General features: G+C 60.8%; 58 protein-coding genes and 2 tRNA genes (2 of these 60 only partly in view). 32 read left to right on the top strand and 28 right to left on the bottom strand.

The window, feature by feature from the left end:
• From Q9295_RS03110 to Q9295_RS03100, 3 genes are all read left to right on the top strand, one after another.
• On the top strand, positions 1-1,194 hold the 3' portion of the coding sequence (locus Q9295_RS03110) for a BamA/TamA family outer membrane protein (protein WP_306679041.1). Its footprint begins 108 nt before the window's first position; only the last 1,194 of its 1,302 coding nucleotides appear in the window; its start codon lies beyond the left edge, outside the window; the stop codon is at positions 1,192-1,194.
• Between the two features lie 162 nt (positions 1,195-1,356).
• Complete coding sequence (locus Q9295_RS03105; RefSeq protein ID WP_306679040.1) at positions 1,357-1,899, top strand: hypothetical protein; 543 nt, start codon at positions 1,357-1,359, stop codon at positions 1,897-1,899.
• A gap of 225 nt (positions 1,900-2,124) precedes the next feature.
• Positions 2,125-2,763: a response regulator transcription factor gene (locus tag Q9295_RS03100; protein WP_306679039.1), complete on the top strand. Its 639-nt coding sequence runs from the start codon at positions 2,125-2,127 to the stop codon at positions 2,761-2,763.
• 168 nt (positions 2,764-2,931) lie between these two features.
• Here Q9295_RS03100 and Q9295_RS03095 read toward each other — a convergent pair whose 3' ends face one another.
• Positions 2,932-4,035 carry a site-specific DNA-methyltransferase gene (locus Q9295_RS03095; protein WP_306679038.1) on the bottom strand — a complete coding sequence of 368 codons (1,104 nt, stop codon included), beginning with the start codon at positions 4,033-4,035 and terminating at the stop codon, positions 2,932-2,934.
• A 102-nt stretch (positions 4,036-4,137) separates the two neighbouring features.
• A complete protein-coding gene (gene rnhB / locus Q9295_RS03090) occupies positions 4,138-4,788 on the bottom strand; it encodes a ribonuclease HII (RefSeq protein WP_306679037.1) in 651 nt (216 codons plus the stop codon).
• 146 nt (positions 4,789-4,934) lie between these two features.
• Here rnhB and rpe point away from each other — a divergent pair, with 146 nt between their 5' ends.
• Complete coding sequence (rpe, locus tag Q9295_RS03085) at positions 4,935-5,621, top strand: ribulose-phosphate 3-epimerase (RefSeq protein ID WP_306679036.1); 687 nt, start codon at positions 4,935-4,937, stop codon at positions 5,619-5,621.
• A complete protein-coding gene (gene gph, locus Q9295_RS03080) occupies positions 5,618-6,265 on the top strand; it encodes a phosphoglycolate phosphatase (protein WP_306679035.1) in 648 nt (215 codons plus the stop codon). The genes rpe and gph overlap by 4 nt, the downstream gene beginning before the upstream one ends.
• A gap of 4 nt (positions 6,266-6,269) precedes the next feature.
• Here the strand turns inward: gph and Q9295_RS03075 are convergent, their stop codons facing one another.
• Positions 6,270-7,160 carry an MBL fold metallo-hydrolase gene (locus Q9295_RS03075; protein WP_306679034.1) on the bottom strand — a complete coding sequence of 297 codons (891 nt, stop codon included), beginning with the start codon at positions 7,158-7,160 and terminating at the stop codon, positions 6,270-6,272.
• A gap of 88 nt (positions 7,161-7,248) precedes the next feature.
• Complete coding sequence (locus tag Q9295_RS03070) at positions 7,249-7,710, bottom strand: hypothetical protein (protein WP_306679033.1); 462 nt, start codon at positions 7,708-7,710, stop codon at positions 7,249-7,251.
• A 260-nt stretch (positions 7,711-7,970) separates the two neighbouring features.
• Between Q9295_RS03070 and Q9295_RS03065 the strand changes: the two genes are divergently transcribed.
• Positions 7,971-8,255, top strand: coding sequence for a hypothetical protein (locus Q9295_RS03065; RefSeq protein ID WP_306679032.1), 285 nt, complete (start codon positions 7,971-7,973; stop codon positions 8,253-8,255).
• Complete coding sequence (locus tag Q9295_RS03060) at positions 8,227-8,931, top strand: winged helix-turn-helix domain-containing protein (RefSeq protein ID WP_306679031.1); 705 nt, start codon at positions 8,227-8,229, stop codon at positions 8,929-8,931. The genes Q9295_RS03065 and Q9295_RS03060 overlap by 29 nt, the downstream gene beginning before the upstream one ends.
• An 11-nt stretch (positions 8,932-8,942) precedes the next feature.
• On the opposite strand, the gene Q9295_RS03055 is transcribed toward Q9295_RS03060, so the two are convergent.
• From Q9295_RS03055 to Q9295_RS03045, 3 genes are read right to left on the bottom strand one after another with little or no spacing between them, the layout of a single operon-like run.
• On the bottom strand, positions 8,943-9,563 hold the full coding sequence (locus tag Q9295_RS03055; protein ID WP_306679030.1) for a YdeI/OmpD-associated family protein: 621 nt from the start codon (positions 9,561-9,563) through the stop codon (positions 8,943-8,945).
• A gap of 21 nt (positions 9,564-9,584) precedes the next feature.
• Positions 9,585-11,795: a xanthine dehydrogenase family protein molybdopterin-binding subunit gene (locus Q9295_RS03050; protein ID WP_306679029.1), complete on the bottom strand. Its 2,211-nt coding sequence runs from the start codon at positions 11,793-11,795 to the stop codon at positions 9,585-9,587.
• Positions 11,796-12,254 carry a (2Fe-2S)-binding protein gene (locus Q9295_RS03045; RefSeq protein WP_306679028.1) on the bottom strand — a complete coding sequence of 153 codons (459 nt, stop codon included), beginning with the start codon at positions 12,252-12,254 and terminating at the stop codon, positions 11,796-11,798.
• Between the two features lie 177 nt (positions 12,255-12,431).
• On the opposite strand from Q9295_RS03045, the gene Q9295_RS03040 reads away from it, so the two are divergent.
• Entirely contained in the window at positions 12,432-13,256 is an 825-nt protein-coding gene (locus Q9295_RS03040) for a flagellar motor protein MotB (protein WP_306679027.1), read from the top strand.
• 55 nt (positions 13,257-13,311) lie between these two features.
• Here Q9295_RS03040 and Q9295_RS03035 read toward each other — a convergent pair whose 3' ends face one another.
• The 5 genes from Q9295_RS03035 to Q9295_RS03015 form a co-directional block, all read right to left on the bottom strand.
• A complete protein-coding gene (locus tag Q9295_RS03035) occupies positions 13,312-14,406 on the bottom strand; it encodes a flagellar basal body P-ring protein FlgI (RefSeq protein ID WP_306679026.1) in 1,095 nt (364 codons plus the stop codon).
• The gene (locus Q9295_RS03030; RefSeq protein WP_306679025.1) at positions 14,403-15,407 is read right to left on the bottom strand and encodes a flagellin family protein; all 1,005 of its coding nucleotides are present in this window, start codon (positions 15,405-15,407) and stop codon (positions 14,403-14,405) included. Before Q9295_RS03030 ends, Q9295_RS03035 begins: the two co-directional genes overlap by 4 nt.
• Before the next feature lies 1 nt (position 15,408).
• Positions 15,409-16,866 (bottom strand): flagellar hook-associated protein FlgK, encoded by a 1,458-nt coding sequence (gene flgK, locus Q9295_RS03025; protein WP_306679024.1) that lies wholly within the window; start codon positions 16,864-16,866, stop codon positions 15,409-15,411.
• Between the two features lie 5 nt (positions 16,867-16,871).
• Positions 16,872-18,179 carry a flagellar hook protein FlgE gene (locus Q9295_RS03020; RefSeq protein ID WP_306679023.1) on the bottom strand — a complete coding sequence of 436 codons (1,308 nt, stop codon included), beginning with the start codon at positions 18,177-18,179 and terminating at the stop codon, positions 16,872-16,874.
• A gap of 254 nt (positions 18,180-18,433) precedes the next feature.
• Positions 18,434-18,509, bottom strand: a tRNA-Lys gene (locus Q9295_RS03015).
• A gap of 93 nt (positions 18,510-18,602) precedes the next feature.
• Between Q9295_RS03015 and dapF the strand changes: the two genes are divergently transcribed.
• Together dapF and mtaB are read left to right on the top strand one after the other, a co-directional pair.
• The gene (dapF, locus tag Q9295_RS03010) at positions 18,603-19,433 is read left to right on the top strand and encodes a diaminopimelate epimerase (protein WP_373457412.1); all 831 of its coding nucleotides are present in this window, start codon (positions 18,603-18,605) and stop codon (positions 19,431-19,433) included.
• Positions 19,426-20,700, top strand: a complete 1,275-nt coding sequence (gene mtaB / locus Q9295_RS03005) for a tRNA (N(6)-L-threonylcarbamoyladenosine(37)-C(2))-methylthiotransferase MtaB (protein ID WP_306679022.1) — start codon at positions 19,426-19,428, stop codon at positions 20,698-20,700. Before dapF ends, mtaB begins: the two co-directional genes overlap by 8 nt.
• A 169-nt stretch (positions 20,701-20,869) precedes the next feature.
• Here the strand turns inward: mtaB and Q9295_RS03000 are convergent, their stop codons facing one another.
• A complete protein-coding gene (locus tag Q9295_RS03000) occupies positions 20,870-21,868 on the bottom strand; it encodes a LacI family DNA-binding transcriptional regulator (RefSeq protein ID WP_306679021.1) in 999 nt (332 codons plus the stop codon).
• A 292-nt stretch (positions 21,869-22,160) separates the two neighbouring features.
• On the opposite strand from Q9295_RS03000, the gene Q9295_RS02995 reads away from it, so the two are divergent.
• Positions 22,161-22,236 (top strand) — tRNA-Arg (locus Q9295_RS02995).
• Between the two features lie 17 nt (positions 22,237-22,253).
• The gene (locus Q9295_RS02990) at positions 22,254-22,838 is read left to right on the top strand and encodes a dimethylsulfonioproprionate lyase family protein (RefSeq protein WP_306679020.1); all 585 of its coding nucleotides are present in this window, start codon (positions 22,254-22,256) and stop codon (positions 22,836-22,838) included.
• 86 nt (positions 22,839-22,924) lie between these two features.
• Here the strand turns inward: Q9295_RS02990 and Q9295_RS02985 are convergent, their stop codons facing one another.
• Genes Q9295_RS02985 through Q9295_RS02970 form a run of 4 tightly spaced genes read right to left on the bottom strand, consistent with a single transcriptional unit; the run spans position 22,925 to position 27,074 of the window.
• Entirely contained in the window at positions 22,925-24,538 is a 1,614-nt protein-coding gene (locus Q9295_RS02985; protein WP_306679019.1) for a vWA domain-containing protein, read from the bottom strand.
• Positions 24,539-24,549: 11 nt separating this feature from the next.
• A complete protein-coding gene (locus Q9295_RS02980; protein ID WP_306679018.1) occupies positions 24,550-25,113 on the bottom strand; it encodes a hypothetical protein in 564 nt (187 codons plus the stop codon).
• An 18-nt stretch (positions 25,114-25,131) separates the two neighbouring features.
• Positions 25,132-25,926: a hypothetical protein gene (locus Q9295_RS02975; RefSeq protein WP_306679017.1), complete on the bottom strand. Its 795-nt coding sequence runs from the start codon at positions 25,924-25,926 to the stop codon at positions 25,132-25,134.
• The gene (locus Q9295_RS02970; RefSeq protein ID WP_306679016.1) at positions 25,923-27,074 is read right to left on the bottom strand and encodes a vWA domain-containing protein; all 1,152 of its coding nucleotides are present in this window, start codon (positions 27,072-27,074) and stop codon (positions 25,923-25,925) included. The genes Q9295_RS02975 and Q9295_RS02970 overlap by 4 nt, the downstream gene beginning before the upstream one ends.
• A 274-nt stretch (positions 27,075-27,348) precedes the next feature.
• On the opposite strand from Q9295_RS02970, the gene Q9295_RS02965 reads away from it, so the two are divergent.
• The 3 genes from Q9295_RS02965 to Q9295_RS02955 are packed head-to-tail and all read left to right on the top strand — an operon-like array spanning position 27,349 to position 30,132.
• Positions 27,349-27,879 (top strand): putative pterin-binding protein, encoded by a 531-nt coding sequence (locus tag Q9295_RS02965; protein ID WP_306679015.1) that lies wholly within the window; start codon positions 27,349-27,351, stop codon positions 27,877-27,879.
• The gene (locus Q9295_RS02960) at positions 27,876-29,207 is read left to right on the top strand and encodes a sensor histidine kinase (protein WP_306679014.1); all 1,332 of its coding nucleotides are present in this window, start codon (positions 27,876-27,878) and stop codon (positions 29,205-29,207) included. Before Q9295_RS02965 ends, Q9295_RS02960 begins: the two co-directional genes overlap by 4 nt.
• Positions 29,200-30,132, top strand: a complete 933-nt coding sequence (locus Q9295_RS02955) for a response regulator (RefSeq protein ID WP_306679013.1) — start codon at positions 29,200-29,202, stop codon at positions 30,130-30,132. The genes Q9295_RS02960 and Q9295_RS02955 overlap by 8 nt, the downstream gene beginning before the upstream one ends.
• Before the next feature lie 136 nt (positions 30,133-30,268).
• On the opposite strand, the gene gyrB is transcribed toward Q9295_RS02955, so the two are convergent.
• From gyrB to mutM, 8 genes are all read right to left on the bottom strand, one after another.
• The gene (gene gyrB, locus Q9295_RS02950) at positions 30,269-32,713 is read right to left on the bottom strand and encodes a DNA topoisomerase (ATP-hydrolyzing) subunit B (protein ID WP_306679012.1); all 2,445 of its coding nucleotides are present in this window, start codon (positions 32,711-32,713) and stop codon (positions 30,269-30,271) included.
• A gap of 79 nt (positions 32,714-32,792) precedes the next feature.
• On the bottom strand, positions 32,793-33,413 hold the full coding sequence (locus tag Q9295_RS02945; protein ID WP_306679011.1) for a LysE family translocator: 621 nt from the start codon (positions 33,411-33,413) through the stop codon (positions 32,793-32,795).
• 56 nt (positions 33,414-33,469) lie between these two features.
• A complete protein-coding gene (recF, locus tag Q9295_RS02940; protein ID WP_306679010.1) occupies positions 33,470-34,558 on the bottom strand; it encodes a DNA replication/repair protein RecF in 1,089 nt (362 codons plus the stop codon).
• A gap of 65 nt (positions 34,559-34,623) precedes the next feature.
• Positions 34,624-35,742 carry a DNA polymerase III subunit beta gene (gene dnaN, locus Q9295_RS02935; RefSeq protein ID WP_306679009.1) on the bottom strand — a complete coding sequence of 373 codons (1,119 nt, stop codon included), beginning with the start codon at positions 35,740-35,742 and terminating at the stop codon, positions 34,624-34,626.
• A gap of 122 nt (positions 35,743-35,864) precedes the next feature.
• Positions 35,865-37,247: a chromosomal replication initiator protein DnaA gene (gene dnaA, locus Q9295_RS02930; RefSeq protein ID WP_306679008.1), complete on the bottom strand. Its 1,383-nt coding sequence runs from the start codon at positions 37,245-37,247 to the stop codon at positions 35,865-35,867.
• 519 nt (positions 37,248-37,766) lie between these two features.
• Positions 37,767-38,039, bottom strand: a complete 273-nt coding sequence (rpsT, locus tag Q9295_RS02925; protein ID WP_306679007.1) for a 30S ribosomal protein S20 — start codon at positions 38,037-38,039, stop codon at positions 37,767-37,769.
• 201 nt (positions 38,040-38,240) lie between these two features.
• The gene (locus tag Q9295_RS02920; RefSeq protein WP_306679006.1) at positions 38,241-39,017 is read right to left on the bottom strand and encodes an enoyl-CoA hydratase; all 777 of its coding nucleotides are present in this window, start codon (positions 39,015-39,017) and stop codon (positions 38,241-38,243) included.
• Positions 39,018-39,075: 58 nt separating this feature from the next.
• The gene (gene mutM, locus Q9295_RS02915; RefSeq protein ID WP_306679005.1) at positions 39,076-39,927 is read right to left on the bottom strand and encodes a bifunctional DNA-formamidopyrimidine glycosylase/DNA-(apurinic or apyrimidinic site) lyase; all 852 of its coding nucleotides are present in this window, start codon (positions 39,925-39,927) and stop codon (positions 39,076-39,078) included.
• Positions 39,928-40,055: 128 nt separating this feature from the next.
• Here mutM and ubiE point away from each other — a divergent pair, with 128 nt between their 5' ends.
• Both ubiE and ubiB read left to right on the top strand, forming a co-directional pair.
• A complete protein-coding gene (gene ubiE, locus Q9295_RS02910; protein ID WP_306679004.1) occupies positions 40,056-40,805 on the top strand; it encodes a bifunctional demethylmenaquinone methyltransferase/2-methoxy-6-polyprenyl-1,4-benzoquinol methylase UbiE in 750 nt (249 codons plus the stop codon).
• A gap of 3 nt (positions 40,806-40,808) precedes the next feature.
• Positions 40,809-42,341: a 2-polyprenylphenol 6-hydroxylase gene (gene ubiB, locus Q9295_RS02905; protein ID WP_306679003.1), complete on the top strand. Its 1,533-nt coding sequence runs from the start codon at positions 40,809-40,811 to the stop codon at positions 42,339-42,341.
• A gap of 18 nt (positions 42,342-42,359) precedes the next feature.
• On the opposite strand, the gene Q9295_RS02900 is transcribed toward ubiB, so the two are convergent.
• Both Q9295_RS02900 and Q9295_RS02895 read right to left on the bottom strand, forming a co-directional pair.
• Complete coding sequence (locus Q9295_RS02900; protein WP_306679002.1) at positions 42,360-43,022, bottom strand: flagellar hook capping FlgD N-terminal domain-containing protein; 663 nt, start codon at positions 43,020-43,022, stop codon at positions 42,360-42,362.
• An 8-nt stretch (positions 43,023-43,030) separates the two neighbouring features.
• Positions 43,031-44,827, bottom strand: a complete 1,797-nt coding sequence (locus tag Q9295_RS02895; RefSeq protein ID WP_306679001.1) for a flagellar hook-length control protein FliK — start codon at positions 44,825-44,827, stop codon at positions 43,031-43,033.
• A 169-nt stretch (positions 44,828-44,996) separates the two neighbouring features.
• On the opposite strand from Q9295_RS02895, the gene Q9295_RS02890 reads away from it, so the two are divergent.
• The 6 genes from Q9295_RS02890 to Q9295_RS02865 all read left to right on the top strand — a co-directional run bounded on the left by Q9295_RS02890 (position 44,997) and on the right by Q9295_RS02865 (position 48,621).
• Positions 44,997-45,218 (top strand): rod-binding protein, encoded by a 222-nt coding sequence (locus tag Q9295_RS02890; protein WP_306679063.1) that lies wholly within the window; start codon positions 44,997-44,999, stop codon positions 45,216-45,218.
• Entirely contained in the window at positions 45,211-45,537 is a 327-nt protein-coding gene (locus tag Q9295_RS02885; RefSeq protein ID WP_306679000.1) for a hypothetical protein, read from the top strand. The genes Q9295_RS02890 and Q9295_RS02885 overlap by 8 nt, the downstream gene beginning before the upstream one ends.
• Before the next feature lie 213 nt (positions 45,538-45,750).
• Positions 45,751-46,980 (top strand): flagellin N-terminal helical domain-containing protein, encoded by a 1,230-nt coding sequence (locus tag Q9295_RS02880; protein ID WP_306678999.1) that lies wholly within the window; start codon positions 45,751-45,753, stop codon positions 46,978-46,980.
• 71 nt (positions 46,981-47,051) lie between these two features.
• A complete protein-coding gene (gene flaF / locus Q9295_RS02875; protein WP_306678998.1) occupies positions 47,052-47,423 on the top strand; it encodes a flagellar biosynthesis regulator FlaF in 372 nt (123 codons plus the stop codon).
• Complete coding sequence (flbT, locus tag Q9295_RS02870) at positions 47,420-47,824, top strand: flagellar biosynthesis repressor FlbT (RefSeq protein WP_306678997.1); 405 nt, start codon at positions 47,420-47,422, stop codon at positions 47,822-47,824. Before flaF ends, flbT begins: the two co-directional genes overlap by 4 nt.
• Positions 47,821-48,621: a DUF1217 domain-containing protein gene (locus tag Q9295_RS02865; protein ID WP_306678996.1), complete on the top strand. Its 801-nt coding sequence runs from the start codon at positions 47,821-47,823 to the stop codon at positions 48,619-48,621. The genes flbT and Q9295_RS02865 overlap by 4 nt, the downstream gene beginning before the upstream one ends.
• 19 nt (positions 48,622-48,640) lie before the next feature.
• Here the strand turns inward: Q9295_RS02865 and Q9295_RS02860 are convergent, their stop codons facing one another.
• Positions 48,641-49,951 (bottom strand): FliI/YscN family ATPase, encoded by a 1,311-nt coding sequence (locus Q9295_RS02860; RefSeq protein WP_306678995.1) that lies wholly within the window; start codon positions 49,949-49,951, stop codon positions 48,641-48,643.
• An 83-nt stretch (positions 49,952-50,034) separates the two neighbouring features.
• Here Q9295_RS02860 and Q9295_RS02855 point away from each other — a divergent pair, with 83 nt between their 5' ends.
• The 9 genes in view from Q9295_RS02855 to Q9295_RS02815 are tightly spaced (at most 12 nt apart) and all read left to right on the top strand, a layout consistent with a single transcriptional unit that may run on beyond the window.
• On the top strand, positions 50,035-50,418 hold the full coding sequence (locus Q9295_RS02855; RefSeq protein WP_306678994.1) for a FlgB family protein: 384 nt from the start codon (positions 50,035-50,037) through the stop codon (positions 50,416-50,418).
• 11 nt (positions 50,419-50,429) lie between these two features.
• Positions 50,430-50,810 (top strand): flagellar basal body rod protein FlgC, encoded by a 381-nt coding sequence (gene flgC, locus Q9295_RS02850; RefSeq protein ID WP_306678993.1) that lies wholly within the window; start codon positions 50,430-50,432, stop codon positions 50,808-50,810.
• A gap of 12 nt (positions 50,811-50,822) precedes the next feature.
• Positions 50,823-51,113, top strand: coding sequence for a flagellar hook-basal body complex protein FliE (gene fliE, locus Q9295_RS02845; protein ID WP_306678992.1), 291 nt, complete (start codon positions 50,823-50,825; stop codon positions 51,111-51,113).
• The gene (locus Q9295_RS02840) at positions 51,110-51,376 is read left to right on the top strand and encodes a flagellar biosynthetic protein FliQ (RefSeq protein ID WP_306678991.1); all 267 of its coding nucleotides are present in this window, start codon (positions 51,110-51,112) and stop codon (positions 51,374-51,376) included. The genes fliE and Q9295_RS02840 overlap by 4 nt, the downstream gene beginning before the upstream one ends.
• A 3-nt stretch (positions 51,377-51,379) precedes the next feature.
• Entirely contained in the window at positions 51,380-52,090 is a 711-nt protein-coding gene (locus tag Q9295_RS02835; protein WP_306678990.1) for a flagellar hook-basal body complex protein, read from the top strand.
• 8 nt (positions 52,091-52,098) lie between these two features.
• The gene (gene flgG, locus Q9295_RS02830; protein ID WP_306678989.1) at positions 52,099-52,884 is read left to right on the top strand and encodes a flagellar basal-body rod protein FlgG; all 786 of its coding nucleotides are present in this window, start codon (positions 52,099-52,101) and stop codon (positions 52,882-52,884) included.
• Complete coding sequence (gene flgA / locus Q9295_RS02825; RefSeq protein WP_306678988.1) at positions 52,884-53,306, top strand: flagellar basal body P-ring formation chaperone FlgA; 423 nt, start codon at positions 52,884-52,886, stop codon at positions 53,304-53,306. Before flgG ends, flgA begins: the two co-directional genes overlap by 1 nt.
• Entirely contained in the window at positions 53,303-54,025 is a 723-nt protein-coding gene (flgH, locus tag Q9295_RS02820) for a flagellar basal body L-ring protein FlgH (RefSeq protein WP_306678987.1), read from the top strand. The genes flgA and flgH overlap by 4 nt, the downstream gene beginning before the upstream one ends.
• A protein-coding gene (locus Q9295_RS02815; RefSeq protein WP_306678986.1) for a flagellar basal body-associated FliL family protein crosses the window boundary here: on the top strand, positions 54,025-54,225 show its beginning. 270 nt of this gene lie beyond the right edge of the window; the window shows 201 of its 471 coding nt (coding positions 1-201); the start codon lies at positions 54,025-54,027; its stop codon lies off the right edge, out of view. Before flgH ends, Q9295_RS02815 begins: the two co-directional genes overlap by 1 nt.

The raw sequence follows: 54,225 nt of genomic DNA, 5'->3' as shown, positions 1-54,225 counted from the left end.
CAGATCAAAGGTGCGGAGTTCATCTCAGAATCGGACATTGCGCTGGCCTGCGATATTACCCCAGGGGTTGAGTATTCGGCCGATGATATGCGCGATGTTGAGGGCTGCTTGATGCAAAGCGGTCAGTTCCGCTCTGTCGAGGTGCGCGGTGAAGGTGAAACCTTGGTGGTTGCGGTCGAAGAGCTGGAGACACGGCCCGGCCGGCTTGAGCTGGGCCTGGCCTATGACAGCCGCGACAGCGCCACCGCCAATCTCTATTTTGAGCGCTACAACCTTTTCCCCGGCGTCTTTGGCGCGGTTGATCTGAAATATTCCAAGCAAGTCGCAGCTTTACAGACCAGCCTCTATGCCGCCGATGCCTTTGGCGATGTTGATTTCGGCATCGATACGGCGTTGCGCCGGACCGATTATGATGACCAAGGCTTCTCCAGCCGCCGCGCCTTGATCGAGCCCTATCTTGCTTATCAACTGCCCAGCGGCCTGCGCGGCGAGTTGGGTCTGGGCTACCGGATGGATGAGATGAAGGATCCGCAAGCCGGGGCAAGCGCGCTTTTCGCGGCCGAGGCCGGACGGGTGGACGCGCCCTATCTGCGCTTTGGTCTGCGCTATTCCGACGGAGTGGACAGCGGCGAGGTCGGCGCTCTGACCGGAGTGTCGGTGACCTTTGATCACTACTTCTGGGGACTTGGCAGCGATCACCGCAGCTCTGAAACCCGCGTCGCCCTGAACGCCCGCATGGCGGTGTCTGAAAAAACCTCGCTTCTTTTGGGCGCTCAAGCGGGCATGGTCAGCGCCGAAGGCGGCCAGAGCACCCGCGCCGTGGACCGCTTCTTCATCGGCGGCTCGGACTTCCGCGGCTTTGCGCCGCGCGGGATTGGCCCGAAAGACGGCGACCATTGGGTCGGCGCCAATCGCTACTTCGTCACCAGCATCGAGTTGCAGCATGAGGTGGACCAGATCTTTGGCAGCAGCGCCAAGGTTGGCCTTTTTGCCGATATCGGTTCGGCCTGGGGGCTTGATGACACGCTTGGCGGCGCAATCGACGATGCCCGCTACATGCGCAGCACCATCGGCCTGTCGCTGACCTTGGATTTGGGCAATGTGCCGGTGTCGATCTTCGTTGCCAAACCGCTCGAGTCGCGCCCGGGCGATGACGCGCAAAGCTTTGGCCTTAGCTTTAGCACGACATTCTAAAGGGCGATTGAAGCGATCCTGTAGAGTTTACCTCAAAGGCAAAGCAAAACTCGACTTCCGAAACAGATACACATCCTTTTTCTGTTGATATCCATACCTAAGTATGTATATCTGATCTGGCAGCTGGCCGTAATGCGGCCAGCCCTAGAAACGGAGCGCGATGTGTTCAGGATCACTCACAAAGACCGCGAGCAAAACGCCACCGATCCGCTGATGGGCGTCGAACAGCCCAAGCCCATGGTTCAGACCACTGCGGTGGGGATGAGCCTTAAGATCGGCTCTTTGGTCGATGCGCCGCTTTGCCCCAAAGGTCTGATCCTGATGTGCGGTGAAATCGGCGAAAACTCGACCGAGCTGTCGCGCTGGGCTGAACGGATGCGCGCCCAAGTCATGGTGGTGCCACATCATTCCATCCCTTTGGAATGGCTGAAAAAATATGCCCCCAGCTTAGATTTCGTCATCGTCGACGCGGATCATGTGGGCGACAGCGGCGCCACGATCGACACCTGCCTTTATCTGCGCCGTGCTGTGCCGCATCTGCCGTTGGTCCTGCTCTCTCGCAAGGTCCGCGCCCATGATTTCACCTGCGAGCGGATGCCGGCATGTGACGTCACTCTTAAACCTCCACTGCTTCACACGGCGTTGACGATGGGCATTCAGGCCGCCTACCGCAACAATGGCACCTACCAAATGGTCGCGAACTGACCGGTAGGTGTTGCAAGCAATGGGGCCAACTCTGCAGCGGGAATTATCCTCCCCCTGGCCTAGTCCCGCTGCAGAGAAAGGCCATGAAACGGCCCCCACCTTTAGAGCAGCCGCCCCCTACGACCTTGACAAGCCCCCCCACTCATGGACAAGTCTAGACACCAAAAGGTCCTACAGAGTGACCAATTGCCCTGCAGAGGTAGCGAGAAAACCAACGCGATGACGATGGACCATCAAACGCCCCCCTCAGGCCTGCACATCCTGATTGCCGATGATCACACGCTGATCCTTGAGATCATCGGGATGGTGCTTGAAAACGTGCCCGACATACAGCTCAGCACCGCCGTTTCAATCGATGGCGTCCTTGAAAAATTCAAGGTGCACGGCAAGTTTGACCTCATCCTTCTCGATCTCGACATGCCGGGCATGAATGGCGTTGAAACCTTCCGCCAGATTGCCGAGATGAACGACGGCGCGCCCGTTGGCATCATCACCGGCAGCCCGACCAGCCGCGTCGTTGAAGAGATGACCAAGCATGGCGCTGCTGGCGTGGTGCCCAAAACCACTTCGATGCGCAGCCTGACCAATGCGATCCGCTTCATGGCCGCGGGCGAGCGCTACTTCCCGATCGAGTTGATGCAAGAGCAAAAGGCCAACCAAGCCGCCTTCGTCTCACCGCTCAGCGACCGCGAGCTTTCCGTCTTGCGCGAGCTTGCCGATGGCAAACCCAACCGCGAGATTGGTGAGGCTTTGTCCTTGGCCGAGGCGACGATTAAAATGCATGTCAAATCGATCTGCCGCAAATTGGGTGTCAGCAACCGCACCCAAGCGGTGATCCAAGCGCGCAACCTCAAGCTGGTCTGACGCTTCCCAAATCCCCGACAAAGCCCTGCTTCTGCGGGGCTTTTTTATGCGCCATAGGCCCATGCAAAAGGCCCCGTCATGCGAACATGACGGGGCAGTGGCACCCCGGGCGGACCGGGGTGCAGGCGTAACCAATTCAAATATCTGACGAAATCTTAGACCCAAGGGTCAGTTCGGGCGATACCCGTCCATCTCCGAGCGGATCTGCTGGCGCAAGGTGTCGATCGGCACCATTTTGCCGTCGCGCTTAAAGTGCCAATAGGTCCAACCATTGCAGCTGGGCGCGCCTTCCAGCGCCGCACCAACCTGATGGATCGAGCCCTTGACGCTATTGCCCACCAGCGTGCCGTCGGCGCGCACCTTGGCCATATAGCGGTTGTTGCTCGAGAAGAGCTCCTCGCCCGGACGCAGCATGCCGCGCTCGACCACTTGGCCGAAGGGCACCCGCGGTTCCGCCCGCTTCGAGCCGGTCACTTCCAGCGCCGCGCCATCGAACTTGCGCACCCGCGCCAGACGCGCCGCAGCGGCCTTGCGATAGGCCTCTTCGCGCTCGATCCCAATGAAATTGCGGCCGAGCATTTTTGCCACAGCACCTGTGGTGCCAGTGCCAAAGAACGGGTCCAGCACCACATCATCCGGGTTCGTGGTCGCCAACAGCACCCGGTGCAACAGGCTTTCCGGCTTTTGTGTCGGATGCGCCTTGTCGCCGAACTCATCCTTCAGCCGCTCATGCCCGGTGCAGATCGGCAGCACCCAGTCCGAACGCATCTGAACGCCTTCATTCAAGGCCTTCAGGGCCTCGTAATTGAAGGTGTATTTTGAGCTCTCATCCCGGCTCGCCCAGATCAGCGTCTCATGGGCATTGGTCAAACGACGGCCTTTGAAATTCGGCATCGGGTTGGATTTGCGCCAAACCACGTCATTCAACATCCAGTAGCCTTGGTTCTGCAACTCGGCGCCCAGACGGAAGATGTTGTGGTAAGACCCGATCACCCAGATCGCGCCATTGGGCTTCAACAGCCGCTTCGCCGCCTTCAGCCAGTCGCGGGTAAACGCGTCATAGGCCGCAAAGGACGAGAACTGATCCCAATGGTCATCAACCGCATCGACCTTGGAATTGTCCGGCCGCAGCAGTTCGCCTTTCAGCTGCAAGTTGTAGGGGGGGTCTGCGAAGATCAGGTCAACCGAGCCAGCCGGAAGGCTGTTCATCACCTCAATACAATCGCCCGCAAGTATTTCGTTCAGCGGGAGGTCTCCCCCCGCTTCGCTCATTTTTTTCGCCATTTCACTGCCTCAATGCCCGGCCTCTTTAGTGGGCCGTGGTCAGTGCTAATTGTGAGTCAGGAGTGAATCCGCGTCAAATTCTTTATTGAATCAATCACTTGCTAAAACCTCTTGGCACAATATCTTGTGGACCGGACCGAAAGAACGTCTATGAGCCGGGGTCACCCCAAAATCTAGCAGTGCCTGAAGGTGCAACTTGGTCGGATATCCGGCGTTGCTTTCCCATCCATAGCCCGGATGTTGTTGCGCCAAATCCACCATAATTCTGTCGCGTGTCACTTTGGCCACAACCGACGCGGCAGCGATCGACAGACAGACCGCATCCCCTTTCACGATCGCTTTGGCCGTGCAGCTCAACCCGCGCGGTATCATATTGCCATCGATCAGCGCGTAATCTGCCCCCAAAGCCGCCACCGCCCGCTCCATCGCCAAATGGCTGGCGCGCAGGATATTAAGCTGATCGATCTCCTCAACCGAGGCATGGGCCACCGCAACTTGGGCATGCTCCATCAGCCAATCATAAACCCGCTCACGCGCCGTGGCCGTCATCACCTTGGAATCGCGCAGGCCTTCCGGTTCTTGCCCCGGCAAAAGCCGCACCGCCGCCGCCGTCACCGGCCCCGCCAAAGGCCCGCGACCAACCTCATCCACCCCGACAACGAAACGTGCGCCCGCCGCCGTGGCCTCCGTCTCATAGGAGAAATCCGGGGTCGGTTTTGCGGGTTTCACAATTGCGGTCATGGCCTATCCTTTGGTGCTTCGCAGCGTCGCAGCCCCTAAATCCTGCGGTTCCGCTGGACCTAAAGCGCCATAAACGGTATCGACCAGCCACAGCATTGACGCAAGGCGCCCGCGCTGCGGGCAAGCCCTCGATAGGAAGCACTGCCATGACCTTCTCGCGCAAGATCAAGATCGCCCCGTCGATCCTTTCCGCCGATTTCGCCGATTTCGGCCGCGAGATTCAGGCGATCGAGGCTGAGGGCGCCGATTGGGTGCATATCGACGTGATGGACGGCCATTTCGTGCCGAACCTGACCTTCGGCCCGCCCGCCGTCGCCGCCTTCCGCAAACATGTGAAAACCGTGATGGATGTGCATCTGATGATCGCGCCGGTCGATCCCTATATCGACGCCTATGCCAAGGCCGGCGCCGATATCCTGACCGCGCATATCGAAGCCGGGCCGCATATCCACCGCACCCTGCAAGCCATCCGAGGTGCTGGCATGAAGGCGGGCATCGCTTTGAACCCCGGCACCCCGGCCGAGGCGGTGAGCGATCTGCTCGACATGGCCGACCTCATCTGCGTGATGACGGTAAACCCCGGCTTTGGCGGGCAAAAGTTCATCGATATGACCGCCAAAGTGCGCAAGCTGCGCGCGATGATCGGCGACCGTCCTGTGCATATCGAGATCGATGGCGGCATGGATCCGGTGACGGCCCCCTTGATGGCCGCCGCTGGGGCCGACGTTCTTGTGGCAGGCTCGGCGGTCTTCAAAGGCGGCTCGGTCGAGAACCACGCTGTCTATGGCCAAAACATCCGCGCCATCCGCGCGGCGGCTGAGAGCGCCCTTTGATCCTGATCTTCGATCTCGACGGCACGCTGATCGACTCGGCCCCCGATATCGCGGCGGCGGTCAATCAGGTGCTCCATGAAGAGGGGCTTGCGCCCCTCGACCTGCCCACCGTCACAGGGTTCGTCGGCAATGGCCTGCCGAAACTGGTCGAGCGGGTGATGGCGGCCTGTGCGCTTCCCAGCGCCCGCCACCAAGAGCTGACCGCCCGCGTGCTGCGGCAGTATGAGGCCGAGCCCAGCGCCCGGACGCGGGTCTATCCGGGCGTGGTTCAGGCGCTCAAAGACCTGCAAGTCGCAGGCCACGAGCTTGCCCTTTGCACCAACAAGCCCGAGGCCCCCGCGCGGGCAATCCTGCAACAGCTTGGATTGGATAGCTTCTTCCCAGTGGTGATCGGCGGCGACACGCTTTCCGTCAACAAACCCAACCCGGCCCCCGCCCTTGCGGCACAGGCTCAGATGGGCGGTGGGCCCGCCGCCTTCATTGGCGACAGTGAGGTCGATGCCGCCACCGCCAAAGCGGCCGCGATGCCGTTTTACCTCTTCACCGAAGGCTACCGAAAATCCCCGGTGGATCAGCTGCCCCACCACGCCGCCTTTGCGGATTTCGCAAACCTGCCCAGCCTGATCGGCCAGACCGAGGCCTAACCCCTTAAAGCCCGTTCACCGGCACCTTCAGCATCGGTCGGCCGCTCGCATCTTGCGGCACTTCGCCTGCGCGCATGTTCACCTGCAAAGACGGGATGATCAGCTTCGGCACCGCCAGCGTCGCATCCCGCGCTTGCCGCATCGCCACGAACTCCTCGCGGCTCCGGCCCCCGCCGATATGGATGTTATGCGCCCGCTCTTCCGCCACCGTGGTCTCCCAACGGATCTCACGCCCGTTGGGGCCATAGTCATGGCACATGAAAAGCCGCATCTCGCCGGGCAAGGCCAGCACCCGTTGGATGCTGTCATACAAAACCCCCGCATCCCCGCCCGGAAAATCCGCCCGAGCCGAGCCGCCATCGGGCATGAAAAGCGTATCACCAACAAAGGCCGCATCACCAATGACATGCGTCATGCAAGCGGGCGTATGCCCCGGCGTGTGCAGCGCCAAACAATCCATCCCGCCAACGCTGTAACGGTCCCCATCGGCAAACAAGGCGTCAAACTGGCTACCATCCCGCTGGAACTCGGTGCCTTCGTTGAAGATCTTGCCGAAGGTGTCCTGCACCTCGGTAATCAGCGCGCCAATGCCGATCTTGCCGCCCAAAGCCTCTTGGATATAGGGCGCGGCTGAGAGGTGATCGGCATGGACATGGGTCTCGATGATCCATTCCAGTTGCAAGCCCTGCGCCCGGATATAGTCAATGATCCGATCCGCACTTTCATGCGTGATCCGCCCGGCGGCGTAATCAATATCCATCACCGAATCGATCACCGCACAGGCGGTCGAGGCCGGATCCTTCACCACATAGCTGATCGTATTGGTCGCCGGATCGAAAAACGCCTCGATCTCGGGGCGGATCTCTAGGTTCAACGACGGATCAAGATCGGGCATCAGGGGGCTCCTTAAGCGGCGGGCGGATCTGGGCAAAGCTTACGCCGCTCAGGCAGAAGTTTTAAGCCAAGATCCGCCCCGCCCGCCTTTAGTACCGGTGATGCCCCCAGCCACGACCGCCGCCAATGCGGAAGCCTTCGTCGCGCAGGCAGCGCTCGGTGTAGACCCGCTCATGCTTGCCGCGGATCCGCACCATCTTGGCGCATTCGCGCGGCAGACGCACCTCAACCCCTTGGCGGCGCAGGCAACGCTCAGGGTAGACCACCGCGCGATGACGCCGCTCGCCGATCTCCATCGCGCAAACCGCCGGGATACGCGCGCTGGGGCGCTTTTTCTGCCGCACCAGCTCTGCCTCAGCCGAGACCGGCCCCTGCACCGAAAGGAGCGTGGTCACATTGGGCTCAATCGGGGCCAAAGCCGCCGCCCGCGCCGGCAGGCCAAGGCCCAACATCAGCGCAAAGGCCAAAGCGCCAGCCGTCACAAGGCCAGCACTGCGCCGCGCCGAAACCTTACCCTCGCCACGACCGATTTGGGTCTGAGAAATCGTCATCTTTGCCTCCATCATTTCTGGCCCCGCCTTTCCGGCGATCGCCTCCTGCGATGAAAACGGTTTGCAGCCTCTGCGATCAGACAGGCAATATCGGCCCCCTGTCAGGCCATAACCGGCGGAAAATCCTTGGCTGTTATGCGATAGCAACCGCAATCGACAGCGCCCCCACCCTTGCGATATTGTATATCGCGGCCCGCATCGCCACTCTGTCCATGACAGCGCCGGAATGCCCCGGCGCGCCTCCTTGAAGGGAGCCTGATATGAAGACCGTGGCGTTTGGTATCGCCCTTTTGCTGTCGCTCTCCACTGCGGCCAGCGCAGAGTGCTATGCCGATTACAAGGCCAAGAAGGAACCGCCCCTGCAACTGCACTATGGTGTGGCGCAGGTCTCCGACAGCAATTGCTCGCGCGGTGCGGCACAGGCCGAGCTTGCGCCCCGTTTGGCCAGCGACGGCTGGACCATGTTGAATGTTGTGTCGACCTTCGGCCCCGAAGGTCTTGCCGAAAGGAAAGCGAGTGCCGGGGCCTATTTCCTCCGTTACTGACAGCCTGAAAACGGGCAACCGCGTCGTAGCACTTGGCATTGCGGGGATCGTGCTGATCCTCCTCGGCGCGGCGCTGTTTTTGTTTCTAAACCTGCCCGATGCCAACGCCTTCAACGCGCGGGTCGAGCGGCTGTTCATCGAAAATGACAACCTCACCTCCGGGGCCGAGATCAAACTCCTTGAGATCCTCGCCCAATCCGGAACCGCGTTTTCCGAGGTGCTGGCCAGCTACCGCTCGGTGATCTTTGTGCTTTTGGTCTTCTCGACCGCGCTTTTGATCGCGGCTTTGGTGTTTTTGGTCACCATCATCGCGCTCAACCGCCGCATCTCGGCGATCCAGCGTTCGGGCATCACCGTCTCTTCGCTGATGATCAGCCGCGAATCGCGCGCGGTCTATATCAACGATCTCGAATTCGCTTTGACCGAGGCCGCTTTGGAGACCCTCTCCGTCTTGGCCGAGGCGCGGATGGATGACGAAGTCCTCTCCGGCGCGCAGATCGAAGCGGTGATCTCCGGCCGATCCGAGGCTGATTGCGAAGAGGCCGCCGGCGCCACCCGTGTCAAACGCCTGCGCGACGCGCTCGGCAACCAACTGGTGAGCGAGCTTTTGGTCAAAACCATCGCCCGGCGCGGCTATATGCTCGCCGTGGGCAAAGACACGATCAAGATGATCTGAGGTTTGGGGCGTCAGTATTCATTGGCGCCCTTGCCCGCGAGGATCTTGGGCTTCAGCTTCGCAATCCGGTTGATCCGGGTTGCAGCGACCTTGCTGCCTGAAATCATTAACACATGGCTCTTCTGCCGCCCCGGCGTCAGGCGGTGAAACGCCTCTGCCAGCTCTGGATCATCGTCCATCGCCGCAACCAGCTCGGGCGGCAACTCCAGCTCAACCTCTTGCTTTGCAGACTTTATCCCGGCCTCGGCATAATGCTTGGCCTCGGCCAGATAGCGCAAAATCACCTCTTCCCGCGCCGCAACCTGCGCGGCTGAGGTAAAGTGCAAACCATCCGCATGCGCCGCATTCGGCCCCTGCTTTTCCAACAGCCCCTCAGGGTCCGTCATCAGTGCAGCATCGAAAAAGCTTAAGCGAAACCCACCCCGTAGCGCCCCGATGATCGCCACATTGCGCCCCGCCGCGCGGTAGCAGGGATGCCCCCAGCGCAGTTCCTCCACCAAGCCCGCCCGAAGGCACAAAGCCCGCAGCGCGGCCAGCCCCTCGGCCCAAATTTGGGTCGCGCAATCGGGCGAGGCAAAGCGCGCACAGCGCCCGCAACCCTTAGAGAAATAATCCTCAATCTCGGTAATCATGACACGGCCCTCGATCACGGCTCAGGCGAAACGCACCTCACGGTTCAGCGGCAGATGGCGGATACGCTTGCCGGTCAGCGCAAAGATCGCATTGGCCAAAGCGGGCGCGGCGGGCGGCGTGCCCGGCTCGCCAATGCCGCGAATCTCACCGCCGCTTTGCAGGATTTTCACCGTGATGGGCGGGCATTGCCGCATCCGCATCGGCTCATAATCCCAGAAATTGCTTTGCTCGACGCGGCCTTGCGCGAAGGTAATCGCGCCCTGCATCGCCGCCGAGAGGCCAAAGACCATGCCACCGGAAAGCTGCGCCTCGATGATCGATGGGTCCAGCGCAATCCCCGGATCGGCGGCAATCCAGGCCCCAGTCAGCCGAATCCCCTGCGGCGTATCTTCGACCTCCACCACCTCGGCCACCGGCACGCCGAAGGAATAGCAAAAGCCCACACCCTTGGCCCGCCCCGGCGCGGTCGCACCCCAGTTCGAGATCTCCGCCGCCGCCTCAAGCACTTGGATCGAAGGCAAATGAGTCATCTGCCGCATCCGGAACAGCAAAGGGTCCACCCCCGCCAGATGCGCCAGCTCATCCAGCGCGCAATCATGGAAAAACGCATTCTGCGAATTCCCGACCGAGCGCCAGAACCCCAAAGGCACCCGCGTCTCCGCCCGATGCCCCGTCACCAAATAGTTCGGGAAATCATAGGGTTGCTCACCCGCCCCTTGCAGGATCGAGCTGTCCGGCCCCAGAGCCGGAAAGCCAAACCGCCCCGCCAAGGATTCGATAATCGAGCCTGCCGCCGTCGCCAAATGGAACTGGCTGACCGCCCCATCCGCGACCGAAGCCCGCACTCGCGCCATCGCCGCCGGACGATACATGTCCTGCGCCATATCCTCTTCACGGCTCCAACTCAGCAAAACTGGCACCGGCGACAGAGCCTTAGCCAAGCTTGCAGCCTGCCGGATGAAATCCATCTCCGCCCGCCGCCCAAAGCCGCCGCCCATGAATTCAGTATGAAATTCAACAGCATCCGGGGCGACGCCCGCCGCCTTAGCCGCCTCAGCCAGCGCCATCGTTGGAAACTGCGTCCCGGCCCAAAGCTGCAACCGCCCGTCCTGCAACCAAGCCGCCGCCCCCATCGGCTCCATCGTCGCATGCGCCTGATGCGGCACAGAATATTCCGCCTCAAACTCTGGCGCAGAGATCTCGCCTTGCTCTCGCGCCGTGGCCTCGGGCGCGCCGTCCAAAGCCGCCCGTAAATCCGCCGCAATCAGCGCCTCATCCACCGCAACATCTGGTGCCGCCCATTCCACCTGCACCAGATCCAGTGCCTGCATCGCCGCCCAAGAGCTCTCCGCCACCGCCGCAAAGCCGTTTTCCAACGGCAGCACATCCCGCCCCCCGGGAAAAGCCAGCGCTTCCTTCGCATCAAATCGCAGCAAAGCTGCCCCCGGGGCTGGATTGCGGCGCACAGTCGCAAAAACCATCCCCGGCAGCCGCACGTCGCAAGCATAGCGGGCCGAGCCATCACTCTTGGCCGCCATATCCGTGCGCGGCAGTGATTTCCCCAACAACTTCCACGCGTTAGAAGGCCGCAATTCCGGCGGATCCGGCAGCTCCACCGCCGCCGCCTCAACCGCCAATTCGGCATAGCTGAGCGATGCGCCGTCCGGCAGCAGCACGCGGCCACCTTCGGTGCGCAAATCCGCCTCAACCAGACCAGACCGCCGCGCCGCCGCGCGGATCAACGCCAGCCGCGCCACCGCCCCCGCCAGCCGCATCTTCTCAAACCCATCTGGAATCGAGGTCGACCCACCCGTGACCTGCAATCCCAAGAACCGCGCCGGCACGTCCATCGCATCCCGCGCTGTCTCGGCCAACCAACCCTGATCCAAAGGCGCAAAAGGCACGCCCTCGCGCAGCAATGAGCCATTGTAATAGGCCTGCGCGGGGGGGCCATGCAGCACCCGCACCGCCGACCAATCAAGATCCAGCTCTTCCGCCACCAAAGCCGCCAAAGTCGTATGGGTGCCCTGCCCCATCTCCGCCCGTGGCGCGATCACGGTGACGCCGCTGGCATCGATCAAAACATAGGGCGTCAGCGCGCCAAGCCCCTGACCTTGCAGGGGATTTGGTAACTCCTTGCGATACTGGTACCAGCCGAACGCCACCCCGCCCACCAAAGCGGCCGAGCCGATCAGGAAGCTGCGCCGCGCAATCTTGCCCGCGCGTCCCATTCAGCCCGCCATCGCGGCCGAAGCCGCCTTGATCGCCGCCAAAATCCGCGGATAGGCGCCGCAGCGGCACAGATTGCCGTCCATCGCTTCCAAAATCTCGGCATCACTGGGTTGCGGGTTGGCCATAAGCAGGCCCGCCGCCTGCATAATTTGGCCCGATTGGCAGTAGCCGCATTGCGCGACCTGCTCGGCAACCCAAGCTTTTTGCAAAGGGTGCAGCCCCTCCGCCCCAGCGAGGCCCTCGATCGTGGTGACCGCGCCGTTAACCTCCCCCACCGGCAGCTGGCAGGACCGCACCGCCTCACCCTCCACCAGCACCGTGCAGGCGCCGCAAGCCGCGACGCCACAGCCATATTTTGTGCCCGTGAGGCCCAGCCCATCGCGCAAAACCCACAGCAGCGGGGTCTCAGGCGGCAGCTCGGTGGACAAAGTTTGGCCGTTAACGGCAAGGGTAATCATGGCAAACTCCTGACCTGTCCAATCTAGGAAGATGCCGTCAAAACACAAGGTTACACGCGATGGCGCGCCTCGCCCTGCCGCCCTGAATCTCGCAAACTCATTAAGATGCAAGGCTTTAAGCAGCTGTAAACCGCAAGGCGGCTACCCTGCCCTTGGGTGTGAAACATGGGTGGTTGAATGGCCGGGCAGTCAAATGCCGCGTCCGTCATCATCAAACGGAAGAAGATCATCAAAGGCGGCGGGCACCATGGCGGGGCCTGGAAAGTCGCCTATGCCGATTTCGTGACGGCCATGATGGCCTTCTTCCTGCTGATGTGGCTGTTGAACGCGACAACGGAAAAGCAACGCAAGGGGCTGTCGGATTATTTCAGCCCGACGATCGCGATCAACCGGGTCTCGGCCGGGGGTGAGGGGTCATTGGGCGGCGAGTCGATCTTTTCCGAAGACACCCGCGCCAAATCAGGCACCGGCGGCTCATCGGACCAAAAGGGCGCTTCTTCGGGATCGGCCAAAGACATCATGGCTGACGAGGGCACGGCCGATCTGCGCGAGATTGAGAAGGAACTGCTCGACCGCGGTGGTGAAAGTCGAACGATGGAGCAACTTTTGCGCCATGTCGTGACGCGCGTCACTGATGAAGGGCTGGTGATTGAGCTTTATGATCTGGAAAACGCCCCGCTTTTCACCAATGACACGGCCGAGCCAACGCCGGTCACCTTGGCCCTGGCCGGATTGCTGGTCGAGGTGCTTGGTCTCACCACGAACAAAATGGCGGTGAACGGCTATCTGCGCAGCTATCCGGTGACCCTGCGCAACAGCCCGGTTTGGGATCTGTCCTCGGCGCGGGCCCAGCGCATGCGCCTGCTTATGGAGGCCGCAGGCCTGCCCAGCACCAGGATGGAGCGGGTTTCGGGCTACGCGGACCGCAAGCCCGTGACCGCCGATGGTGCCGCGATCCGCAACAATCGGCTCGAGGTGATCTTGCTGCGACAGGATCGCTAGGTTGTGTCTAGTACTAAACCCACCGCATGGGGAAAATTCACTGCATATTTTCAACCTATTGCACCACAAACTCGGCATGCAGCGCCCCCGCGGCGTTGATGCTTTTCAGAATGTCGATCATGTCATGCGGCGCCACGCCCAAAGCATTCAACCCCGCCACGACCTGCGACAGCGAGGTGCCGCCGATGATTTCGGCCAATCCCGTGCCTTCCTCGCTGATCGAGGCTTCGGTGCGGGGCACCACGACCGTCTCGCCCGGCGAGAAGGGGTTCGGCTGCTCCACCAAGGGGCTTTCTTCGACCCGCAGGGTCAGATTACCCTGCGCCACGGCTACCCGGCTGATGCGCACATCGGCACCGATAACGATGGTGCCCGACCGTTGATCCACCACCACCCGCGCCCGCGCCGCGGGCTGAACAAGGATCGTCTCGATCCGGCTGATCGCATGTGCCGGAGAGACAATCCCCGTGCGCCCCAGATCAAGCGCCACAGTGCCCGCGTCCAACATCGTCGCGACTCGGGCGCCGAAATGTTCATTGATCGCCGCCTCAATCCGGGCCGCCGTGGTGAAATCGGCCGACTTCAGCGCCAAGCGCAATACGGTTACTGTACTGAAATCAAAAGAAACCTCGCGCTCCACACGCGCGCCCGACGGCAGTGTCCCCGCCGTCGGCACGCCTTGCACCACCCGCGCGCCCTCACCCTCGACCGAGTTGCCGCCCGCGATGATCGTGCCTTGCGCCACGGCGTAGATCTCACCATCCGCGCCGTTCAAAGGCGTCATCACCAAAGTGCCGCCGAGCAGGCTTTTGGCATCCCCAATCGCCGAGACCGTCGCGTCGATCCGGCTGCCCGCGCGCGCAAAGGGCGGCAATGTCGCGGTCACGAACACCGCCGCGACATTCTTCGGCCGGTATTGCTCACCCGAGACGTTCACACCCAACCTTTCCAGCAAGTTGGACATAATCTCTTCCGTGAACGGCGCGTTGCGAATCCCATCGCCCGTGCCATTCAACCCCACGATCAATCCATAGCCGACCAGATCATTACCGCGCACCCCATCAACTTCCACCAAGTCCTTGATCCGAATGGCTTCGGCGCCAGCGATCACCGGCCAAAGCATCAGCAAAACGAGGAGAAATTTCTTCATCTGATGTAATCCACCAGCGAGAGCCGCGCGACCCGCGAGGTCACCAAGAACAGCGCCTCTAGCCGCGTTTGCAAATCTTCAAGACGTGCTGCCGTCTCATAATGATCCACCCCGACCAACCCGGCCCGGGTGATCTCAAGCCCCGATTTCTCGGCCCCATTGCGCGCCTGCGCGGCCACGATCTGCGCCTGAACCGAGCCGACCCGCGCCATCAGCTCCGAGCGCGCCTCACCATTGGCCAAAAGATCATCGCCGACCGATTTGAACAGATTGGCCCGCGCTTCAGGCTGCCCCGCCAAAGCGCCGCGGTCCAAAAGCGCCGCAATCGACAGCGCCTGTAACGTCCCCTTCAATGCGGGATCGCGCGCCGTAACAGAGATCGATGCCATCTCGCCTTCGGCAATCATCACATCCGCACGCGGGGGGCCGCCACCATAAAAAGCATCGAAGCCACCGGGATCATTGAACCAATGCGCCACGGCAAGGCGCAGATCCTCAACCGTCGTCGCCGCTGCAATCGCGCCTTCCAGCTCAGCCAAAATCTCATCCGGGCCGGGCAAGGGCGGCGCATCCGCCTCAATCCCGGAAAACACGGCCCGGTTGGCAAAACGCGTGTTCAACGCCGCGACCGTGGTTTGGAAAATCCGCCGCGCCTCGATGCCCAGCGTGGTCTGGCTGGTCTCACTGCCCGGGCCAAGGTTGCGCAGGATGTTTGCGCCAAGCTCAGTCGCACCGTCATTGACCACAGCCAGCGCCACCTGAACAATATCGGTGTACAGCGCGGCCTCATGCGTGTTCGTCGTATAGCCGCGCAGCCGCGCCAGGGACTGCTCAATCCCAGCGATGGCCGAGAAATCTCCCCCCAAAGCCGCCCCCAAATCACGGTGCAGGCCGGTTGAAATCTCACTGGTGCGCTGATCAATTTCAGCCCGCAGCGTGCGGGATTGCCGCGCCAACATCGCGGTTAATGAGGTATCGCCATGCCCAACCCCGATCACCATCTCAAAGCTCCAACAATGTGGCAAGCAACCCGTCGACAACCTGTAAGACCTTGGCATTGGCCGCGTAATTTTTCTCCAAGACCAAAAGCATCTGCATCTCTTGATCGGTATCGACGCCCGTGGCGCGCTCCATCTCATCCAAAGCCACATAGCGCGCGGCGGAGAAGGCTTGCTCGGTTTGCGCCGTCAACCGCTCGGAGCCGGCCAATGACAAAAGATCTGCGGTCAGATCGGCAAAGCTGCGGCTGCCTGCCGGAATGGCGGTCGAGCTGGTGGCATGCGGCTGCACCAGGGCCCGCGACAACGCCAAAATCAAGCGCGCCTCCCCCATCGGGCCCGGGGCAGTGGCACCCAAACCGTCGCGCAGGCGCCAAACCTCACCTCCGGCCTGCGGATCAACGGCCGTGTTCAGGGCGATTCTGCCCGACAGTCCAATCTCTTGCAGCGGATCAAAACTGGCAGCACTGTCGGTGAAAAGCCCCGGTGCGCCGGGGATCAGGCTCGGATCTAGCCCGCCTGCACTGAACCGCTCCACCAGATCACGCGCCATGCCGTCCAGCCGGGCCTGGCCTTGCACCGCCAATTCATCACGCACCGCAAACATCGCGCCCAGCGCACCGCCCAAAATCAGGCTGGTTTCGCCAGCGGTCGGCATAGGTTTACCGTTCAGCGTCAGCCCCGAAAGCCCGCCCGAGGCCTGGGTCATCTCGGGCACCAAAGTGTTGACGCCGGTAAAACCAAACTGCGCGGGTGAGCCGTCAAGCAAGACCGCCCCCCCGGTTGTCATCAGGGCAATTCCGCCGTGGTCGCGCGGCAGCTCACGCAGGGGCACCACCGTCGCGATCCGGTCCACGATCTGCTGGCGCTGATCCATCAGCGCCGAGGCATCACGCCCCGAGGCATCCAATGTCCTTATCTGGACATTCAGGTCCGAGACTTGCCGCAAGGCGCCGTTCAAATCATTGATCGTCTTGGCAATTTCGCCATCTGCACGCAGCCGTTCGGCTTGAACCGCCTCACTGGCCTGGTTCAGCCCCTGCACCAGATAACGCGCGGCATCGACGGCTGTGCTGAGCCGCGCGACCGAATCGGGGCGACTGGCCGCCTCCATCAGCGCGGTGTCAAAGGCAGCCACCCGAGCCGTCAGCGAGCCTGCTTCGGTCGGTACGCCGATAATATGTTCCATCTGTTTCAGGAAGTTAGCCCGCTGATCGCGGTCGCCGCTTGAGGCTTGGGCCAAGCGCCGATCGGCCAGCAAAAATCCATCGACGGCGCGGGTGACGCCATTGACCATCACCCCCTGGCCAACGCCGCCCAAAGCCAAGGCCGACAAGGACACTTCACGGCGGCCATATCCGGGCGTCGCGGCATTGGCGACATTTGAGGACAACGCCGCCGCTTGGCGCGCATTGGCGCTTAACCCGGTCAGGGCACTGGCAAGGGCAGTCGTGATGCTCATTCAGTTCACCTTTTGATATTGGTGGTTTCCTGCAGCATCTCATCCACGGTTTGGATCACCTTAGCGTTTGACGAATAGGCGCGCTGGGTCTGGATCAGCGAGGTCAATTCTGCCGCCACATCCGTGGTAGAGCCCTCCCGCGCATAGCCTTCAATCGAGCCGGTCGGGCCGCTGCCCGCATCCCACAGGAAGAACGACCCAGAATCGGGCGAGACTTGGTAGGTCTGGTTGCTTTTTGACAAGAGGCCGTTGGGATTGGGAACATCGACCAGTGGGATCTGATAAAGCCGTCGGGTAAAGCCCGTATCGTAAGTGGCTGTAATGTAACCGTTCTGATCCACCTCAACCGAAGTTAAATTGCCAACCGGAGAGCCGTCCTTGGTGATAGAGACCGGTGCAAAGCCGTCCGACAGCTGCGTCAGCCCATTGGGATCGCCCAAGCGACCGATGCTGACCCCAAGTGGTCCGCCCGCCACCGTCAGCGCCAATTGCCCTGTGGCCGGATCATAAGCGCCGCCCGAAACCACAGTGACCGAGGCCAGCGTGCCACCAGCCGCGCGGCTGTCGTCAAAGGTCAAGGTATATTCACCGATGATATTCCCGCCGCTCGCGCTATCGCGCACCACCATCGTCCATTCATTCGAGGCACCTGCCGCCGGGACGGTGGGGGTAAACAGCACATCCAGCGATTCGGAGGTGCCAAGATTGCCAAAATATTCCACCGACAGCGGCAGCGCCGTGCCCGCGGCCCCGACCTCGGTCCCCGTCGCGGGCAGGTTGACGCCCAGATTCATCGAAGTTGTCGGATCGCCCGCGGTCTGGTTCGAGTTGATCACAATGGGTTCCAGCCCCACCATCGTATCGCGGGGGAAAATCGGGATCATGCCGTCGGAATTGGCTGGCCATCCCAGCAGAACAAGGCCCGAATCGGTTTTCAGCACCCCATCCGAATCGGTGCGAAAGGCGCCGGTGGTGGTCATCATCAGCGGTACATCGCCCGAGGCGCTACCCATAGAAACCTCTGGAATCACTGGCAAAAACCCACGTCCCGCCACCGCGATATCCAGAGAGTTGCTGGTGCCGACCAAAGCCCCCCGCTCTTCGATCAGCCGAAAGGACGACGCCCGCACGCCCCCCGCGGAATAAACCCCAGAGCCGCGCGCATTGGTGATCACCATATTCGAGAAATCTGCAGCAGCGCGCTTATAGCCATAAGTGCCCGAGTTGGCGATGTTATCGGCAATGGTGGCAAGGCGCGTCGCATTCGCGTTCAACCCGGCCACCCCCGCTGCAAGGGATGACGAAATGGACATCTTGGCACCTTTCTGCTGCTGCGATTCCGAATCCAGACAGCTTGCAGCGCCGAGGGTTGCCAAACCCCTAACAGGAACAATTTTCGCGATCGGCCGCACGGCCGCAACGCCGCGTCACAAAGGGCCAAACCCTTGCCAGCCTCGCAAGCCAAAGCCCGCAAGCCTTCGACAAATGAGCCCGTCACAATCGCGCAGAATGCAGGAGGGGAAAATAACAAGGGCTTAGGCAGCGATGCCTAAGCCCTTGTTTATTATGGTGAGCCGGACAGGATTCGAACCTGTGACCCGCTGATTAAAAGTCAGCTGCTCTACCAACTGAGCTACCGGCCCCACGAGGCGCTGATTAGAAAGATCGGCGGGTAGGGTCAAGGGCGAAATGCGCAAACTCTGGCAAAAACTTTCCGCCGGGCGTATATCGCCGCCATGAACCAGATGGATGCGCCCCCCGGCCTCGCCTTTTGCAAAATGCATGGCGCTGGCAATGACTTCGTGGTGATCGACTCGCGCGGGACCGCGCCAGTGACCACGCCCGCCCTCGCCCGCGCGCTGGGCGATCGCAACCGTGGGGTGGGCTTTGACCAACTGGCCGAGATCCGTTCTGGCGTCGACACCGATATCGAGCTCGACTTTTGGAACAGCGATGGCAGCCGGGCCGGCGCTTGTGGCAATGCCACCCGCTGCGTCGCTGATCTGGTGATGACCGGGCCTTCCCTCACCATCCGCACCGCACGCGGCATCCTGCGCGCCCAGCGGCTGGAAGACGGCCGCGTCAGCGTCAATATGGGGCCGCCGCAGCTGGACTGGGACCAGATCCCGCTCTCCCATTCCGTCGACACCCTTAACCTGCCGCTGCAAGGCACGCCCTCTGCCGTCGGCATGGGCAACCCGCATTGCGTCTTCTTCGTCGAAGACGCCGAGGCGGTGGACCTGCCCGCTCTTGGTCCGGGGGCCGAGACCGATCCCCTTTATCCGCAAAAGACCAATGTGGAATTCGCCAGCCTGATCGCCCCCGACCATCTGCGCATGCGGGTGTGGGAGCGCGGCGCCGGAATCACCCTTGCCTGCGGCTCTGGCGCCTGCGCCACCGCCGTGGCCGCCCATCTGCGCGGCCTCACCACCCGCAAAGTGACCCTCGACCTCGACGGCGGCCAATTGCAAGTCGACTGGCGCGAGGATGGCGTCTGGCTCACCGGCCCCACCGCCCATGTCTTCACCGGCCAACTCTCTGCCGCATGGGTCGCCGCCAATGGCTAATGGTGCCAACTTCCGCCCGCCGGTCTTCGCCACCCTCGGCTGCCGCCTCAACGCCTACGAATCCGAGGCGATGAAGGAGATGGCCGAGGCTGCGGGCCTTGAAGGCGCCGTCATCGTCAACACCTGCGCCGTCACCGCCGAGGCGGTGCGCAAAGCCAAGCAAGAGATTCGCCGTCTCGCCCGCGAAAACCCCGGCGCGCAGGTCATCGTCACCGGCTGCGCCGCCCAGACCGAGCCTGAGACCTTCGCCGAAATGCCCGAGGTTGCCCGCGTCATCGGCAACCACGAGAAAATGCAGGCCGACACCTGGAAAAGCCTTTCCGTCCCGGACCTTATCGGCACGACCGAAAAAGTGCAGGTCGATGACATCATGTCGGTGCGCGAGACCGCCGGCCATTTGATCGACGGATTCGGCCGCCACCGCGCCTATGTTCAGGTGCAAAACGGCTGCGACCACCGCTGCACCTTCTGCATCATCCCCTACGGTCGCGGCAATTCGCGCTCCGCTCCCGCGGGTGTGGTGATCGAACAGATCAAGCGCTTGGTCGACAAAGGTTTTCTCGAAGTTGTCCTGACGGGCGTTGACCTTACCTCATGGGGCGCTGACCTGCCCGGAGAGCCGCGTCTTGGCGATCTGGTGATGCGAATCCTGCGCCTCATCCCCGATTTGCCGCGCCTGCGCATCTCCAGCATCGATTCGATCGAGGCGGATGACAATTTGATGCTCGCCATCGCGACCGAGCCGCGCCTGATGCCGCATCTGCATCTGTCGCTGCAATCGGGCGATGATATGATTCTGAAACGCATGAAGCGCCGCCATCTGCGCGATGATGCGATCGCTTTCTGCCATGAGGCGCGGCGCCTGCGCCCCGATATGGTCTTTGGTGCCGATATCATCGCAGGTTTTCCGACCGAGACCGAAGAGATGTTCGCAAATTCGCTCAAATTAGTGGAAGATTGCGGCCTGACCTTCCTGCATGTCTTCCCCTACAGTCCGCGCAAAGGCACGCCCGCCGCGCGGATGCCACAAGTGCGCGGCCCGGACATTAAAGAACGAGCGGCGCGGTTGCGGGCCGTGGGCGATGCGGCACTGGCGCGGCATCTTGCGGCGCAACAGGGTGTCACCCATCGCATCCTGACCGAAGGCCCGCGCATTGGCCGGACCGAGCAATTCACCGAAGTCACCTTCGCCTCGGACCAGCCCGAGGGGCAGATCGTCACCGCCGCGATTCTCGGCATCGACGGTGAGCGTCTGACCGCCGGTTAAACTCAACTCAGCCGCCGTCCCAATCGGTTCGCCTTGCGGCGGGCGGCTAAAGATTAACGCCGTCCTTGGCGCAGATGTCATGCGCAAAGCCATACGTTTTCCATACGCAAAACATATGCAAACCAGACGTCTTTTTTGCAGCGAATCTCGGCGGTTAACGCCCGGCGCTCTACTTGCGGATCGTGTCTCCCAGATCCAGCGTCGGCGTCAGTTCAATCACCTCACGCGCGCCCGCACCGCCCGGCCGTTTGCCCGCCACGATCTCGGCCGATTGCTGGCCAATCTCCAACCGGCAGGCGTCCATCGTGGCCAATTTGCGCGGCAGCCCGTCCAACAGCTCCATGCCATTGAAGCCCGCAAGACCGATCTTGCCGGGGACATCCAGACCTTGGTCAAGGCACCAAAGCAAACCGCCCGCGCCGATCATGTCATTGGAATAATAAAGGAAATCCACATCGGGTGAGCGCTTCAGCAGCGCTTCCGTCATCGCGCGGCCTTGCAAAAGCGAAGAGCCACCCGTGTAATATTCGCGGTCCACCAGCGAAAGTCCGGCCTTGGCCAGTGCCTCTTCGAAGCCCTCCAGACGCTTGCGCGCCCGCGTGTCTTGCGTCGGCATATGGGTGCCAAGGAAGGCAATGCGGCGATAGCCGGCAGCAATGATCGCCTCCGCCATCTGCCGACCCGCGCGGCGATGCGAGATTCCTACAGCAGAATCAACGGGATCACCGTCCACATCCATAATCTCAACGATCGGAACCCCGGCCTGCGCCAGCATCGCCCGCGAGGCTTCGGAATGCTCAACGCCCGCCAAAATCAGCCCCGAGGGCCGCCAGGACAGCATCTCATAAATCACCTGTTCCTCACGGTCGTGGTGATAGTTCGACACGCCCACAACCGGCTGAAGTCCAGTGTCTTCAAGCACTTCCGAGATGCCCGTCATCACCTCGGGGAAGACCATGTTCGACAGAGACGGGATGATAACGCCGACCAAATTGACCCGTTGCGAGGCCAAGGCGCCCGCGATCTTATTCGGCACATAGCCCAAGCTCCGCGCCGCCTCGAGCACGCGCTGCCGCGTCGCCTCCGACACATCCCCCCGGCTGCGCAGCACCCGCGACACGGTCATTTCACTGACGCCAGAGGCCTCAGAGACGTCCCGAAGGGTCAAGGCGCGGCGCGTTTCAGGCTGGGGTGCTTTTGACAATTTCTGCGTCCGGCAAGGGATTTCCCCTAGTTAGCCCCAAAGCGCCCTCTTGTCCAAGCGGCAATTCCCAGCTAATGATAGCGCTAACAGCCTGCTTGAGTGTTACGTCCCTGCATTGCGCAAGCTCTCACTCGCCTTGCAAGGACCAAAGGGGGGGTGGTGGGCCAACTTCACCCCCCCATCTTTTCCAAGCTGAACCTTCCGCATCGCACAAGCTGTTGCCATGCAGGGCCGCTTTGTGCATTTAAGGACTGCGGGCCCCGTAGCTCAACGGATAGAGCGTCCCCCTCCTAAGGGGAAGGTTGCAGGTTCAAGTCCTGCCGGGGTCGCCAGCCAGACCGGAGGGGATATGCGTTCGCCGGAAGTGCAAGAATTCCTTGATCAATCCGCAGCTTCGATGCGGGAAGCGCGGATGCCGTCACCCGCGGCCTTGGCCGCCTGCAACAAGGCGATTGGGCTTTGGCAGGGCACGGCGGGGCGGCTTGTGCCAGCCTCTCCTCTACGACTGCCGGTCTGTGATTGGGTCGCCCCTGCGCTTGAACTTGCCAACGAAGGCCCCCGTGCGGCCCTTGCCGCCGCCTTCGCCGGAATCGCCCATCAGCTCCAATGGACCCGCCGCAGCTCGGCCCGGCCCGAGGATACTGCCTTTTGGGATGGCCATGCCAATGCGGTGATCCTTGGCCCCGGTGGCTTGGAGGAGCGATCGGATCTAATGATCGGCGCTACGGTTATGGCGCCCCACACCACCTATGGCGATCACAACCACCCGCCCGAAGAGGTCTATTTGTCGCTGACGCCCGGTGAGTGGTGGAATGCCGAGATGGATTGGACCGATCCCGGCGCGAAGGGCGCGATCTACAACCCACCCGCCATTCGCCACCAAATGCGCTCTGGTGCCGCGCCATTTTTGGCTTTGTGGTATCTGCCGAGTTAGGCTTAAACATCCGCACACGCCAAGCGAAAGAGCCGGCCCCAGTAAGGCCGGCCCTTCCCCTTCAAGGACTTAGGTCTTTCAAGCGCTTAATTCGGTGCCATCTCAACCCGCTGGCCTGCGCTGATCGTAAAGGGTTGTTGATGATCAACATTATCCACAGTCGTTTGCAGGATGTAGCTGCCCGCCGTCAGGGGCAGTTCAACCCTATCGCTTAGGACCGAGGCGATTTCGGGATGCTTGCCGTTCGCGTCCTTTTCCGGCCCCAGCACCCGGACCCGGATCATTTTGGGTGCCGTAACGGACAGAATGCCTGCGTTCATATTGATCTCGATCCGCGACGTTTGTGCGGCGGTGATCTGCACCGGGGCCTGCACCTTCAGATGCCCCGCCCGCACCTCGGCAATATAGTCGCCGGGCGGGGCCGAGATCGGCAGCGCCGGATTGTGGCTGGTGGCCACATCCTTTTTGCTGACCGGGTCCATCAGCGCCACCGAATAGCGGAAATCAGCCGGAGCAGTGCCATCATAGCTGGCCAAGATCTCAGCGCTTCCGACGGAAAAAACGATATCACGCTCAATCACTTGGCCGATGTCTACGACCAGACTATCCGAGATGACCATATCCGAATGCTCGCCCCGGATCGCGTATTCCCCGGCGGGAACCACCAGATCAAGTGTCCCTAGGTTGCTTGCGGTGCCATCTGGACCCGAAAGCTCGATTCGCCCTTTCACATCGCCTTTGCCACCCGTGCCTGTCACGGCGGAAAGCACGACCTGCCCGGCATTCAAAATCGCCACAGGTTCGGCAAGCGCGGTTTCGGTGAGCTCAACCAATTGATCCACCGTCACCATATCGGCGGAAGTGCGCATGATATAGCGACCGGGTGGCAATTTGCCGGGCAGAACCCCTTGCAGGGACAAAAGCTCATCACCTTTCGCCGCCCCGCCTTCTTCCGCAAAGAAGGTGAAACGCGTGCGCCGCGCCAAGGCATCGACCTCGCTGCCCTCGCTCAGCGCGACATGCGGCAAGATGTTGTGCTCGAGAACAGCTGGTTCGGGCGGAGCGGGTTCGACTTCTGCCACGGCGGGCAGCGCCACGGTTTGCTGAAGCGCTGCCTCAAGCGAGGCCGCGTCCTTGGCTTCGATGAATTTGCCCCCCGTGTTATGCGCAAGGCAGGCCACGGCTTCGCCCTCAACTTGGCTGAGGCCGAAGCCCACGACATGGGCGGTGAAGTCCACGCCGCTTGCCTCAAGCTCATTGGCCAAAGCGCAAGGATCGGCGTTGCAGGTCTCGATCCCATCGGTAATCAGGATGACGGTGGCGCGGTCCTCTTCAAAGCGAAGATGCTCGGCCGCAAGGCGCACCGCATCAGAGAGCGGTGTTTTTCCTTGAAATTTCATCGCATTCGCGGCGGCGACGATAGATGCCCCGCTGCCCGCAGCAGGGGGCACGATCAGTTCAATATCGTCGCATTGGCCGCGGGTGCGATGGCCATAGGCCATCAGGCCCAGCTCCACCTCGGGGCTGATCCCTTGCACCACCTTGCCAAGCGCCTCTCGCGCGATTTCCAGCTTGGGGCGACCCTCAATCTGGCCCCACATCGAGCCCGATCCGTCGAGCACGATGAGCGAGCGTTCTTGCGCGGCAAGCGGGGTGTTCAACAGGGAAAGCGACAGCAAAAGAGCAGGGCCAAAGCGCATCGGGGAACCTCTTAGCGGTCGTATTGGGGAAGCGACGCGTAATCGATCAGGCTTAGCACCTCGACCATCGCGTCTGGGTCCATACCTTGTGCTTGCACCAGCACCCGCCCCCCGGCCATCGCGGTCAGCGAGTTGTCCTGAACCAGCATATCTTGGCCCCCCACCGAGATGGTCTTGCCCATCATCGCCAACATTTGCGGGCTGGCGAACATGCCCATCATCGAGGTCGCCACCGGGCTATCAGCGGCAAGCGTCAGGCTAAAACCCGAGCCATCGTCCTTTTCGTAACGGGCTTCGGTGGTGACGCCCGCCATCGCCATCATCATACCGGCGTCGCCGGGCTCTTGGATGGTGCGGGTCCAACCTGCGGGGGCTTCGGGGAATTTGGCCGTCAGACGCGCCTGCTGCTGGGCATGCACAGCCCGCGTGGCATTGGTGATTTGGGCGGCGGTCGCTGAAAGATCACCCTTTTCATGCGCAGCCAAAGCCGCATCAAGGGCGGATTTGATATCATCGGCCAAAGCCGCAGCGGGAAGCGCCGACAGAAGCAGGGCAAAGGACAGAGGCTTCAACATAAGATATCTCCTGAATGTTCAACCGATGCGGCGGGCGTGAAGCAGGGCGTGCAAGGTGCAATTGGCCATGCCCGCGATCGCAGGCCCACCTTCAAGACGCAGATCAACCGTCAGCTCGACGGCATCCGCAGCGATAAGCTCGGCGCTGTAGAACACTTTGATGATGTCGGATTGCGGGTTCTTCACCAGCGCTTCAAACTGATTGGGGCCAGAGGGTTGCCAATCGATCGGCGTGGCCGTTCGTGCCAACAAGAAGCGATCAGGGTGGAAGACGCCCTCCCAATTGATCGGACGCTCATGCGCATAGCCTTCGGTCAGGGTGGCAAGTTCTGGCATCAAGGCCGGATTGCATTCGCCAATGGCTTCAATGGGTTCAGGGGTGATGGCCCAGATCCCATCCTCGGGCACAAGACCCGTGCTGGGCGGGACCAAAGTGATCTCACTTGGCTCGGGCGTTGAGGTTTCAAGCTCGGGGTCCAGAAGTTGCGGCGCCCCTTCAACCACTTTGGGAAGATCGACCGGCACGGCGTTGATCGAAATCGCGCAGGCCCCGGTGCCGCCGTGATCTTGGTGCACAGTATCAGGGTGGCGCGCGGTGGTGGTGAAATCGCCCGATGGGCTTTGCACGACCACCGGCAAGGGATCTCCTTCGATCCCTAAGAGCAGGTTCACATCCGCCGGGCTGATCGCCGCAATGGCGCAGTCGCAGCCGCCACCGCCGCTGCAATCGACGTAAATCGCCGCGTCATTGGCTTGGGCGGCACTTGGAAACAACACTGCTGCAAGCAGCAGAAACTGGGTTTTACTGATCATTTTCCTGCCACCGTGATGCTGTGCCGGATCGTTTCAAAGGCGGCAAGCGCCTCGGGGGAAGAGTCGTGACAAAGGTCTCCCGCCGCAATTTGCACGCAAGGACCGCCGATCCATTGGATCGGGTTCAAGGCGATATTCGGGAAACTGTCGGGCACTGCGGTTGCGTAAAAGCCAAGCCAAATCGGCCCGCCATCCTCTTGAATGGGTTGATCGATGGCCCAAGACGGCGGCAGCGCAAAGCCAAGGCCTGTCGCCGGATCGCTAAAACTTAACGTCAGGCGGCTTTGGTTGCGGATTGCGAACCCACCCTCTGGCTGCAGCATCTCTTCGTTGGATATCTGACCACCACTGGCTTCAAGATCATCCGCCATTCCTTCGGTTTCCAGCGTGGCAGGGATCACGAATGTCTTGCCGTGATCTGCCGGGGTGACCGTAATCACGCCTTGGAAATCAAAAGCATGCGCCGCGCCATGCACCTCCCACCGACCCGGCTCTAGCGATGTTTCGAAATCGCCGGTGACCGCTTCTGGCGCGGCCATCGCCTCAACCGATTGACGGTCAAGCGGCACGGCGCTCCATTCGACGGGGTCATCAGTGCCCGAGCTGATCAGCACAGACACCCGCCGGCTTAAGCTTGGCTCGGCCGTTGGAGCGTTATCAGGCCCCGAAGCGTAAAGGGCGGTCTCCTCATGGCGCTGATAGATGCCGCCGCTTTGCTCGGCCAAGCAAATCAGGCTGTCGCGCTCTTCCGGCGGTGCGCCCAGATCAATGACATCCACAGTCAGCCGCGCCTGATCGGGCAATGCATCCAGCTTGGCGCAAGCATCAATGCCGCAACTGTCCGCGCCATCGGTGACCAAAGTCACCCGATCAATCGCACCAGTCGATGCGAGCTTAACGGCCTCAGCGACCGCCGCGCCCAAGGGCGCCTTACCCATCGTGCGCGTTTGCCGCAGCATGTCGGAGATTGCATCCGATTGCCCCTTCGCGGGGGGCACCAGCAGGGACCAATCCTCACAATCCCCTTTTCTACGCGCGCCAAAGACCAAAAGCCCAAGGGCCTCATCCGCCTCAGCGGCGTCGAGTTTTTCACCGATGATACGCGCGGCGATCGTAAACTTTGGATCTCCACCGATATCTTGTCCCATCGAGGCCGAGGCATCCAAGATGAAAAGCTGATCAGCGTGAAGACTGCTCGGACTGAGCCAACCACTTAAAATGATCGCCGAACTCGTTACAAAACGAAAAGAAAAACCTCTAAAAGCGGACATCCGCAATGCTCCAATAATGTGGAGAGCTTATTCACAAGAACTGACAACCTACCGCGTGACGATTTTCGTTGCCCCCTTCGTTTAAAGGGGAGAAGCTGACATTATCCAAATTGCCTTCAGTAATTTTCTTAAAACTGAGCATGTTAACGAAATGGGCCATTTCCGCAGGCGGCTGATTTTAGCCACCATTGCTCTATTTGCTGCAGCCCCTCGGGCCCTGTCCGAGGTTGCACCCGAAGGCGCGCTTCCGGCGCCTAGCGGACCCGTGATCCTAGAGGTCAGCGGTAAGATCAGCCGCAGCAACAGCCCTGACGGGAAAGCTCTTTTCGATGCGGATATGCTTGCAACATTCCCCCCGCAGGAGCTGACCACAGCAACTACGGTGACGGACGGCGTTAACCGCTTCGACGGCATTTTAATGCGCGATCTTCTCAATCATCTAGGCGCAGAGGGTGAGGTTGTCCGCGCCATCGCCCTTAATGATTATGTGATCGATATTCCGATCGAGGATTTCACCGCATTTGACGTCATTCTGGCCCATAGCATGGACGGCGAAAGGCTGAGCCAGCGCACCAAAGGCCCGCTTTGGATTGTCTATCCCCGCGATGATCACCCTGAACTGGATGACATTCGCTATGATTACCGCTGGGTCTGGCAGTTGCAGCACATCGAGATCCGATGAGCACCATCCCGAAACTGACGCTTGCGCTGCTTTTACCAGCCGCTGCGGTTTTCGGTTTCGCTGTCCTGACCGGCGTGTCGATGATCCGCCTCAATCAGGTTCAAAGCGAAATGCGGATCAGTTCGACGCAGAATATGCTGTGGGTGTCTTCGCGCGCGCATGTCGCCCATTTGCGGCTGTCTGAGACCCTGCTCGCGCTGGCGATGCAGCAATCCTCCCCCGAGGTTTTGGAGCAAAGGTTGCAGACCTATTTGGCCGCGATGCATTTGCTGACCGATGGCCCGCAGGCCAGGCGCATGCAAGAGTTGGGCTTCGGGGCCGAGCTTGTTGCGATACAGGCAGGTGTGGCTCAGCTGGAGGCGATGGTGCGGCGCGCGCTCTTGGGGGATGATGCCGCAATTGCGCAAGCCCGCGCATTGCTGACCCAGTATGAGACGTTTCTGCGCAGCAGTGACAACCGTGCCATGACAGCGGCTTGGGACGAGATGGGCGGCAAATTGGATCTGGCGCGCGACCAGTTGCAGCGCGTCTGGATGCTGATGCTGGGGGCGCTGCTGGCTGGCCTTGTCTTGATTGCGGCCCTTGTCCTGACCTCCCGCAAGGCGCGAACCCAGGCTGATGCGCTAGAGCGAGAGCGCCAAGCAACGGAAATATATCGTAATTTCGCGGGGATTATCTCGCATCAATTCCTCACGCCGCTGAGCATCACGGATTCCACCCTGCAGCGTTTGGCACGGCAGGGTCTGACGCAGGAAGAGGGGGCCTTTCAAGCCCGCATCCGCACGGCGCGTGACGCCGTGGCACGGTTGGTGCGGCTGGTGGAGCGCAGCTTGGATGTCGCACGGCTGGATGCAGGGCAGATCAAAGCGCGGGGGATTCAGACCGATCTGGCTCAGCTCGCGCGTGACGTTGCCCAGCGTGAAGCGATGCCCGATGATATCTTGGACTGGCAATTGCCCAAGGATCTGCCGCCCGCTTATTGCGACGCGGGGCTGACCGACATCATCTTGAGCAATCTTTACGCCAATGCTTTGCGCTATCGCTTTGAGGGTGGTCGCATCACCATCAGTGCAGCGGCAGAGCCGCGTCAGCTACGGCTAAGCCTGTCCAATCCGGGCGCAATCTCGGCCACAGATGCGCCACGGATCTTTGAGCGGTATTACCGCGCAGAGACGGCCAAGCACAGCAACGGCACGGGCTTGGGACTTTTCATCGCGCGCCGCTTGGCCGAATTACAGGGCGGCACGCTGCGCCTGTCACAAACTGAGGGCCGAGTGACCTTTACGCTTTCACTGCCCCGCGCTGCACCGGAGATGCAGGATGACTGAAGCCCCTCTGATCCTTTGTGTCGAGGACGAGCAGCAGCTCCTGACTGATGTCACGGATGAGCTGACTGAAGCTGGGTATCGCGTTCTGGCCGCCCGTGATGGGGCCGAGGCTGTGCGGCGGATCACAGACGTGACGCCCGATCTGGTGCTTTGCGATATCAGCATGCCCGTCGCGGATGGTTATGTGCTTCTTGACCATGTCAAAGCCCATCCTCAGCGCTTTGCGCATGTGCCCTTTATCTTCTTCACAGCGCTTGGTGCCAGCGAAGAGATTGTGCGCGCCAAACGACTGGGTGCTGACGATTATCTCGTGAAACCGGTGGATTACGATCTGCTATTGGCAACGATCGAGGCCCGGCTGCGCCAAGTTGGCCTCATCCGCCACAGCGCAGCCAAGGCCGCACTGCCGACAAACGCCGTCCTTGACCTTCTGGCGCGGCCGGTTTGTCTTGTGGGCCGCACTGGCGAGCTGCTTTTTCGCAACCGGGCCGCAATTGGCGTGATCGGCCCGGGCTCAAACCAACCCTATAGCGCCGCGCATATGCGCCAGCTTCTCGACCGTCATGCCCAAGCGGCGGTCTTTACTGCGGCTCCAGCGACGGGTCTGCATATGGTCATCTGCCGGCTCGGCGCGCATGACGCTGAGGCGGTGGTTTTCCTCGGCGCGGAGGAAGCTGCCGATGTGTTGTCAGAGGAGAGGACACATCGGTTGGCGGAAGCTTTCGGTTTCACCAGCACAGAGAGCCGGATCGCGGCACTGCTCTGCGCAGGACTAAGCCCAAGCGAAATCTCGCAGAAACTGTCGATTGCCAGCACGACAACTGCATTCCACCTGAAGAACCTGTTTCAAAAGACCGGAACCGGCAGGCAGGCCGCACTGGTGGCGAAACTTCTGTCGCATCCCACGGCGCTTATCCAAGATTAAACGGCCTTGGCCCCGCTAGAGAGCGGCACCCGCCCATAAAACGCCGGGGCTGGAAAAGATGAGGGCCGAACGGATGATCCGTTCGGCCCCTTATGCTTGCCAAAGAACGCGCGCTTTGCAGCGCTCCTCCAAGAACTTAGAAGTCGAGGTTCTCGACCTGAAGCGCGTTCTGCTGGATGAATTCGCGGCGCGGTTCAACCACATCACCCATCAGCTTGGTGAAGATATCATCGGCCTCGGCCAGATCATCGACGCGCACTTGCAAGAAGGTGCGGGCCTCGGGGTCCAGCGTGGTTTCCCACAGCTGCTCGGGGTTCATCTCGCCCAAGCCTTTGTAACGCTGCAAGGAAAGGCCCTTCTCGCCCTCGGCCAGAATGCTCTTCAGAAGGTCAATCGGGCCTTGGATGATCTGTTCACGCTCTTTGCGCACAAGCTTTGCCGGGTCGGTATAGATGTCGCGGCTTTGGCCCGAGATCGCCGAGAGACGCCGCGCCTCGCCCGAGCGCAGCACTGCGCCGTCCAAAGTGTGCAGCTCTTCCACGCCGCGCAAGATCCGCGACAGGCGGATGCCGTGGTCTTGCGTGATCCGGCCCGACCAGCCCTTTTCATATTCCGCCGCAATCAGCGACAAACGGCGGGCGACATTCTCGGCCACGGTGTTGAGATCGGCTTGGCCCGCATCAAAGGCGCCAGCCAAAGCCGCTTGCTCAAGAATGCCGCGCGGATAGTTGGTCGGGAAGGAATCGAGCACTTTGCGGAACTGCCGAGCCGCTTCGATCACGCGGCGCAGGTCGGCCCCCGCAAGCTCTTCGCCATTGCCAAGCCGCAGAACCGCGCCTTCGATCCCCATATCGATGAGGTAATCCTCAAGCGCCGCTTGGTCCTTGATATAGACCTCGGACTTGCCGCGGCTGACTTTGTAAAGCGGCGGCTGGGCGATGTAGAGATAGCCACCCTCGATCAGCTCGGGCATTTGGCGGAAGAAGAAGGTCAGGATGAGCGTACGGATGTGGGCGCCGTCCACGTCGGCATCGGTCATGATGACGACTTTGTGGTAGCGCAACTTCTTGATATCAAACTCATCCCGGCCAATGCCGGTGCCAAGCGCGGTGATCAGCGTGCCGATCTCTTGGCTAGCGAGCATCCGGTCAAAGCGTGCACGTTCGACGTTCAGGATCTTACCCTTCAACGGCAAGACGGCCTGATTGGCCCGGCTGCGGCCCTGTTTGGCCGAGCCACCTGCCGAGTCACCCTCGACGAGGAAGAGTTCGGATTTCGCCGGATCGCGCTCTTGGCAATCGGCCAGCTTGCCGGGCAGCGAGGCCACGTCCAAAGCGGTCTTGCGACGGGTCAACTCGCGCGCTTTACGGGCAGCTTCACGGGCCAAGGCGGCCTCGACGATCTTGCCGACGATGATCTTGGCAGTCGCGGGGTTTTCCTCAAACCACTCGGCCAGCTTTTCACCGACCAAGTTTTCCACCGCCGGGCGCACCTCGGACGAAACCAGCTTGTCCTTGGTTTGGCTGGAGAATTTCGGGTCCGGCACCTTGACCGAAAGCACGCAAGTCAGACCTTCGCGCGCGTCATCGCCGGTGAAATCCACCTTCTCACGCTTGGCGATGCCGCTGGTTTGGGCATAGCTCGTGATCGTACGGGTCAGCGCGCCGCGGAAACCAGCAAGGTGGGTGCCACCGTCGCGCTGCGGGATGTTGTTGGTGAAGGGCAGCACGTTTTCATGGTAGCTGTCGTTCCACCACATCGCCACTTCCACGCCGATGCCGTTCTTTTCGCCGGTCATATAGATCGGCTCGGGCATCACCGAAGTTTTTGAACGGTCGACGAATTTCACGAATTCGCGCACGCCGCCGTCATAGTAAAGCTCGGTGCGCTGTGGATCAGCGATCCGCTCATCCGCCAGAATGATGCGCACGCCCGAATTCAGAAACGCAAGCTCGCGCAGCCGGTTTTCCAGCGTTTTGAAGCTGTAGTCGAGGTTCGAGAAGGTGCCATCTTCGCGGTTGGTCTTGGCGCTGGCCAAGAACCGCACCTGAGTGCCCTTCCGGCCCGGCGCATCGCCGATGACGCTCACATGCTCGACGCAATCGCCGAATTCGAACCGCGCCTGATATTCTTTGTCGTCGCGCCAAACGGTCAGGACCAGCCATTCCGACAGCGCGTTCACCACCGACACGCCCACGCCGTGCAGACCGCCCGAGACCTTATAGGCGTTGCCGCCCTCATCGGTGTTGTTGAATTTGCCGCCTGCGTGCAACTGGGTCATGATGACCTCGGCCGCGGAGACGCCCTCTTCGGGGTGGATGTCGACCGGGATGCCACGACCGTTGTCGCGCACCGAAACCGAGTCATCATCATGGATCGTCACCACCACCTCGGTGGCGTGACCTGCCAAGGCTTCGTCGATGCCGTTATCGACGACTTCATAGACCATGTGGTGCAGGCCCGAGCCATCATCGGTATCGCCGATATACATGCCGGGCCGCTTGCGCACAGCCTCCAAGCCTTTGAGAACCTTGATAGAATCAGCGCCGTATTCGGCGGGTTTCTTGGGCGCATCGGCCATGTATCGGAACCTTCCAGATTGCCCGCCATTTATAGCGGTTCGGGCCGGGAATGTCACGGCCAGCACACCAGATTTTGTGTCAGGTAAGAGGGATTACCAGCCCCACAAGAATAAGCAAGACCCCTGAGCCGATGTTCATCCTGCGAAGGGCCGCAGGGCTGGACAAAAGCTGCCGCGCCCAAGTCAGGAACAGGGCCAAAGTCAGGTTGCCAAGCATGGGCAGGATGCAAGAGATCGCAAGGATCACTGCAATATCGATCCCGTTAACCTGCGTCAGATCGAAGAAGCCGGGCAGGAAGCCCATGTAGAAAAGGATCGCCTTGGGGTTGCCGATCACAGCCGCAACACCGACGGAAAAGCCCGCCCAGATCCCCGGCCGGGTCAACCGGCTGTCAGTGCCGGGCGCATCCGGCTTTTTGCGCAGCAACAGAACGCCCATCACGATGAAGACCAAGGCCGCCAGCCAGCGCAGCAAGGTCAGCGCCTCGCCATAGACCGAGAGCACCCAAGTGAGGCCCAAGATCGCGCAAAGCGGCCAGAGGAGATCGCCAATCGCGACGCCAACCGCCAAGGGCCATGCCGCGCGCATGCCGCCCGACAAGGACCGCGCGGTCAGCGCCACCCAAACCGGGCCGGGCACCGCCCAAAGCCCTGCCATCGCAAGCGCATAAAGCAACATTTGATGCAGGGTGATGGTCATGCTGGGCACTCGGCTTTCATCGTCAGAATGGTTGTGAGGAGCGGAGAGGGCGGCGGTCAGGTGCGCAACTGACTAAGCCCGCCTTCCTCAAAGATCTCGATGGTTTGCCCGCGATTTCCCAAGCTGTCAAACAAGGCGGCCTCGGTCCCCGTCATCAAGGCCTGCGCGCCCAAGGCGCAGATCTCGTGATACAGCGCAGCACGCCGGTCAACGTCGAGATGGGCCGCGACTTCGTCGAGCAAAAGCACCGGCGCATGGCCAAGCTCAACCTCAATCGCGCGCGCATTCGCAAGGATCAAACTGATCAGCAAAGCCTTTTGCTCTCCGGTCGAACATTGCCCCGCTGGCACGCCCTTCGCACTATAGACCGCTGCAAGATCAACGCGGTGCGGGCCGATCAGCGTGCGCCCAGCGGCCATGTCGCGGCGCCGGTTCTCGGCCAAGGCTTGGGCCAAATCCTCGGGCGCACCTTCCGGCGCAAGGATCGAGAGGTCAGCGCGCGGGAACTGCGTCTGCGCATTGGTTTGGGCGACGGAAATTCGGTCCAAAGCCGCCTGCCGATTGGCCGTGATCTGGCGGCCCGCATCATCCATCCGCGCCTCAAGCGCGCCATACCAATGCGGGTCTTGCACCTGATCCTTCAAAAGCCGGTTGCGGTCGCGCATCGCCTTTTCATAGGCCAGAACCACTTCGCCATGATCTGGCGTGAAACTTAAGGTCATCCGATCAAGGAAGCGCCGCCGCCCTTCAGCCGCTTCAATCCAAAGCCGGTCCATCGCCGGCACCAGCCAGAGCACCCGCAGCACCCGACCAAGGGCGGTTTGGGTGGCTGCCTTGCCATCAATCCGGGTTTGCCGGGTCTCATTCGCCTCGGCCCAAGCCTCAAGCTGATGCGCGCCGCCGATGCCGTCGATCTCGGCGGTGATCTTCCAGCCAAGCGCTTCTGGCCTACGCCCCAGCTCATCACTCGCAGCCCGGCGCATGCCACGGCCGGGCGAGAGCAAGGAAACCGCCTCGAGAATATTGGTTTTGCCAGCGCCATTCGGGCCAACGATCGCCACAGGACGACCATCAAAGGCCAGTTTCGTCGCACGGTGGCTGCGGAAATGCGAAAGGGTCAGGTTGGTGATCGCAAGACCGCCCATAACCTGACCCTTCCCAAAAGTGACGTCGCAACACGAGGTCGGAGGCCGCAGCCCCCGCCGCCGGTTTAGACGCGCATCGGCATCACGACATAGACGGCCGAGGCGTCATTGCCCTCGCGCATCAAGGTCGGATCGCCCGAGGAGTTGAAGAGGAAGACCGCGTTTTCACGGTCCACTTGGCTGGCAATCTCCAGCAAATACTTGGCGTTAAAGCCGATTTCCAAACGCTCGTCGGAATAGGCCACGGCCAGCTCTTCTTCCGCCGCACCCGAATCCGGGGCGTTGACCGACAAGATCAGCCGGTCTTCATCCAAGGACAGCTTCACGGCGCGCGACCGCTCGGACGACACAGTCGCCACCCGGTCGACGGCCTTGGCAAACTCGCTGGCGTCCACTTCCAAGCGGCGGGTGTTGCCGGTCGGGATAACGCGGCTGTAATCGGGGAAGGTGCCGTCGATGACTTTCGAGGTCAAAGTGATCGCCGGAGTGGCGAAACGCACCTTGGTTTCCGAGACCGAAACCGCGATCTGCGCCTCATCATCGTCCAAGAGCTTCCGCAACTCGCCCACGGTTTTGCGCGGCACGATCACGCCGGGCATGCCTTCGGCCCCTGCGGGCAGCTCGGCATCGATCCGGGCCAGACGGTGACCATCGGTCGCAACGCAGCGCAGAACCTGGCCCTCTTCGCCGGTCGCCACATGCATATAGACGCCGTTCAGATAATAGCGGGTCTCTTCGGTCGAGATGGCGAATTTCGCCTTATCGAACAGCCGCCGCAAGGCCGGAGCCTTGGCGGTGAAATTGGTAGCGTATTCCGACGAGGCCATCACCGGGAAATCTTCTTTCGGCAGCGTGGCCAAACTGAAGACCGAACGGCCCGCCGCAATGGTCAAGCGCCCCGCCGCGCCATCTTCGGTCAGATTGACCAAGGAGCCATCGGGCAGTTTGCGGATGATCTCATGCAGCATGACGGCCGAAACCGTGGTGGCCCCGGCACGTTCGACCATCGCCGGCGCGCGATCGACCACTTCGATGTCCAAGTCAGTCGCGCGGAACGAAGCCTGCGCGCCATCGGCTTCAATCAGCACGTTGGCAAGGATCGGAATCGTGTTGCGCCGCTCAACAACGGATTGGGCCTGCGCCAATGCTTTCAGCAAAGTCCCGCGTTCGATCGAAAGTTTCATCCATCATCCCCCTGCCGGCGCCCCGATTCGGGGACGCTGACATTACCCGGATACTGCCGGGGCGCAACAAATTACCGCTGACTTTGTAAGGCTTTCCCAAGCCCGTCAAGGCCGCCGGCCCGTCAGCCCTGCAGCATCCGCTTCAGAAGTTGAAGATCATCAGAGAGTTGGCTGTCCATCGCCATCAGCTCTTCTATCTTGCGCACGCCATGCATGATCGTGGTGTGATCGCGCCCACCAAAGCGGCGGCCGATCTCGGGCAGCGACCGGGCGGTCAGTTGTTTGGCCAGATACATTGCCACCTGACGCGGCCGGGCAATGGTGCGCAGCCGCTTCGGGCCGATCATATCGGCAAGGCGAATGTTGTAATGCTCGGCCACTTTGCGCTGGATCTCTTCAATGGTCAGCTTGCGATCCGAGGCGCGCAGAATGTCGGCCAAGCAGTCTTGGGCCAGATCAAGCGTGATCTCACGCCCGACGAGCGAGGCGAAGGCGAAGAGCCGGGTCAAAGCGCCTTCCAGCACACGCACGTTGGTGGTGATGCGATGCGCGAGGAACTCCAAAACGCCCGGAGTGATCTGCAAGCCTTTGTATTGGGCGCGATAGGCCTCAACCTTTTGCTGCAAGATGCCAAGGCGCAGCTCGTAATCGGTGGGATGCAGGTCCACCACCAGACCGCATTGCAGGCGGCTGCGGATGCGATCTTCAAGATCCTTGATCTCCCCCGGCGCGCGGTCGGCCGAGATGACGATCTGTTTGTTCTGATCCACCAAAGCGTTGAAGGTGTGGAAGAACTCTTCTTGCGTCGAATCCTTGCCGGCGATGAACTGTACGTCATCGACCATCAGCACATCAACCGAGCGGAAAAGCTGTTTGAAATCCATCACCTGCTTGTCGCGCAGGGCTTGGATGAAGCGGTACATGAACTGCTCGGCCGAAAGATAAAGCACCCGCAGATCGGGACGGCGCAGCTGAAGCTCATGCGCGATCGCATGCATAAGGTGGGTCTTACCCAGCCCCACGCCGCCATAAAGGAAGAGCGGGTTGAAGGTCACCGGGCCGCCCTCAGCGACACGGCGGGCGGCGGCATGGGCCAGCTCGTTGGGCTTGCCGACGACGAAGCTGTCAAAGGTGAAACGCGCATCCAGCGGTGCGCCGGGCAGCTCTTCGTCTTGTCCGGCACGCGCCCGGGCCGGACGGGCCGGAGCCGCCGCAGGGGCAGCCGCGGCAGCAGCAGATTTCACCGGAGCGGATTTCGGCGCCGCGCTTGCCACAGCAAATTCAATGCGATGCACCTCAGCCCCGGCATTCACCAGCTGGCTGCGGATATGGTCGGCATAGTTACGCTGCACCCAATCACCAAAAAAGCTGGTCGGCACTTCGAAATGCGCGACACCATTCGTCAGCCGATTCAGCCGGAGCGGTTCAATCCAGGTCGTGTAGTTATTCTTGCCCACACGCTGCATCAGCGATTCGCGGACCTGTCCCCAAGTTTCGTTCGTCATATTTAGCCCGACCTGCACCGATTCTGCGGGCCATAAATGACCCGGCACCGTAAGTTGCCCCCACACACGATTCACACGCATAATATGACAGACCCATCGCATAAGCTTTGGGCAAGCCGACATTTATATCCAGAGAACAAGAACAACTATTTAAGCCGCAAAGCAGCAGTCAACAGTTCTTCGGTCCGAGATGCCAATGGCATCCGGTTAACACTCTGATCACAAACGAAATTCGTGTTTACAGGCCGTCGGCCCGCTCTTGCTTGGCAGCGCGAATCTCATTTGCGATCACAGCTTGTCCCCCAAGACGAAGTGAATCGCAAAGAGACGCTAGCCCTTCCCGGAGGGGGTCCGCAACCGAACAACGAGCTTGACAGAGATTCAATTCAATCGAATCCCGAGAGGCCTGACAAATTGGTCACGAAGCCAAATTTAACCAATTAAAGGGCCGAATCTACGAGAAAGGGGGCGCAACCCAATAGATTGCGCCCCCTTAATAAAGTCAGTCTAAACCTAGATTCAGGCTTTAGCGGCCAAGGCCTTCACACGCGAAGCAAGGCGCGACATTTTGCGCGAAACGGTGTTCTTGTGCAGCACGCCTTTGGTGACGCCACGAGCCAGCTCGGGCTGGGCGTTTTTCAGGGCTTCAGCAGCAACAGCCTGATCGCCGGAAGCGATGGCTTCTTCCACTTTACGCAGGAAAGTGCGGATGCGCGAACGGCGGGCTTTGTTAACGGCAAAGCGCGCTTCCGACTGGCGGGCGCGTTTTTTGGACTGGTCGGTATTGGCCATGATTGGCTCCTTACGGTCTATTCAAATGTCAATTGCACGAAAGACCGAAGGTCCCGATCGAGGATCGAGATCTATTACTGCCTAAGCGGGCCCACGCGCATGTAGGGCGGCCTATAAGCGATTCCTTATCGAAAGGAAACAGCGAATCGCCCGCCCCGAGTCTTTGGCCGAGGTCGATGCTCGGCTTAACCAGCCTGCCGCTCAGCGGTCGCGGAATTGCGGCTGACGCTTTTCCAAGAAGGCTGCCATGCCCTCTTTCTGATCGCTGGTGGCGAAGGCCGCGTGGAAAAGCCGGCGCTCGTGCAAAAGCCCTTCGGAAAGCGAGGTTTCTTCGGCCCGATTGACGGCCTCTTTGACCAGCATCGCGGTAATCATCGACTTCTCGCTGATCTTTGCCGCAACCTTAAGTGCTTCTTCTACCAGGGTTTTTACCGGGAAGACGCGGCTCACCAGACCCGCGCGCTCGGCCTCGGCTGCTTCCATGAAGCGGCCGGTCAGATGCATATCCATCGACTTCGATTTGCCGACGAGACGGGTCAGACGCTGCGTGCCGCCCATGCCAGCCACGATGCCAAGGTTGATCTCGGGCTGGCCAAATTTCGCATTATCACCGGCAAGGATGAAGTCGCACATCATCGCAAGCTCGCAGCCGCCCCCCAGGCAATAGCCTGAAACTGCGGCAATAATCGGCTTACGCACGGCTTGAATCGCCGCGGTCTCGGGGCCGAAAAGGTTGTCCACGAAGACATCCGAGAAGCTCTTTCCCGCCATCTCCTTGACATCAGCGCCCGCCGCAAAGGCCTTTTCCGAGCCGGTAATGACAATGCAACGCACTTTGTCATTGGAATCGGCTTGCGTCAGCGCCTCGGACAATTCGCGCATCAGCGTGGTGTTCAGCGCATTCATCGCATCAGGGCGATTGAGGCGGATGAGGGTCGTGTAGTCCTCGGTTTCAACGATCAGCGTCTCGTAGGCCATGTCTCAATCCCCGGGCAAAGTGGCGCGGACTCCTATCAGAGGTGGCAGGATAGGCAAGTCACCGCTGGCACGAGGGGCAGTAGAAGCTGGAGCGACCAGATTGCACCACCCGCGCGATCATAGCATCGCAGCCGGGCGTGGCACAGGGCTGGCCTTCGCGGCCATAGACCCGGAAATTATGCTGAAAATAGCCCAGCTCGCCATTGGTCTGGCGGTGATCGCGCAAGGAAGAGCCACCCGCCTCAATCGCCTCGGCCAGCACGTCGCGGATGATCGGCACCAGTTGAGCGGTCTGAAGTTGGGTCAACGCGCCCGCCAGTCTTTGCGGCGCAAGACCGGCGCGGAACAAGACCTCGCAGACGTAGATATTGCCCAGACCCGCAATGAGCCGCTGATCCAGCAGCGCCGATTTGATCGGCGTGCGTCGTCCCGCCAAGACGCCCGCAAGGTAGATTTCGTCGAAATCATTGCCAAAAGGCTCAGGGCCCAAGGCTGCCAGCAAGGGATGCGCATCGGCCCCCGCCGTCGCGATCAGATCCATCGCGCCAAAACGCCGCGCATCGTTGAAGGTGACGCGCGCGCCGCCCTCCATCTCAAGCACCACATGGTCATGTTTGCCCGGCGCGGGATGTTCATGATGGAAGGCCCCCACCACTCCACCCGAGATCAGCATCCGCCCCGACATGCCGAGATGGATGATCAGAGTCTCATCGGTGGAGAGGTCAGCAAGGATGTATTTCGACCGCCGCCGCAGCGCCAAAACCCGCGCGCCGGTCAGCCGCTCGGCCATGCGGTCGGGCAAAGGCCAGCGCAGATCGGGCCGGTTCACTGCCGCTTGCAGGATCTGTTGCCCCTCCATCACCGGCAAAAGACCACGCCGGACGGTCTCAACCTCGGGCAATTCGGGCATCACGCACTCCTTTGACGGCATCTTACAGCTTTCCGCGCGTCACCACACCGGGGTTGCGGCAGATTGCGGTTTCCCTTGTCCGCCGCCGAGCGTTATACCCCGGCAGACAGCATCCCAAGGGCCTTGGCATGACCGAAGACCAAAAAACCACCCATTTCGGCTATCGTGACGTTCCGGAATCCGAAAAGGCCGGCATGGTGCATGGCGTCTTTTCCAAGGTTGCCAGCAAATATGACGTGATGAACGACCTGATGTCGGTCGGCATTCACCGCATCTGGAAGGATGCGATGATGGACTGGCTGGCCCCGCGCCCCGGTCAGCGCCTGCTCGACGTGGCGGGCGGCACTGGCGATGTGGCGTTTCGGTTCTTGAAGCGCGCCCGCAGCGGCTCGGCCGTGGTCTGCGATATGACCGAGCAGATGCTGATCGAAGGCCGCAAGCGTGCTGATGCCGAAAAGATGGCCTCAAGCTTGGATTGGGTTGTGGGCGATGCAATGGCATTGCCCTTTGAATCCAATACTTTCGACACTTACACGATCAGCTTTGGCATTCGGAACGTGACCCGAATCCCCGATGCTTTGGCCGAGGCTTACCGGGTGCTAAAGCCCGGCGGTCGACTGATGGTTTTGGAATTCAGCCATATTCCCAATGACATGATGCAAAAGGCCTATGACCTTTATTCTTTCAATGTCATTCCGGTGATGGGCCAGATCGTGGCGGGCGACCGCGACAGCTATCAATATCTGGTAGAATCAATCCGCAAATTCCCCGACCAAGAAACCTTTGCCCAAATGATCCGGCAGGCGGGATTCGGTCAGGTGAAGTACCGCAATCTGTCTTTGGGCATCGCCGCCCTGCATTCCGGCTGGAAAATCTAACGCATGCGCGGTCCGCATAATATCTTTCGGCTGATCCGAACCCTTGCCACGATGGAGCGGACAGGGGCTATTAGCCAAGTGCTGACCGCGGTTGAGGCGCCACCGCGGGTGCGCGCTGCGGCGCGGATTTTAGGTTGGCCGTTCAAATGGTTGGGCCTTGCTGGCGACCCCTCGCTGCCGCCTTTGACCCGCGCGCTGACCGCACTGGGCCCGGCCTATATCAAATTCGGTCAGATCCTTTCGACCCGTCCCGATATCGTCGGTGCCGAGCTTGCAAGGCAACTGACCTATCTACAAGACCAACTGCCGCCCTTCTCCACAGATACCGCCAAAGCGATGATCGAGGCGGAGCTTGGCGTGCGGGTGGATGAGGCGTTTTCCGCCTTCTCCGAGCCGGTTGCCGCTGCCTCGATCGCGCAGGTGCATAAGGCCGAAGTCGCTGGCACCGGGCAGATCGTTGCGGTCAAAGTGCTGCGTCCCAATATCGAACGCGCCTTCCGCAAGGACATTGACGCTTTCTTCTTTGCCGCCGCTTGGATCGAGCGGCTTGCGCCCTTCTCGCGCCGCCTGCGGCCTTTGGATGTGGTGCGACACTTTGAAGGTGTGGTTCTGGGTGAGCTGGACCTGCGCCTTGAAAGCTCGGCCGCCTCGGAATTTGGCGACAATACGAAGAATGACGTCGGGCTGATTGTGCCTCAGCCAGTTTGGCATCTCTCGGGGCGCACCGTGATGACCATCGGCTGGGCCGAGGGGATCGGGCTCAACGACCTTGCCGCGATGGATGCGGCGGGCATCGACCGCCCCGCTTTGGGCGCGCGGGTGCTGCAAATGTTCCTGTCCCATGCATTGCGCGACGGTTTTTTCCACGGCGACATGCATCAGGGCAACCTGAAGGTCACCCCCGCGGGCGAGCTGATCACCTATGATTTCGGCATCATGGGCCGGATCGATGAATATACCCGCAAGGTCTATGCCGAGATCCTTATGGGCTTCATCGCCAAGGATTATCGCCGCGTCGCCGAGGTGCATTTCGAGGCGGGCTATGTCCCTGCCGACCGCGACATCGACGAATTCGCCCGCGCCTTGCGTGCCGTGGGCGAGCCGATTTTCGGCATGGAGGCGAGCCGGATTTCGATGGCCCGACTGCTCTCATACCTCTTTGAGGTCACCGAGCGCTTCGGCATGGAAACCCGGACCGAGCTGATCCTACTTCAGCGCACCATGGTCGTGGTGGAAGGCGTGGCCCGCTCGCTGGACCCGCATATCAACATCTGGCAGGTCGCGCGGCCGGTGGTCGAGGGCTATATCCGCAAGAACCTTGGCCCCCAAGCGATGGCGCGCGATTTGATGCGCACAATCCGCGTTCTGGCCCGGTTTGGCCCCAAACTGCCCGCGATGGTGGAAGCGCAGCTGATCAACGCAGGCCATTCGACGGTGGTTGTGAAGCTGCCGCGCGACCGCGCTTGGCGGTGGTGGCCGCTGCCTGCGGTTATGGTCGCTGCGGCTGCCGGGGCGGCGATGGCCCATCTGCTCTAATGGGGCTTTCGTCAAACGTCAGCTTGGCGGCGCCCTAAGCGCGGTGATATCCGACGCAAGCACTTCAATCCCGCCCGCAAAGACCAGCCGAACACCGCCTGCCCCGCCCCGCGCTTCGATGACGCGGCCGTAATATTCCATCGGGTCGGTCTGGATCACCTCACCGGCTCGCACGCTTTCCAGCGAAAGAGAGTAGCGGCCTTCCGGCAATGGGTTGCCCGCCGCATCACCGCCAAACCATTGATAAAGCTCGGTCGAGACCGGGATCCCCTCGCGCGACACCACTGCGCCCGTTTGGTCTTTTACCACGAGAACCGCGCTATCAGCATTTGCCACCGGATTGGGCGCCAGCGTCACCGGCATGCCGCTATACCAAACATCCGCCGCCGCCCGCGCCTCTTGCCCGACCCAACCGGCCAGCTGAGACATCCCAACCAACGAGAATTGCGCCGCCAATGCCTCAAGCAGTTGGTTTGATCGCACTTGCTGCTCGACCCCCGAAAAGGTGGCCAATTGCACGGCATAATCCGAGGATTCTATCGGGTTCATCGGATCTTGATTCTGCATCTGAACCGTCAGCATTTTCAAAAACGTCGTGAAATCAGCACTTAAGCCTGATGAGGACCCGCCAGAGCTGGATTTGGCCGGGCTGGGATAAGAAGCCGTTTCATTAACGTTCATGGGATCCCTCAGATGCGCAAATATAACCCGCCCAACGCGCTGGATTGGCGCGCTGGGGGCACGTCTTTGGTTACAACAGCGACCTCTCCTTGAGGTTCAGGGCTGCCCAATTGTGGTTCAAACACACCATCTTGCGCCCCATCGTGGCCTGGACCAGCCCAGCGCCCGAAGCTGAGATCCAGCGTGGAATGGCCCGCATTGCGCAATTCTGCCGACAAATCGGGCGCGTGGCGGCGCAGCAACTCAAGCGTTTCAGGGCGCTCAGCAGTGACCAAGACCATAAGACGCTCCCCGTCTTGCTGCATCTCGATTCGCACATGGCCCAGCTCTTGCGGAGACAGCTGCAACTCGGTGACCAAGGGCATACCCGCCAAGGCTTGGCTCACCTGCAGATGAACCGGCAGGACGGGCGGGGAACGTTCGGCGAAATGTGGCGCGCTTGCTGAAGGGGCAGTGGTCATCGACAGAATGGTGCCCATATCGGGCGGCGGGGCTGCAGTGACAGTAAGACCGGCAGCCTGATCGGGAACAGGTTGCATAACGCCCATTCCAGAGGGTCTGGCGATGGCCTGAATTTCAGCCAAAAAGGGCACCGGCGTCCCCACCAGCAGAGGCGTGGTCACCGAAACCTTGCTCACCGCCGCCTCAAAGAATTGCACCGGTTCGCGCCCAGCCGCATCTGGCAGCGGCTCTGTCTCGTTAGAATTAGCCTTCCCTTGCGCCAAGCCAAGAGCAGGGCCCGAAGGAGCCTCGGGCGCCACAACCAGGGGCGCTAAAGCTAAAGGCCATACCGCACGCCAGATCCGTTCCTCCTGAGGCATCATCCCGGCGCCCGCGCCTTCGTGCTCTGGCGCCAAGCTATCTTTCTGCCGAAGGGGCGGAAAATCGAGCACATCACTCTGCGACCCTGCGCTACCGGATATACCAGCCAACACCTTAATCTGGCGCATAGGTTCCGCGGCAACAGCTTTTGCAGCGCTGCCACCAGAACGGTCACTCGGCGCATTTATAGCGAAGCGCTCTACCTTGGAGGTTTCCAATATGGCCGGATCAACCACATCTTGAGGCGCAAAAGGCAAAGGCGCTGCGGCATCGGCCAATCTGCCAGTGAACTGCGCCTGCATGACCGCAGGACGAGGCATTTCGGGGGGGCTGACTTTTGCCACCGGCGCAGCTTGAGCCATTACCTTGCTCGGCAAGACCTCGGCATCCTGATGCAAATGGGAGCTTTGAACAGCCTTATCTGGCCAAACGACCGGGGTGAAGGAAGGCGGCACCGGTGCAGTTTCTCCCGCCTCTTCACTGGTTGATGTCGCGGGAAGGCGCGCTGGCACAAACGAGGCAGCAAGAGATGCAGACCACTCCTCTTTGCCATTTGGCACCGGAATTATCTGGGCGGTTAGCAGCGGGAGCTCACCATCGCGATGGTGCTCGTCGGCGAATACATCCAAAGGCTCATCCGAAGATGCAGGGATCGCCTGCTTAGACCCAATCTCCTCCCCTGCACGTTCGGTTGTGAGCTGTATCACCAAGGGCGTGGCAGACATGGCAAAATCAGCCATCCCGAAACCGGCGGCCGCCTGATCGAAGTTTAAAACTACAGTGACGTTGTGCGGCTGAGGGGCCTGCGCGCTGGGCCAATCACTCTCTCGCTTTGTGCCGTCAACAGCCACAGTCTGGTCTGGAGTCGTTTCTGCCTCCCACAAAAGCATGGGAAAGCCCGACACCTCCGCCTGCTGGGGGCGGGGCTCTGCCGCGAGCATCATTGAACCGGGAAGCGGAGGGAGAGGCTGAACCTGCATCATCTTTCTACGATTTCTGTCGGGACGCACCTCACTAGCCGACAAGCAGTTACTGATTCTTTACCGCTTCAATGAATAGTCCGAACAATCTGAAGCGATGGAGAATGCCATGCAGTTCCCTGCAAGTGCGGCTGCCGCCCCTGCCCAATGGAGGCCAAAAGATGCGGCCTTAATGGTGCAGGCCAAGGCGCTTGAGGCTGCCTTTTTGACGGAAATGCTGGGACATGCGGGGCTAGATACATCCCCAGATAGCGCCTTTGGCGGCGGTATTGGCGAAGAGCAATTCGCCTCCTTCTTGCGCCAAGAGCAAGCGCAGATGCTGGTCGAACATGGCGGGATAGGGCTGGCCGAATCTCTCTTCCGCGCGATGGGAGGCGGCAAAGGCGATGGTTGATTACGCGGCATTAGAGATGATTTTGGATAAAAGCATTCAGTCGCTGGCCAGCGCCAACCTTGCGCAGTTACACGGTCTTGCGGAACAGACTGAGGCAGCACTTTCTGCAACCGGTCCGTTTGACAAAGAGCGAGCTGACCGATTGGTTACGAAAGCTGCGTTGAGTAACGCACTAATTGGGGCCGCCCTAAAGGGCGTCTCATCCGCCAGGCAACGTGCGAATGAACTGACCGATCAAGGCCGCTTCTCGACGTATCAATCTGGCGGTCAAAGAGTACAGCCCGGGCTGTCGCTCTCCCTCGCGGCGCGCCGCCTTTAGCCTATTTGGCTCAAATCCGTCGCAATCTTCCGACCTGGGCAAGGCTGGCCTTTAGCCTTTGGTAACCCAGATGCGGCAAAGCTAGGACCGCATCCCATGCCGGGATGGCGCCGCCGCGTCCCGTCGGCACGGACCAGAATGCCGGAACTGCCGCCCGTGGGCGGCTCCGATTGCTCCGCGCAAAGCGCCGGAAGCTGAAGAAGGAACGTGAAAATGTCGTCGATCCTGACCAATACCAGCGCCATGGTCGCCCTGCAAACGTTGAAGGGTGTCAACGCCAGCATGGGCAAAGTACAAGCTGAGATTTCTACGGGGAAAACAGTAGGTTCTGCCAAGGACAACGCCGCGGTCTGGGCCATATCCAAAGTGATGGAATCAGATGTGAAGGGCTTCCGGGGCATCTCGGACAGTCTGTCGCTAGGCTCCTCGACCATCGCGGTCGCGCGCGAGGCTGCAGAATCTGTGACCAACCTGCTGACAGAGATGAAGAAAAAGGTCGTCGCCGCGCAAGAAGGCAATGTCGACCGCGCTAAGATTCAGGCCGATATTTCGAAATACGTCGATCAGATCAACTCCGTCGTCAGCGCCGCACAGTTCAACGGGCTGAACTTGGTGAATGGCTCTCAGACGACGGTCGCGATCTTGGCGTCACTGGATCGCAGCGGCACCGCGGTCAATGCCTCTTCGATCGGGATCGAGGCGCAAAACCTGTCGACCGGCGAATATGTCGCGAATGAGGTCTTTACCGATACGACAGACGGGGTGATCTCTGAAGCTGGGGACACCTTTGTCCTGTCGCTCAGTACTGCTGGTGGCGAAGACACCATCACCATCGAGGACGGCCCGGAAGATTGGGTTGCTGGCGATCGAATTTCTGTGCGCATCGGCAATCGCGAAGCCTCATATACTGTCACTCAGTTTGACATTGATGCCGACAATGCCGCGCTCGTCTCAACCGTGCCGGATCTGATCGCAGTCGGGCTGAAGAATGCGATTGATGCGCTGGGGATTGCTGGCCTTACGGTGAACTACGACAGCACGGATGCTGGCCAACTGGCATTCATCAACGACGGCGATACCGACCTTACGGTCACCGGGCAGTATAAGAATGCAGGCTCAGGCGGCCTTGCGGCGCTCTCGAGCGTGGACGTCTCGACCGCCCCTGGTGCAACCACGGCTTTGGCCCAGATCGAGTCCCTGCTGAGACTGTCGATCGACGCCGCAGCGGAATTTGGTTCAGCACAAAAGCGGATCGAGATCCAGTCGGATTTCGTGAACAAGCTCTCAGATGCCATGACCTCGGGCATCGGTACGCTGGTGGATGCCGATATGGAGGAGGCCAGCGCAAGGTTGCAGGCGCTGCAGGTCCAACAGCAGCTGGGCATCCAAGCGCTTTCGATCGCCAACCAGCAGCCGCAGAACCTGTTGGCACTGTTCCGGTAAGGACGCGGCCGGGGTCTAAGGGCCCCGGCCTAACCTCGCCCTGACATCTCCCGCAACCGGAGAAGAAACCTATGACCGCCTATCCCTCTCTTGCCTATGTCAGTGCCTCGGCACCCGCGCGCACCGCACGGTCTGCCGAATATGAGGTGATCGCCCAGGTGACACGTCGACTGGCAGCCGCAACCCAACGCCGAACATTGGATTACCCTAATTTTATCAAAGCTTTGTCTGAGAATGAGCGTCTTTGGTCGACACTGGCCGCGGATGTGGCGGATGAGGGCAACGGTCTGCCGACACAGCTGCGCGCCCGGCTTTACTACCTTTATCGCTTTACCTCGGATCACAGCCGCAAGGTCCGTTTGGGCAACGCGAGCGCCGAGGTTTTGGTCGAAATCAATACCGCCGTTCTACGCGGCCTGCGCGGCACCGGAGGTGGCACATGAGCGGTCTCGTTCTTAAACTTGGGCCGCATGAGCGCGTCTTGATCAACGGCGCGGTGATTGAGAATGGCGACAAACGCTCCAAACTCTCGATCATGACCCCGCATGCCAATATCTTACGTCTGCGGGATGCGATCCACCCGGAAGAGGCAACAACGCCAGTGCGCCGGGTCTGCTATATCGCGCAACTGGTGCTCTCTGGTGATGCCGTCGCTGGCGACACACGTCACCAATTGCTGCGTGGGATCGAGCAGTTAAGCCAAGTTCTGGTCGATCCCGACAGCCGCTCGCTGCTGGCTCAGGCAGGCGCTGCGGTGATGGAGAATGAGCATTACCAAGCTCTTAAGGCTCTTCGAGGGCTGCTTCCACGCGAAGAGCGGCTGCTTGCGGCGGCCCGGGCATGAGCTTTAGCCCAATTCTACCCTTCAGCGGGTATTCTGGCTGGGCCTTCCTCAAAAGAACAATGGCCAACCAGCAAACCGCGCAACAAAACACAGCTTCTGCCAAGCGTGAAGAGGCCTACTTCCGCGCCAATATTGGCAAGATCAACTCGGCTGCTGAGCTTGTCGACGACCGACGCCTCCTTTCTGTCGCGCTTACTGCATTTGGGCTGGAAGGGGACCTGAAGAACAAAGCTTTCATCCGAAAAGTTCTGGAGGACGGCACGTTAAACCCCGCAAGCTTAGCGAACAGGCTTGCCAACAAGCAGTACCATCAGCTTTCGGCGGCCTTCGGTTTTGGTGACTTGGGGGTTCCTCGCAACAAGATCTCGGATTTTGCCGATCAGATTATTTCGCAATACAACAGCCGCAGCTTCGAAACGGCTGTTGGCGCGCAGAATAACAACTTTAGGATTGCGCTAAATGCTGAGCGCGATTTGGCCCAACTGGCAGCGAAACCCGGCACCGAGAATCTGAAATGGTTCACGATTCTGGGCAACCCACCTTTGCGCGAAGCCTTTCAAACGGCGCTGGGCCTACCAAGTGGCTTTGCCGGCATCAATCTTGACCAGCAACTGGCCGTCATCAAAGCCAAGACCCGAGCCGCTTTTGGCAGCGATACGATCAGCCAGTTCACGGATCCAACGAAAGTCGAAAAGCTCGTTCGGACTTATTTGGTCCGTGCGGAGATTGCGGGACAGAGCCAAAGTTCATACGCAGGCTCGATCGCCCTTCAACTGCTGTCCGCAGGGCGCCGTTAGGGTGAAACGACGCCGGCAATCACGCCCTCAAACAAGCCTGCAACCGGGCAAAGCTGGCCTGCGGACCTCCGGGTGGAGCGTCCTCGGCCAAAAAGCCGTCCAAGGCGGGCCAAAGGCGAATGGCCCGATCCACGGCAGGATCACTGCCTTGAACATAAAGCCCCGCCTGCACCATCATTTCGGCCCGATCATAAGCTCCAAGGCTGCGTCGCGCTTCCGAGATCAACACATTCTCCTCGGCGCTTGCGGCATGCGGCAGACTGCGAGAGACTGATCGCAACAAATCAATTGCGGGATATCGACCGCGCTCTGCAATTTTTCGATCCAGCACGACATGGCCATCTAGTGTCCCGCGAATGATATCAGCCACCGGCTCCTCCATGTCTGAGCCCGCCACCAAGACCGACAACACCGCCGATATATCGCCGGCCCCTGCAGCCCCGGGGCCGGCCCGCTCTGCCAAGCCCATGATCGCATGCGCGGTTGAGGGCGGATAGCCCCGCAGCGAGGCCGTCTCTCCAGCCGCCAAAGCCACCTCGCGATGGGCCTCGGCAAAGCGAGTCACCGAATCCAGCAGCAAAAGCACATGCATGCCTTGATCACGAAACGCTTCGGCCACCGCCATCGCAGCAAGGGCGCAACGACGGCGCATCAGCGGAGATTGGTCCGAGGTCGCCGTCACCACGACCGAGCGACGCATGCCCTGGCGCCCCAAAACCCGCTCGGTAAATTCGCGCAACTCACGGCCACGTTCCCCCACCAGGCCAATCACCACGACATCGGCCGCCAAACCGCGGGCAAAGCGCGCCAGCAACGACGACTTTCCAACCCCTGACCCGGCAAAAAGCCCTATTCTTTGCCCACGGACCATCGGCAAGAGCGTGTCGAACACCGCCACCCCTGTTGCCATTCGCTCGCCCAAAGGCCGGCGGATCGCGGCGGGCGGCGGACTGCTGACCAGCGCGCGCCGCTGCAATCCACGCATCAACGGCCGCCCATCGAGCGGCTGCCCCGTAGGATCCACGATGCGGCCCAACCAAGAGCTGTCCGGCGCGATCGTGACAGGCCCAAGCAGGCAGGCCCGAGCGCCGATCGTCAACCCTTCGGGATCATCCTCGGGCAGCACAGTGGCCCCCGCCGAAGTCAGTCGAATAATCTCTCCGCCCAAAGGGCCGGCCCCTGTGTCAGCCAAGATCCTGTCGCCCAATGCCGCCGTCGGAAGGCCCGTGACCATAAAGGTGCCGCGACCGATTTCGACCACGCGCCCCACCGGTCGTGTCACCTCGAGATCGGCGATTTCGGCCTGCAGGCCGTCAAAAACGCCCAGCATCTGATCCCTCTTTGTTCGCGATTACCCTTTCTAAAGGAATCACCCTTAAGTCTTGGTGAAGCAGGTCGAGGGAGAAGCCCGAGATGTTCGAAAAGCTTGAGATCACGCGCATGGCGCAGTCGCTTGCCGCCCAAGCTGGGGCGCGGTTGGGGCTGATTGCGCAGAATATCGCACATTCCGATACGCCCGGGTACAAGGCACAAGATCTGCCGGATTTTGCGCGGATCTGGGCGCAAAGCAGCGGCACTCTGCGGGCCACACGGCCCGGTCACTTGCAGGCGCCTTCGGCGCCCGCGGTCTTACGCAGCTTCGCCAGTGGGGGAAGCGAGGCGCCGAACGGCAATTCCGTCTCTCTGGAGCGGGAAATGGTCAAAATGGCCGAAACTCGGCAGGACCACGAAATGGCGCTCGCCATCTATCGCAACACCTCTGACGTCATGCGCACCGCGCTTGGCCGGCAAAGATAGGGGGCAGATCGGTGGCTGATCTTTTGAACTCACTGGCTTTCGCCGCTTCAGGGATGGAGGCACAAGCCACCAGATTGCGCCATGTTTCCGAGAATATCGCGAATGCCGATACACCTGGATATCACCGCAAAACATTGGCCTTTGAGACGGCATTGGGCAGCGGGCTTGTAATCCCCGGCCCGGTGCGGCTGGACCAAAGCCAACTGCCGCGGGTCTACGCGCCAAGCCACCCATTGGCAGATGATGCCGGTTACTACGACGGCTCGAACGTCGATATTGTGATTGAGATCGCGGACGCCCGAGAGGCCCAGCGCAGCTACGAAGCCAATCTTAAGCTTTTCGATCAGGCGCGGCAAATGACCCAAAGCCTTTTTGATCTGCTGCGGCGGTAAGGGGCATTAGAAATGGATGTGAGAAGTTCCTTCGCCGCACAAACCTATGCGCAGGCCAGAACGGCCGCAGCGCCGAAGCCCGTCGCCGCAGAAAGCGGCACGGTCGTGGGACAATTCGCCAATACCTTCACCGAGGCTTTGGCGAAGGCTGAAAGCACGGCCCGCGCCGCCATGACCGGCGGCGCGGATCCGCATGCTTTGGTTGAGGCATTGGCCTCATCCCAATTGGCGGTCGAAACCGTCGCCACGGTCCGCGACCGCGTGGTCGAGGCTTATCAAGAAATCCTAAGGATGCCGATATGACCGAATCCGCAATTTTCGATGTGATGCGGCAGGGGCTTTGGGTGGCTGTGATCATCTCGACCCCGCTGCTGGTCGTCGCTTTGGTTGCCGGGGTGACGATCGGGTTGCTGCAGGCGCTGACCTCGGTTCAAGAGATGACGCTCACCTTCGTGCCCAAAGTCGCTGCAATGCTGGCGGTCTTTTGGGTCACGATGAGCTTTATGACCACGACACTGGTGGGCTTTTTCACCGATGTCATCCTCCCCAAAATTGCGGGGGAATAAAGGATGGATGCCGCCGGCTACACCACTTTGTCTCGCCAATCCGGCCTGATGCGTGAAATGCAGATCGTGGCCAATAACGTCGCCAACATCGCCACTTCGGGCTTCCGCCGAGAGGGCACAGTCTTCGCTGAACATGTGTTTTACCTGCAAAGTGAGCCTTCGCTTTCTGTGCCGCATGCCACCGGCAGGGTGGTTGATCTCACGCAAGCTGCGATCACTCAGACCGGAGGTGCCTATGATTTCGCCATCCAAGGCGACGGCTTCTTTTTGATTGAGACGCCTCAGGGAAACCAGCTGACCCGCGCAGGCAGCTTCACGCCCAATGAGGCGGGTGAGCTTGTCACGCCAGACGGCCACCGGCTTTTGGACGCCGGCGGCGCGCCAATTTTTGTCCCTGCGGGTGCGGGCCCCGTCGCAATGGCCCGCGACGGCTCGATCTCTGTTCAGGGCCAGCCTTTGGCGCAAGCCGGCCTCTGGCAACCGGTGGATCCGCTCACCCTTCGGCACCAATCGGGCACGATGTTTTCAGCCGATGAGATAGAAACCGTTGAAAATCCCACAATCCTTCAGGGCTTCCTCGAAGAGAGCAACGTAAATCCCATCTCAGAGATTGCCCGGATGATCGAGGTTCAGCGCGCCTATGAGCAGGGCCAAAGGTTTCTTGAGGCTGAAGATGCCCGAATGCGCGGCGTGATTGAAACCCTTGGTCGCTGAGGTCGAAGATGAAAGCACTGCACATCGCGGCAACCGGCATGGCGGCGCAGCAGATGAAGGTCGATGTTGTCTCCAACAACCTCGCCAATATGTCGACCACGGGCTACAACGCCCGCCGCGCCGATTTCGCCGATCTGCATTACCAACAGATGGCACGGCCGGGCACGATCACCGCGGCAGATGGCTCAATGCTGCCCACAGGGATACAGATCGGCCTCGGCGTGCGGCCCGCCTCGGTTTCGGTGGTTTTGGCGCAGGGCTCTTTGTCGCAAACCAACGGAGACCTTGATCTCGCCATCGAAGGCGCGGGGTATTTGGAGGTGACGCTGCCCTCGGGCGCATCAGGTTATACCCGCGATGGCGCGTTGAAGCGCTCACCCGATGGGCTGATTGTCACCGCGGACGGCCATGCCGTTGTGCCAGGCGTGACAATACCGGATGAGACCACCAGCATTGCAATCAATGCAGCGGGCGAGGTCTATGCTTACTTTGAAACCCAAGTGGAACCTGAACTCCTCGGCCAGCTGACCCTCACCCGTTTCAGCAATGAAAAGGGGCTTGAGGCGATTGGCTCGAACCTCTTTGTAGAAACCGTTGCCTCTGGCGCGCCGATGGTTGGGGCGCCGGGGATCGACGGACTTGGCACATTGAGGCAAGGCTATCTTGAAGAAAGCTCGGTCGATGCGGTGCGCGAGGTCACCGAACTGATCAAGGCCCAGCGCGGTTATGAGCTGAATGCCAAAGTCATCACAGCCGTCGATCAGATGTTGTCAGCCACGACGCAGGTGCGCTGATGCTCAGGGCGGTAATCCTCGTCCTGGCTATGCCCATATCCGCATCGGCGGAAAGCCTCGTCGCTCTGCGCACGCTGCCGGCCCGCACTGTGATCACCGAAGCCGATGTCGCATTGGTTGATGCCAAAATCGACGGCGCTCTGACAGCTTTAACACCCGCCCTCGGGCAAGAAGTAAAGATCACAGTCTACGCCGGACGCCCGCTGCGCGCTGCGGACATTGGCCCGGCGGCGCTGATCGACCGCAATCAGACCGTCCAGCTGGTCTATCACATGGCTGGATTAACCATCCTTGCCGAAGGACGCGCGCTTGAGCGTGGCCCCGAGGGCGCCGTCATCCGCGCCATGAATATTGCTTCAAAAACAACCATATCGGGCCGCGTCGATGCGCTGGGCCGCCTTATTGTCGGAGCCGCTCCATGAGACGAATGTTTCTTGCTCTGTCGCTGATGCTGGCGGGATGTGGTGATCTGTCACAAGTTGGCAAAACGCCCGATTTCAGCCCGCTTGAGGGGGGGTACCAACATCACTCGCTTTATTCAGCAAAACTCCCCCTCAGCGCAGATTCAGATACACCCGGTGAGGCCTCATCGCTCTGGTCGGGACAAAACACCTCGCTTTTGGGTGATCGTCGGGCAGCGCAGCGCGGCGACATCCTGACCGTGGTGGTGCAGATCGACGACAAGGCCGAGATTTCAAACTCAAGCGATCGGTCGCGCAGTGGTGCCATCAGCATGGGGATGCCGCATATGCTGGGAATCCCCCAGCGCCTTGACGGCGCCCTGCCCGAAGGGGCCTCAATGGCCGAGGCCGCGCGCACCAAATCGAGTACAAGTTTTGACGGCGAGGGGCGCGTATCGCGCAAAGAGAAACTTACACTGCGGATCGCGGCAACCGTGGTTGAGGAACTGCCGAATGGCGTTCTGCGGATCGAGGGCCAGCAAGAGGTGCGCGTCAACAATGAGCTGCGTGAGCTGATTGTCACCGGTTATGTGCGACCAGCGGACATCTCACGGCAGAATGAGATCACCTATGACAAAATCGCCGGAGCGCGGGTGTCATATGGCGGGCGCGGCCAGATCACTGAGGTTCAGCAACCTGCTTACGGCCAACAAATCGCCGATATCGTGTTGCCGTTCTAATGATGCGAAAGCTTCTCCCCCTTATCTTAGCGCTCATCGGTCTTGCTGGCGGTATTGGCGCTGGGCTGGCCTTGCGGCCGGTCCCAGACCCGGTCACCAGCGACGAAGCCGAAGGCCTCTCTGGCGCAGCGCCGCAATCCACTGTGCCGCCCGATTATGTCAAACTGAACAATCAGTTCATCGTGCCCGTGGTCGAAGGC

The organism is Pseudogemmobacter lacusdianii, assembly GCF_030848395.1.
GTDB lineage: Bacteria > Pseudomonadota > Alphaproteobacteria > Rhodobacterales > Rhodobacteraceae > Pseudogemmobacter > Pseudogemmobacter lacusdianii.
The sequence above is the reverse complement of the archived record's forward strand: the minus strand, read 5'-3'. Positions and strand labels throughout refer to the sequence as shown.

What these genes read in the sequence shown, in the direction of transcription:
- Q9295_RS03100 (WP_306679039.1), top strand. Translation starts at nt 2,125, where the DNA reads ATGGACCATCAAACGCCCCCCTCAGGCCTGCACATCCTGATTGCCGAT.
- Q9295_RS03095 (WP_306679038.1), bottom strand. Translation starts at nt 4,035, where the DNA reads ATGAGCGAAGCGGGGGGAGACCTCCCGCTGAACGAAATACTTGCGGGC.
- rnhB (WP_306679037.1), bottom strand. Translation starts at nt 4,788, where the DNA reads ATGACCGCAATTGTGAAACCCGCAAAACCGACCCCGGATTTCTCCTAT.
- rpe (WP_306679036.1), top strand. Translation starts at nt 4,935, where the DNA reads ATGACCTTCTCGCGCAAGATCAAGATCGCCCCGTCGATCCTTTCCGCC.
- Q9295_RS03075 (WP_306679034.1), bottom strand. Translation starts at nt 7,160, where the DNA reads ATGCCCGATCTTGATCCGTCGTTGAACCTAGAGATCCGCCCCGAGATC.
- Q9295_RS03070 (WP_306679033.1), bottom strand. Translation starts at nt 7,710, where the DNA reads ATGACGATTTCTCAGACCCAAATCGGTCGTGGCGAGGGTAAGGTTTCG.
- Q9295_RS03065 (WP_306679032.1), top strand. Translation starts at nt 7,971, where the DNA reads ATGAAGACCGTGGCGTTTGGTATCGCCCTTTTGCTGTCGCTCTCCACT.
- Q9295_RS03055 (WP_306679030.1), bottom strand. Translation starts at nt 9,563, where the DNA reads ATGATTACCGAGATTGAGGATTATTTCTCTAAGGGTTGCGGGCGCTGT.
- Q9295_RS03050 (WP_306679029.1), bottom strand. Translation starts at nt 11,795, where the DNA reads ATGGGACGCGCGGGCAAGATTGCGCGGCGCAGCTTCCTGATCGGCTCG.
- Q9295_RS03045 (WP_306679028.1), bottom strand. Translation starts at nt 12,254, where the DNA reads ATGATTACCCTTGCCGTTAACGGCCAAACTTTGTCCACCGAGCTGCCG.
- Q9295_RS03040 (WP_306679027.1), top strand. Translation starts at nt 12,432, where the DNA reads ATGGCCGGGCAGTCAAATGCCGCGTCCGTCATCATCAAACGGAAGAAG.
- Q9295_RS03035 (WP_306679026.1), bottom strand. Translation starts at nt 14,406, where the DNA reads ATGAAGAAATTTCTCCTCGTTTTGCTGATGCTTTGGCCGGTGATCGCT.
- Q9295_RS03030 (WP_306679025.1), bottom strand. Translation starts at nt 15,407, where the DNA reads ATGGTGATCGGGGTTGGGCATGGCGATACCTCATTAACCGCGATGTTG.
- flgK (WP_306679024.1), bottom strand. Translation starts at nt 16,866, where the DNA reads ATGAGCATCACGACTGCCCTTGCCAGTGCCCTGACCGGGTTAAGCGCC.
- Q9295_RS03020 (WP_306679023.1), bottom strand. Translation starts at nt 18,179, where the DNA reads ATGTCCATTTCGTCATCCCTTGCAGCGGGGGTGGCCGGGTTGAACGCG.
- dapF (WP_373457412.1), top strand. Translation starts at nt 18,603, where the DNA reads ATGAACCAGATGGATGCGCCCCCCGGCCTCGCCTTTTGCAAAATGCAT.
- mtaB (WP_306679022.1), top strand. Translation starts at nt 19,426, where the DNA reads ATGGCTAATGGTGCCAACTTCCGCCCGCCGGTCTTCGCCACCCTCGGC.
- Q9295_RS02990 (WP_306679020.1), top strand. Translation starts at nt 22,254, where the DNA reads ATGCGTTCGCCGGAAGTGCAAGAATTCCTTGATCAATCCGCAGCTTCG.
- Q9295_RS02985 (WP_306679019.1), bottom strand. Translation starts at nt 24,538, where the DNA reads ATGCGCTTTGGCCCTGCTCTTTTGCTGTCGCTTTCCCTGTTGAACACC.
- Q9295_RS02980 (WP_306679018.1), bottom strand. Translation starts at nt 25,113, where the DNA reads ATGTTGAAGCCTCTGTCCTTTGCCCTGCTTCTGTCGGCGCTTCCCGCT.
- Q9295_RS02975 (WP_306679017.1), bottom strand. Translation starts at nt 25,926, where the DNA reads ATGATCAGTAAAACCCAGTTTCTGCTGCTTGCAGCAGTGTTGTTTCCA.
- Q9295_RS02970 (WP_306679016.1), bottom strand. Translation starts at nt 27,074, where the DNA reads ATGGGACAAGATATCGGTGGAGATCCAAAGTTTACGATCGCCGCGCGT.
- Q9295_RS02965 (WP_306679015.1), top strand. Translation starts at nt 27,349, where the DNA reads ATGGGCCATTTCCGCAGGCGGCTGATTTTAGCCACCATTGCTCTATTT.
- Q9295_RS02960 (WP_306679014.1), top strand. Translation starts at nt 27,876, where the DNA reads ATGAGCACCATCCCGAAACTGACGCTTGCGCTGCTTTTACCAGCCGCT.
- Q9295_RS02955 (WP_306679013.1), top strand. Translation starts at nt 29,200, where the DNA reads ATGACTGAAGCCCCTCTGATCCTTTGTGTCGAGGACGAGCAGCAGCTC.
- gyrB (WP_306679012.1), bottom strand. Translation starts at nt 32,713, where the DNA reads ATGGCCGATGCGCCCAAGAAACCCGCCGAATACGGCGCTGATTCTATC.
- Q9295_RS02945 (WP_306679011.1), bottom strand. Translation starts at nt 33,413, where the DNA reads ATGACCATCACCCTGCATCAAATGTTGCTTTATGCGCTTGCGATGGCA.
- recF (WP_306679010.1), bottom strand. Translation starts at nt 34,558, where the DNA reads ATGGGCGGTCTTGCGATCACCAACCTGACCCTTTCGCATTTCCGCAGC.
- dnaN (WP_306679009.1), bottom strand. Translation starts at nt 35,742, where the DNA reads ATGAAACTTTCGATCGAACGCGGGACTTTGCTGAAAGCATTGGCGCAG.
- dnaA (WP_306679008.1), bottom strand. Translation starts at nt 37,247, where the DNA reads ATGACGAACGAAACTTGGGGACAGGTCCGCGAATCGCTGATGCAGCGT.
- rpsT (WP_306679007.1), bottom strand. Translation starts at nt 38,039, where the DNA reads ATGGCCAATACCGACCAGTCCAAAAAACGCGCCCGCCAGTCGGAAGCG.
- Q9295_RS02920 (WP_306679006.1), bottom strand. Translation starts at nt 39,017, where the DNA reads ATGGCCTACGAGACGCTGATCGTTGAAACCGAGGACTACACGACCCTC.
- mutM (WP_306679005.1), bottom strand. Translation starts at nt 39,927, where the DNA reads ATGCCCGAATTGCCCGAGGTTGAGACCGTCCGGCGTGGTCTTTTGCCG.
- ubiE (WP_306679004.1), top strand. Translation starts at nt 40,056, where the DNA reads ATGACCGAAGACCAAAAAACCACCCATTTCGGCTATCGTGACGTTCCG.
- ubiB (WP_306679003.1), top strand. Translation starts at nt 40,809, where the DNA reads ATGCGCGGTCCGCATAATATCTTTCGGCTGATCCGAACCCTTGCCACG.
- Q9295_RS02900 (WP_306679002.1), bottom strand. Translation starts at nt 43,022, where the DNA reads ATGAACGTTAATGAAACGGCTTCTTATCCCAGCCCGGCCAAATCCAGC.
- Q9295_RS02895 (WP_306679001.1), bottom strand. Translation starts at nt 44,827, where the DNA reads ATGATGCAGGTTCAGCCTCTCCCTCCGCTTCCCGGTTCAATGATGCTC.
- Q9295_RS02890 (WP_306679063.1), top strand. Translation starts at nt 44,997, where the DNA reads ATGGTGCAGGCCAAGGCGCTTGAGGCTGCCTTTTTGACGGAAATGCTG.
- Q9295_RS02885 (WP_306679000.1), top strand. Translation starts at nt 45,211, where the DNA reads ATGGTTGATTACGCGGCATTAGAGATGATTTTGGATAAAAGCATTCAG.
- Q9295_RS02880 (WP_306678999.1), top strand. Translation starts at nt 45,751, where the DNA reads ATGTCGTCGATCCTGACCAATACCAGCGCCATGGTCGCCCTGCAAACG.
- flaF (WP_306678998.1), top strand. Translation starts at nt 47,052, where the DNA reads ATGACCGCCTATCCCTCTCTTGCCTATGTCAGTGCCTCGGCACCCGCG.
- flbT (WP_306678997.1), top strand. Translation starts at nt 47,420, where the DNA reads ATGAGCGGTCTCGTTCTTAAACTTGGGCCGCATGAGCGCGTCTTGATC.
- Q9295_RS02865 (WP_306678996.1), top strand. Translation starts at nt 47,821, where the DNA reads ATGAGCTTTAGCCCAATTCTACCCTTCAGCGGGTATTCTGGCTGGGCC.
- Q9295_RS02860 (WP_306678995.1), bottom strand. Translation starts at nt 49,951, where the DNA reads ATGCTGGGCGTTTTTGACGGCCTGCAGGCCGAAATCGCCGATCTCGAG.
- Q9295_RS02855 (WP_306678994.1), top strand. Translation starts at nt 50,035, where the DNA reads ATGTTCGAAAAGCTTGAGATCACGCGCATGGCGCAGTCGCTTGCCGCC.
- fliE (WP_306678992.1), top strand. Translation starts at nt 50,823, where the DNA reads ATGGATGTGAGAAGTTCCTTCGCCGCACAAACCTATGCGCAGGCCAGA.
- Q9295_RS02840 (WP_306678991.1), top strand. Translation starts at nt 51,110, where the DNA reads ATGACCGAATCCGCAATTTTCGATGTGATGCGGCAGGGGCTTTGGGTG.
- Q9295_RS02835 (WP_306678990.1), top strand. Translation starts at nt 51,380, where the DNA reads ATGGATGCCGCCGGCTACACCACTTTGTCTCGCCAATCCGGCCTGATG.
- flgG (WP_306678989.1), top strand. Translation starts at nt 52,099, where the DNA reads ATGAAAGCACTGCACATCGCGGCAACCGGCATGGCGGCGCAGCAGATG.
- flgA (WP_306678988.1), top strand. Translation starts at nt 52,884, where the DNA reads ATGCTCAGGGCGGTAATCCTCGTCCTGGCTATGCCCATATCCGCATCG.
- flgH (WP_306678987.1), top strand. Translation starts at nt 53,303, where the DNA reads ATGAGACGAATGTTTCTTGCTCTGTCGCTGATGCTGGCGGGATGTGGT.